This window comes from Meridianimarinicoccus marinus (assembly GCF_040689105.1).
GTDB lineage: Bacteria > Pseudomonadota > Alphaproteobacteria > Rhodobacterales > Rhodobacteraceae > Meridianimarinicoccus > Meridianimarinicoccus marinus.
In genome coordinates, this window is sequence record NZ_JBFBVU010000013.1 from 1 (window position 1) to 56,431 (window position 56,431).

Sequence of the window (56,431 nt, forward strand, 5' to 3'; positions counted from 1 at the left end):
CGCCTCCTGCTTGAACTCGCGGCTGAACATCCTTCTTGTCATGTAGATTCTCCAGTTTCATAAACACCTTATCTCGGTGTCCACGAAACCGGCAGCAGGCCAGTCTCTGAAGCTGCCGTTGAAGCTTTCCACGAAAGCGTTCTGCATCGGCTTGCCTGGCGCGATGTAATGCCAGTCGATCCTCGTCTCCTGGCACCATCTGAGCACCCCATACCGGTCAGTTCGGTCCCGTTGTCGCTGACAATTGTTTTGGGCCGTCCGCGCCGCGCCATGATCGCCGTAAGTTCCCGCGTGACGCGTAGCCCGGAGAGCGACGTGTCCGCAACCAGTGCAAGGCGCTCCCGGCTAAGATCATCGACGATGGCCAAGACACGGAACCTGCGCCCGTCGGTGAAGGCGTCGGAGACGAAATCCAAGCTCCAGCGTTGGTTGGGCTTCTCTGGCACCGACATCGGTCTGCGCGTCCCGAGGGCCCGTTTCCGGCCACCACGCTTCCTCACCTGCAGCCTCTCCTCGTGATGGAGCCGTCTCAGCTTCTTCTGGTTCACTTGCCAGCCCTGCCGTTCCGGCATCACAAGCACGCGCCGATAGCCGAAGCGACGTCGCACCGCTGCTACGGCCTTCATCGCCTTGCGCAACTCCGCATCGTCCGGGCGCACGCTGCGATACCGCACGCTCGACCGGTCAACGCCCAGAACAGAACACGCCCGCCGCAGGCTCACCAGATGCTCACTGCAAAGGTGGGCCACCGCTTCCCGCTTCACGCCGGGCGCTACCACTTTCGCGACGCGACATCCTTCAGGATCGCATTCGCCATTGTCGCTCGGACCAATGGCGCGACATGGCTCATTCGAGCATCTGCTCGGCCAGCGTTCTACGCGCTTGCGCGGCCCCACTGGGGCCACGGTCGCTGTGAACTCTTCTGCTTGGCGTTCTCATCCTCGAGCGCCTTGAGCCGCCGGGCATCCGACACCTCAAGACCGCCGAACTTCGCCTTCCATTTGTAAAACGTCGCCGAGCTGATCCCATGCTCCCGGCACACATCCACCGTGGCCACGCCGCTCTCCTGCTGCTTCAGGATCGCAATGATCTGCTCTTCGCTGAACCGTGATCTCTTCATTCTGTCCGTCTCCTCGTTCGGGACGGAACCAACTTCAAATTGGACGAGAAAATGGGGCGCAGGTCAGGGCCTGGAATGACCCAAATTGAACTGGCCGCAGGTACCACATTGGACAGTTGGTATTTTTCTATCGCCTTGGGACCGGACGATCTGTCCGACCTTGGGCATCGCTGCCCTGAAAGTCTTGCAACCGGCGCTCGGGGCGCCATGACGCGGGCAAAGGGCTGGACTTTGGCGCCTGTGCGGGGGAACCTCGCGCAAGTCTTCGTGGAGTGTTCTATGACCAACAGCAAAGCCCCCTGGCACCATTGGCCCGTCGCCATCGCGGCCCTGATTTTCTATGGTCTGGCCGTCCTCGACTATGTCGCGGTCAAGCTTGGGATTGCCGCCTATCTCAACTTATACAGCGCCGAGTTGCTGCAATTCGTCCGCGCTCTGCCCCTGTGGCTAAGCGCGCTTTGGGCGGTCACGGTCTGGAGCGGCCTTGCCGGTGCCTGGCTGCTGTATCGCCGCAATCGCTGGTCGGTGCTTCTGTTGTTCACGGGCTTTGCCTGCATGACCTTCCTCACCGCATGGTGGACCCTGTTTACGCGGCCCACGCTGATGGGGCTCGCGGGGTTCACCGGGCTGTACCTGATGGCCGGCTCCTGCGCGCTGGCCTTCCTGATATACCTTTATGGACGCTGGGAGCGGACCGAGAAAAAGCTCTGACTTCCGTTTTGCGGACAAAAAGGCGGGCCGGCACCCAATGGGGCGTCGGCCCGTTTCCGTTTGGGGCGTGGGTCGCAGCCTTCTCGGCGACGCCCGTTGGCGCAACTCATTGATCCCTGCAAATACGCGAAAACGCCCGGCACTGAGGCCGCGCGTTCATGTGGTCGTTTCAAGTCGCGCGATCAGCGTTCCGGCAGCAACCCGCGCGGGCTGAACCGCAGCACCAGCAGCAGCAGCAGTCCCATGGTCAGAAGCCGCATGTAGGCAGCGCCATCCAGCAGATGCTCTTTCAGCGGGCTGCCATCCGCCAGCGGACTGGTCACCACCTGCAGGAACACTTGTCCCAGCGGTTCGACCTGCACCCACAGGAACCAGATCAGGAAACCGCCCAGCACCGCGCCGAAATTGTTGCCCGAACCGCCGATGATCACCATCACCCAGATCAGGAAGGTATAGCGCAGGGGCTGATAGGTGGCCGGCGTCAACTGGCCGTCCAGCGTGGTCATCATCGCGCCTGCCAATCCGCAAACCGCCGAGCCCAGAACGAAGATCTGCAGGTGGCGTTTCTTGATGTTCTTGCCCATGGCGGCCGCCGCCACCTCGTTGTCGCGGATGGCGCGCATCATCCGGCCCCAGGGCGACCGCAGGGCCAGTTGCGCCAGCACCAGCAGCAGGATCAGCGCGGCGGTGAAATACAGGCTGTAGCCGGCCTTGACGTACAGGGTCGAGGCGGTCACCGGATCCAGGCCATAGCCCGTGGCGGCCTCGACAAAGCCGGGATCGTTTTGCAGATCGACCTCATAGGGCATCGGGCGGGGCAGGCCGTTGACGTTTTTCACACCACGGCTCAGCCAGTCTTCGTTCTTCATCACCGCGATGATGATTTCCGAGATCCCAAGCGTTGCGATGGCCAGATAGTCCGACCGCAGTCCCAGCGCCGTCTTTCCGATCAGCCAGGCCGCGCCGGCGGCAAGCGCCATGCCCACCGGCCAGGAGAAGACCACCGGCAATCCGGCCCCGCCGAGGTAGCCTTCAAGCGTCGGGTTCACGGCCTCGATGGCGGCGCGGGCCGGGTCGAACAACTGGCGATACAGGACGTAGCCGACCACCAGAACCGCCGCCATGACCAGCGCCCGCTTGCGGCCCGGTGCAACGGTTTTCCACGCGAAGATGGCCGCGGCAATGGCCCCGGCCCCCACGGCCAGCGCCAGCAGCATCCGTACGCCGCCCGCCGCCCAGGCAGCCCCCACCGGGGGCATCGCGGTCAGCACCACCGCAAGACCGCCAAGGGCGACAAAGCCCATGATGCCGACGTTGAAAAGACCCGCGAACCCCCATTGCAGGTTGACCCCCAGCGCCATGATCGCCGAGACCAGCCCCATGTTGAGGATCAGAAGGGCCGAGTTCCAGCTTTGCAGAACCCCGGTGGCCAGGATCAGACCCGCCACCAGCAGGAACAGGAGCGTGCCGCGCATTGTCTGGCTCATGTGTTTTTCCCCGCAAAAAGACCTGTGGGCCTGAACAACAGTACGACCACTAGGATCGCGAAGCTGACCGCGAATTTGTAATCGGTGGCCAGAAGCTGGACGAGGCCCGAGGGTTCCAGTCCTTCCGGAACCATGTATCCGATCACCCGCTTGAAGGCATAAGTCAGCGTCACCTCGGAAAAGGCGATGACGAAACCGCCCGCGATGGCGCCCAGCGGATTGCCCAGACCGCCGACGATGGCCGATGCAAAGACCGGCAGCAACAGGTTGAAATAGGTGGCGGGCTTGAAGCTCTTGTCGAGGCCGTAGAGCACCCCCGCGATGGTCGCCAGCGCCGCCACGATCACCCAGGTCACCATCACCACCCGTTCGGGGTTGATGCCGGACAGCAGGGCCAGGTCCTCGTTGTCGGAATAGGCGCGCATGGATTTGCCCATGCGGGTACGGTTAAGAAACCAGAACAGCGCGGCCACGGTCAGGATCGCGGTCACCACGGTGATCCCCTGCGTCGTCTTGATCGCCAGACCCTCTGCAAGGCCGGTCATTTCCTTGAAGGTGCGGGCCGAGATGATGAACCGCTCGCCATCGTCAAACCGCTGGTCATCGGGGCCGATGATGAAGCGCACCAGACCGTTCATCACGAACATCACGCCGACCGATACGATCAGCAGCATCACCGGTTCCACCTTCTGCTTGCGGTAGAATTGATAGACAAACCGGTCGGTGGCAAGAACCAGCACGGCGGTGGCTGCGATGCCCACGGGCAGGGCCAGCAAAGCCGTCGGCAGCGGGTCGATCGACACCCCGGCGGCCTGAAGCGCCCAGGTCACGAAGATGGTGATCATCGCGCCAAAGGCCATGGTGTCGCCATGGGCGATGTTGGTGAACCGCAGGATCGCGAAGATCAGCGTCACGCCAAGCGCACCAAGCGCCAGCTGGCTGCCATAGGCGATGCCCGGCACCAGCACGAAATTGGCCAGAACGATGAAGGCGTTTAGGAAGTCGGTCATTTTGCCTCGCAATGCCCGTGATAAGAGACCACGACCGGGCCGTCGGTCAGGTGCAGGGTATAGCGGGCGCTGCCATCGGCGCCCCAGCTGAGGATCTGGGCGGTGGTGGCCGTTTGGGTGGTCCAGACCAGCGAGGTGCTGTCATGGCCCTGGACCTTGCCCGCAAAGGATTCCGCCGGGGTGCGCACCACGGCTTCGGCGGGGCTGTCGCCCTTTCCGACGCGCAGGCTGAAATTGGCCTCGTCGCAGGCTTCGGCCTCGTAGCACTCCACCGTGAAGACACATTCGACCTCGACGACTTGTGCGGCGGCCAGACCGGGGGTCAGGGCAAGGCTTGCGGCGGCAAGGGCAGGGCGGGCGGCGGAGAACGTCATTGCGGGGTCTCCTCTGACGCGGGCAGGCGAATGCAGGTGCCGGTGCGGCTGAGCATGTCCACGGCCTCGCCGGGGCTGGTGACCACCAGCGTGGCACGCCCGTCTTCGGCCATGTCCAGAATTACGGTGCGCAGACCATGGTCGCGATCTGGTTCGGTCTGGTAGCTGGTCCAGACGCCTTCGCGCTTGATACGGGCGGGGCGAACCTGACCGTCACCCAGATCCATCAGGGCCAGCGCCTCGTCCACCACCTGAACCGCCACCTGCGCGCGGCTGTCGAAACAGGGTCGGCGGTCGATGCAAGCTTCGGTGAAGGTGCAGGCCATGGCGCTGCCCACGGGCGGAAACGCCAACTCCGATGGCGTGCCCGCAAGCGCACCTGCTGCAAGAACGACTCCCATGCCGATCATCCGCCCAGAAAGCTCTTGCGGACATCCGGGTCGGCCAGCAAGGCGGCGCCGGTGTCGGTGTAGCGGTTGCGCCCCTGCACCAGAACATAGCCCTTGTCGGCAATCTCCAGCGCCTGGCGGGCGTTCTGTTCCACCATCAGGATCGAAATGCCGGTGCGCGCCACTTCGATGATCCGGTCGAACAATTCGTCCATCACGATCGGGCTGACCCCGGCGGTGGGTTCGTCCAGCATCAGCACCGTGGGCTTGGTCATCAGCGCGCGCCCCACGGCCACCTGCTGCCGCTGCCCGCCGGACAGTTCCCCGGCCGCCTGGTTGCGCTTGTCATGCAGGATCGGAAACAGCTCGAACACCTGATCCATGGTTTCGCGGAAGTCATCCGTGCGGATGAACGCGCCCATCTCGAGGTTTTCGCGCACCGTCATCGTGGTGAAGATATTGTGGGTCTGCGGCACGAAGCCCATGCCCAGATGCACGCGCTGCTGCGGGCTGAGACCGGTGATGTCTTCGCCGCCAAGGGTCACCTTGCCCGCGCGCAGGTCCAGCATCCCGAACACCGCTTTCATGGCCGTGGACTTGCCGGCGCCATTGGGGCCGACGATCACGGCGATCTCGCCCTTGTCCACAGACAGCGAACAGGCATGCAAAATATCGGCGGCCCCATAGCCGCCGGTCATGCTGTCGGCATTCAGAAACGGTGTGCTCATGCGCCGGCCTCCGCCTGAACCTTGTTCTTCAGTCCGGTGCCCAGATAGGCCTCGATCACCTGTTCGTTGGCCTTGATCTCATCCAGCGTGCCCTCGGCCAGCACCTTGCCTTCGGCCATGCAGATCACCGGGTCGCAAAGACGTCCGATGAAATCCATGTCGTGTTCGATCACGCAGAAGGTATAGCCGCGTTCCTTGTTGAGGCGGATGATGGCGTCACCGATGGTGTTCAGCAGGGTGCGGTTCACCCCGGCACCGACCTCGTCCAGAAAGACGACACGCGCATCGACCATCATGGTGCGGCCCAGTTCCAGCAGCTTCTTCTGCCCGCCGGACAGGTTGCCGGCCTTTTCCTCGGCCAGATGGTCGATGGTCAGAAACTCCAGAACCTCGTCGGCCTGCTTGCGCAGAGCGGCTTCCTCCTGCGCGATCAGCGCGCGTCGGAACCAGGCGTTCCACAGGGTTTCGCCAGCTTGCGCGCCGGGCACCACCATCAGGTTTTCGCGCACGGTCATCGAACTGAACTCATGCGCGATCTGGAAGGTGCGCAGCACCCCCTTGTGGAACAATTCGTGCGGCGGCAGGCCGGTGATATCTTCGCCTGCCATGGTCACGCGACCCGACGTCGGTGGAAGGACACCGGCGATCACATTGAAAAGCGTGGACTTCCCGGCACCATTCGGCCCGATCAACCCGGTGATGGATTTGTCCTGGATACGCAGGGAGGCCCCGTCAACGGCCCGAAACCCTCCGAAATGCCTGTGCAGATTTTCGACTGCGATCATGGCGCGCCCTTGTTGGTTCTAGCTCTTTGGGGGCGGCGTATGGCATGGCGTCGTCTCGGACGCCATGCCAAATTTCCCTCAGCGGAAGCCGACTTCCGAGACCTTGCCGTCCTTGATCTCGATTTCGCGGTAGACGCCCGCGGCTTCACCCGGCTCGATCAGCTCCACGGCCGACGCGCCGACATAGTCGATATCGCCGCCGCTTTTCAGGATTTCCAGACCCTTGGCCAGTTCACCCGGCAGGATCGGCTCGCCCGGTGCGTTGGCAACTTCCATGATCTTGGACTTGAAATCCGCGCCCGAGGTCGAGCCCGCAGCCTGCATGGACAACATGATCAGTGCCGCCGCGTCATAGGCTTCCTTGGAATAGACCGACGCGCCATCGACACCGGCTGCCGTTGCCATTTCTTCGTAGATCGCGCCGCCGTCCGAGTTCGATCCCGGCGCCTGCCCGAAGGACCCTTCGATGGCATCGCCGAAGTTCTCTTCCAGCTTGTCGCTGACCATGCCGTCGGGCAGCACGAAGACATCGAACGCACCGGTGTCAAGCGAGGCCTGGATCATGCCCGAGCCGCCTTCGTCCACATAGCCGGCCACGACCAGCGCTTCGCCACCAGCGGCAGCCAGCGCGCCGACCTCGGCCGAATAATCCGCCTTGCCGTCTTCATGCGGCGCCACGAGGGTAACTGTGCCACCCGCGGCTTCGAACGCCTGGGCAAAGCTGTCGGCCAGGCCCTTGCCATAGTCGTTGTTGGTGTAGGTCACGGCCACTTCGGAAATGCCGCGTTCGGTGATGATGTCGGCCATGACGACACCCTGGCGGGCATCCGACGGCGCGGTACGGAAGAACAAGCCGTTGTCGTCCACGGCGCTCAGGCCCGGAGAGGAGGCGGAAGGCGAGATCATCACGATGCCATTGGGCAGCGCCACGTTGCTGAGCACCGCGCCGGTTGCGCCCGAACACATGGCACCCATGATCGCGGCCACGCCTTCCGAGGTCACCAGACGTTCACCCGCCGCCGTGGCTGCCGCTGCGTCCACGCAGGTGGAATCGCCACGGACCGGTGTCACCTTGGCGCCATCCATCAGCATGCCGCTCTCGCTCACTTCGGCAATCGCCAGTTCCGCACCGCCGGCCATCGGCCCGGCCAGCGATTCCAGCGGCCCCGAGAAGCCCAGCAGAACCCCGATCTTGATTTCTTCGCCAGCAGCAAAAGCTGATCCGGCGGTCAATGCCGTTACGGCGGTGGCCGTCAGCAGTTTTTTCATGTTTTTCTCCCGTGTTGGAGTCTTCGTACGTGAAGTCCACGACTCAGACGCTAGTCCGACCTTGCGGAAATGGGAAGTCTCCGCAACGGAAGCTTCCGTTGGGTCCTCACGGGAATGTTTGCGGTCTTGCGCCATCTTGCGGGCTAGATTTCGGTCATGTCCGCGCATCGATCTCCTCTCCGCCTTCTTGCCGTCCTGACCATGATGCTCGGGTTCCTTGCCAGCGCGCAGGCCCAACAACTGGACAGTTCCGCCGGTCCGCTGACGATCACGCCGATGGTCACCGGTCTCGACACCCCCTGGGCGCTCGGGTTCCTGCCCGGTGGCGGCCTGCTGATCACCGAGCGTGACGGACGCCTGCTGCACATCCGGGATGGCCGCGCAACCGCGGTGTCGGGGCTGCTAGAGATTGCGACGCCGGGGCAGGGTGGTCTTCTGGATGTGCTGGTGCCCCGCAATTTCACCGCCCGCCGCGAGATCTTCTTCACCTATGTCACGCCCCAGCGCGGCGGCAGCGGCACGGCCCTTGGGCGCGGCCGCCTGTCGCCGGACGGCACCCGTCTGACGGATGTGCACCGGCTTTTCCAGATCACTGAAGGAAGCTCCGGCGGTCGCCATTTCGGCTCCCGTCTGGTCGAGGCCCCGGATGGCACCCTATTCATGACCGTTGGCGACCGCGGCGACCGCCCTTCCGCACAGGATCTGTCGCGCCACAACGGCGCCGTGCTGCACCTGACCCGAGACGGGCGCGCGCCCTCGGACAACCCCTTCAAAACCGCCCCCGGTGCACGGCCTGAAATCTGGTCTTATGGCCATCGCAATCCTCAGGGCGCGGCCCTGGATGCGCGCGGCCAGCTTTGGATCACCGAACACGGTGCCCGCGGCGGGGATGAACTGAACCACATTCGCAAGGGCGCCAATTATGGCTGGCCGGTCATCGCCTACGGGCGCCACTACTCGGGGGCAAGAATCGGCGAGGGCACCGCAAAACCGGGGATGGAACAGCCCGCCCTTTACTGGGACCCCTCGATCGCGCCCTCTGGGCTCGTGATCTATTCCGGCAAACTCTGGCCCGAATGGCGCGGCGATATCTTCGCGGGCTCGCTGAAATTCGACATGATCAGCCGTATCGACGGCGACACGCGAACAGAGGCCGAACGCCTCTCTGCCCCGCAAACCGGCCGTGTCCGCGACATTCGCGAAGCGCCGGACGGCAGCCTCTGGTTCCTGTCGGAAAACGACGGCACCGCCTACCGCATCACCCCTGCGCGGTGATCGCCGCTTTTTCTTGTCACAAATACTCCCGCCGGAGGCGGATCAGTCTTCCTGCGCCGCCTGTGCCCCGCGTTCGCGGTAGGGCGTTGTCTCGTATTGCGCGCGGTAGCATTTGGAAAAATGCGAGGGCGAGGTGAATCCGCAGGCCAGCGCCACATTGATGACACTCATGTCGGTCTGCATCAGCAGGTTGCGCGCCTTCTGCAACCTCAACTCCATGTAGTAGCGCTTGGGCGAGCGGTTCAAATACCGCCGGAACAACCGTTCCAGCTGCCGCGTCGACAGGCCGACGTCACGGGCAAGGATTGACGGGCTGATCGGTTCCTCGATGTTCTGCTCCATCTCCTGGATCACCGCCGCCAGTTTGGGATGCCGGACCCCGATCCGGGTCGGGATCGACAACCGCTGGGTGTCCTGATCGGTGCGGATCGAGGAATAGATCAGCATGTCCGCCACGTTCGAAGCGATATCGTTGCCCGCGGTATTCGCGACCAGCTTCAGCATCAGGTCGATGGCGGCAGTGCCCCCGGCACAAGTGTAGCGGTTGCCATCCATCACGAACACCGACTTGGTCAGATCCACGTCCAGGAAATCCTCGGCAAAGCTGTCGTGGTTTTCCCAGTGGATCGTGGCCTTGCGCCCGTCCAGCAACCCGGCCCGGGCCATCACATGGGCGCCTGTGCAAAGGCCGGCCACGGTGCAGCCGCGTCGCGACTCGCGGCGCAACCAGTTCAGCAGGCGTTTGGTGGTGGCCTCCTGGATGTCCAGCCCGCCACACAGCAGGATGACATCTTCCCGCCGCAACTCCTCCAGCCCGCCATCGAGGGAAAAGCTGGTGCCCGCCGAACAGGTGGCGGTCTGCGCATCCTCGCCGACAAGCGACCAGGAGAACACCGCGTGGCCCGCCGTCCGATTGGCCAGGCGCAGGGCTTCGATCGCCGCGGCAAAGGCCAGCAGGCTGAATTTCGGCAAAAGAACAAAGACGAAGCGCCGCGTCTCGGTGGGCGGTAGGGCTGATGTCATCGGGCGGTCCTGGGCGGTCGAGGTGTCGTATAGAAGCCCGGTTTGGAAGGCCGGGTCCAGAGGAAGCTTGAATATTCCGCCCCAGTGCCCCGTGTCCGCAGCAATCAGCCGCTGCAAGCGTGTTTTCATTTCCAATGTGAGCAGCTATAGCCAGAGCCGGCTCAAACAACGCGGGCCAGATATAGCGGAGGCTCCCATGACCAACTCATGGATGAAATCAGACTGGAGAACGAAGCCCCGGGTGCAGATGCCGGATTATACCGACGCAGATGCACTTGCAGCCGTTGAGAGCCAGCTTTCAAGCTATCCGCCGCTGGTCTTTGCCGGCGAAGTGCGCACGCTGAAGTCCGAACTGGCCAAGGTGGCGCGCGGCGAGGCGTTCCTGCTGCAGGGCGGCGACTGCGCCGAAAGCTTTGGCGAATTCAGCGCGGATTCGATCCGCGACACCTTCAAGGTCATGCTGCAGATGGCCATGGTGCTGACCTGGGGTGCCAAGGTGCCGGTGGTCAAGATCGGCCGCATGGCGGGCCAATTCGCCAAGCCGCGCTCGGCGGCGACGGAAACCATCGGCGGCGTGGAACTGCCATCTTACCGTGGCGACATCATTAACGACATCGATTTCACCCCGGAAGCCCGCATTCCGGATCCCAAGCGGATGCTGCAGGCCTACACCCAGGCCGCGGCCTCGCTGAACCTGCTTCGCGCCTTCAGCCAGGGCGGCTATGCCGACATGCACCAGGTCCACGCCTGGACGCTGGGCTTCACCGACAAGGCCGAGATCGACCGCTACAGCGCCATGGCCAACGGCATTTCGGACGCGCTGGACTTCATCAAAGCGGCTGGCGTCTCGCCGGAACTGGCGCCGACGCTGCACACGGTGGATTTCTACACCAGCCATGAAGCCCTGCTGCTGGAATACGAAGAGGCCCTGTGCCGGATCGATTCCACGTCCGGAAAACCGGTGGCGGGCTCGGGTCATCTGCTCTGGATCGGCGACCGTACCCGCCAGCCCGATGGCGCGCATGTGGAATTCTGCCGAGGCGTGCAAAACCCCATCGGCATGAAATGCGGCCCCACCACCACGGCCGAGGATCTCAAGGTTCTGATGGAAAAGCTGAACCCCGAGAACGAGGCCGGACGCCTGACCCTGATCGCCCGTTTCGGCGCGGGCAGCGTCGGCGAGCATCTGCCGCGTCTCATCAAGACCGTGCAGGAAGAAGGCGCCAATGTGGTCTGGTCCTGTGACCCGATGCACGGCAACACGATCAAGTCGGCCACCGGCTATAAGACCCGGCCCTTCGACAGCGTGCTGCGCGAAGTGCGCGAGTTCTTCGCCATCCACAAGGCCGAGGGCACCCATCCCGGCGGCGTGCATTTCGAGATGACCGGCAAGGATGTGACCGAATGCACCGGCGGCGTGCGCGACGTGACTGAGGACGATCTGTCCTCGCGCTATCACACCGCCTGCGACCCGCGCCTGAATGCGTCGCAATCGCTGGAACTGGCGTTCCTGGTGGCCGAGGAACTTTCGGCCTCCGGCGGGTCCGGGGCGGCAGCCGCGCTCTGACGCCTTCGCATCGCGAAAGACGAATGGCGGGCCCTTCGGGTCCGCCTTTTTCTGTTCAGGCCGTCAAATCGGATCAATCTTCCCGGTTGTGAACAAGCCGCAGATGTCGGGCGCCATCCGCGTTGTCGTCCGCCTGTTCCCTGGTGCCTTTCGCGGTTACGGGGCGCGGCGCGGCATAGGGCGCCTGCCGTTCCTCCAGCGCCGGTGCCGGTTCGTCGCGGGCTGTCTGGCGGTAATCCTGGGTCCGGGGTTCGTCGTCGGACAAGCGGTCCAGATCGACCGAGGTAATGCCGAACCGATGCGGCGGCTTGCCGGAAATCCCATGCGACACCAGGCAACCCAGGGCACGGCTGATGTCGCCCAGATCGCTGCGCAGGGGCAGCAGAACCATTTCGGCCTCGGCCTTCGACGCGCCGAACGGCGCGCTGCCGGTCAGCCGGATGCGCGCCCGGGCCGGCGCCTCGAAGACGTGCTCCAGCGCGTCGCTGATCTGGTCGCGGGCCTTCGGGGCGATGAAAGAGGTGACCGGCATGCCGCGCACTTCCATGCCCATGAGATCGTTCAGATGCATCCCGGCCAGACGGAACCGGGCCACGCCGGGAGCGATGCGTTCCAGGATGAAAGCATGTTCCAGCGCCCGGTCGATGCCGCGCGGATCGACCTCGGACCGCAATGGGGTAATGCGATCGCCGCGAAGGGCCTCCCAATAGGCTTCGATCTGTGCCAGCGCCGGATGTTTCATGTCAGCGGTGCCTATTCCAAACGGCACAACATTGGTCAAGTTTGTGCCGAAGTCGCTTTCCCCATGCATATCACAGTCCTCTGACCTTGCAGACTCGTTTTGCCCATTCCGCTGCGAAGCCGGTTACATGCCGGGGGCGGGGGATATTTGACACATATTTCATTCAATGTGTTGTTCAATTTGACGCGCTGGTTAATTTTTACGGGATGTCTGCCCGGCGGGTGGGTCACCCCTCTCCACTCGTCTCATCGGTGCGGCGGACGGGGCGGGCGCCTGCGTGGGCTTGACCCCATGGGCTATTCCGCGTCATTTGCCGCACGTCTTGTCCAGCCAGAAGGGTTTCCATGTCCCAGCGTCGCGGTCTGCTGATCATCCTGTCATCGCCTTCGGGGGCCGGGAAATCCACCCTGGCAAAGCGCCTGCGCGCCTGGGACCCCGAGATTGGCTTCTCGGTCTCCGCCACCACCCGCGCCCCGCGTCCGGGCGAGGAACACGGGCGGGAGTATTTCTTCCATGGGCACGACGAGTTTCGCGACATGGTCGCCGAGTCCGCGCTCCTGGAACATGCCGAGGTGTTCGGAAATTTCTACGGCACCCCGAAAGCCCCGGTTGTGGCGGCGCTGGAATCGGGCCGGGACATCCTGTTGGATATCGACTGGCAGGGCGGGCAGCAGGTGCGCAACTCGTTGCGGGCCGAGGATGTGGTGTCGATCTTCGTGCTGCCGCCGTCCATCGCCGAGTTGGAACGCCGGTTGAACAGCCGCGGTCAGGACAGTGACGAGGTCATCGCGGGCCGCATGAAGCGGTCGCGCGACGAGATCAGTCATTGGGCCGAATACGACTATGTGCTGGTGAACGAGGATATCGACACCGCCGAAGCTGAAGTTCAGGCCATCGTGACTGCCGAACGGCTGAAGCGCATCCGGCGGCCGGGTCTGACGGCTTTCGTGCGCGGCTTGAATACGGAATTCGAGGAGCGGCTATGACCCTGTATGCATTGAACGGCGAAACACCGGCACTGCCCGAGGACGGCGATGTCTGGATCGCCCCGACGGCGAACGTAATCGGCAAGGTGCGCTTGGACAGCGGCAGTTCGGTCTGGTTCGGCTGTACCCTGCGCGGCGATAACGAATTGATCCACGTCGGGCCGGGCAGCAACATTCAGGAAAACTGCGTGCTGCACACGGACATGGGCTATCCCCTGACCATTGGCCGCAACTGCACGATCGGCCACAAGGCGATGCTGCACGGCTGCATCATCGGCGACAACAGCCTGATCGGCATGGGCGCAACGGTTCTCAATGGCGCCAGGATCGGGCGCAACTGTCTGATCGGCGCTGGCGCTCTGGTGACTGAGGGCAAGGAGATCCCGGACGGATCTCTGGTGATGGGGGTGCCGGCCAAGGTCGTGCGCGACCTGACGGACGACGCCATTGCCGGTCTGACCCGCTCGGCCGAAGGCTATCAGGCCAACATGCGCCGCTTCCGGGACGGGCTGGAACCGCTGGCCCAGTGATCCGCCTTTGACGGCAGGCAACCCCACGCAGGAGACGGCCATGGCGCACCCCCCGCAAGACACAGAGATGTTCCGGTCCCGACGGGCGGGCAGCTTCGCGGTCACCGATGTGTCTGCCTTGCTGAACGGTGTACCCCTGCCGTTGATCCTTGTCGGTCAGGACGAACGCATCGTCGCCCTGAACCCGCGCGCCGAAAAGCTGCTGGGCCGCAACATGGTCGGGCGGCATTTCCTGACGGTGCTGCGGCATCCCGATGTGATCGACGCCATTGCCGACACGTTTCAGGAGGCCCGCCCGCATCAGGCGCGCTTCGTGCACAAGGATCTGGCCACCGAAACGGTCTTTCGCGTCACCTGTACGCCCATCGACAGCGCCCCGGTCTCGGCGGTGCTGACCAGTCTTGAGGACGTCACCTCGATCGAGACCGCCAGCCAGATGCGCCGCGATTTCGTCGCCAATGTCAGTCATGAATTGCGCACGCCGCTGACGGCGCTTGTGGGCTTCATCGAAACCCTGCGTGGTCCGGCCCGTGACGATGCCGCCGCGCGCGACCGGTTTCTGGAAATCATGGCGCGCGAGGCGGTGCGCATGAACCGGTTGGTGGACGACCTGCTGTCGCTGTCGCGGGTGGAATCCGAGGAACGGGTGCGGCCCACCGAATTGCAGACCCTGCCGGAGATCGTGGAGTCGGTCTGCCTGAGCCTGCGCCCCCTGGCCGAAGCCGCCGGGGTGGTCTTCGATATCGGTCTGGCACCAAACCTGCCGCAGGTGCGCGGCGATGCGGACCAATTGCGGCAGGTCTTTACCAACCTAATCGAGAACGCCATCAAGTACGGCGGGTCCGGCGGGGTTATTCACATTCAGTACGATCTGCTGGCACGCGATCCGAATCTCGGCTCTGCCGCGGTGGCTGTGACCGTGGCCGACGAGGGGCCGGGGATCGATACGATTCACCTGCACCGGCTGACCGAGCGGTTCTACCGCGCCGACGATCACCGGGCGCAATCGGCGGGCGGCACCGGGTTGGGCCTGGCCATCGTAAAGCACATCATGAACCGTCATCGCGGTCATCTGAAGATCGACAGCACGGTGGGCAAAGGCAGCCGGTTCCGGATCAGCCTGCCGGTGCGGGGCAAGTGACCCAAGGTCACGGATAAACTTCGGCCGTTGTCATAAAACAGTTACGGAAACGTCACAAAAGCTCGACCCGGATGGCATACGCCCCGCGTCAAGGAGATCCTTGATAAAGGGTCGCCTCACGCAAATTCAATCAGGAGCAATCCATGACCTTCGTGAAACTGACCGCCTCTGCTCTGGCGATCGCTGCCGTTTCCGCCACCGCTGCAGCGGCCCGTGACCAGATCCAGGTTGCCGGGTCGTCCACCGTTCTGCCCTATGCCTCGATCGTGGCGGAGGCCTTTGGTGAAAACTTCGACTTCCCGACCCCGGTCGTTGAATCGGGCGGCTCCTCGGCCGGTCTGAAGAAATTCTGCGAAGGCATCGGCGAGAACACCATCGACATCGCCAATGCCTCGCGCAAGATCCGCGAGAACGAAGTCAAGGCCTGCGCCGACGCCGGTGTGACCGAGATCATGGAAGTCCGTTTCGGCTATGACGGCATCGTCTTTGCCTCGGACATCAACGGCAATTCCTTCGAATTCACCCCGGAAGACTGGTACCGGGCGCTGTCCGCCGAGGTCGTGGTCGACGGTGCGGTCGTCGCCAACCCCTACACCATGTGGAACGAGGTGAACCCGGATCTGCCGGCCCAGAAGATCGCGGCCTTCATTCCCGGCACCAAGCATGGGACCCGCGAAGTCTTTGAAGACAAGGTGATCCTGGCGGGTTGCGAACACACCGGCGACTTCGAGGTGTTCAAGGCCGCCGCTGTCGACGACAAGAAAGCCGCCGAGAAAGCCTGCATCGCGATCCGCACCGACGGTGTGTCGGTCGATATCGACGGCGACTACACCGAGACTCTGGCCCGCATCGATTCGAACCCCGAAGGCATCGGCGTGTTCGGCCTGTCGTTCTACGAGAACAACACCGCCAAGCTGCAGGTTGCCACCATGTCCGGCGTCGTTCCCTCGACCGAGACCATCGCCTCGGGCGACTACCCGGTGTCGCGCCCGCTGTATTTCTACGTGAAGAAACAGCACATCGGCACGATCCCCGGCCTGAAGGAATACGCCGAATTCTTCCTGATGGACGAAGTGGCCGGCCCCGATGGCCCGCTGGCGGAATACGGTCTGGTCTCCGATCCGGAACTGGCCGACACCCAGAACGCCATCGCCGCTGAAGAGACCATGGCGACCGGCTCGTAACCGGACGCGAACCCGAACACCGGGGGGAGCGGTGCGCGACAGCGCCGCTCCCCTTGTTGGTCCTGAATGTTTTGGTGGAGTGTATGCCCGGAACCTGGCTTTTTCTGATCCTCGTCACCCTGTCGGTGCTGGGATACATCATGGGTCACCGAAAGGCGGTTTCCGTCTCGGGTGGCAGCAACCGGGTGATGCATTCGCTGCTGCCCTATCACGGCTGGAACGTCGGTCTGGCGACCTTTCTGGCCGGTCTTTTCGTCATGGTCGTCGCTGCCCTGGCACGCGCGCTGGCGGGTGTCACGGACGGCAACAACATCGTGCTGTCGGTGCTGACCCTGGCCGGAGCAGGTGCCGCCTTCTATTTGACATACGGTCGGATCGAGCGCGACTACCGCGCCCGCGACGGGGTCGAGAAGATGATCCGCGCCATCCTGATCCTGGCCTCATCGATCGCCATCCTGACGACTGTCGGCCTCGTCATGTCGATGCTGTTCGAGGCCCGCAACTTCTTCGGGCAATACCCATGGACGCGGTTCTTCTTCGGCACCAACTGGGCGCCGAACTTTCGCGGCGACAGCGACCTGGGGATGCTGCCGCTGCTGTGGGGCACGCTCTATGTCTCGTTTATCGCGCTGATGGTGGCGGTTCCGGTGGGCCTGTTCGCGGCCATCTACCTGGCGGAATACGCCGGTCCGAAACTGCGCGCCGTGGCCAAACCGCTGCTGGAGGTTCTGGCCGGCATCCCGACCATCGTCTACGGGCTGTTTGCCCTGATCACCGTCGGCCCGATCTTGCGAGATGTCTTCGCGATCCCGTTGGGGCTGGGCGAGAGCGCCTCCTCGGTTGCCACCGCCGGGCTGGTCATGGGCATCATGCTGATCCCCTTCGTGTCGTCGCTGTCCGACGACATTATCAACGCCGTGCCGCAGGCGATGCGTGACGGCTCATTCGGGCTGGGCGCCACCAAGTCGGAAACCATCAAGAAGGTGGTGATCCCGGCGGCCCTGCCGGGCATCGTCGGGGCGATCCTGCTGGCGGCGTCCCGCGCCATCGGGGAGACCATGATCGTGGTGATGGGGGCAGGGGCCGCCGCGCGCCTTTCGCTGAACCCGTTCGAGGCCATGACCACGGTCACCGTGAAGATTGTCAGCCAGTTGACCGGGGACACCGATTTCGCTTCGCCGGAAACGCTGGTGGCCTTTGCCCTGGGGATCACGCTTTTCGTCATCACGCTCGGGCTGAACGTGCTCGCGCTTTATATCGTCCGCACCTATCGGGAACAGTACGAATGACCGATGTGACCGCAGCGCCCGCATCCCCGGCGCGCAAGACGACCTCGCTTTATGAGGTCAGCGCCCGCACCCGCCGCCGCAATTCTGCCGAGAAACGCTTTCGCCTGTACGGTCTCAGCGCCGTGCTTCTGGGGCTGATGGCGCTGATCGTGCTGCTAAGTTCGATCCTGAGCCAGGGGATGCCAGCCTTCCGCCAGACCTATGTGGTGATGGACGTCGAATTGCGCGCCGACAAGCTGGACAAGAACGGCAACCGCGACCCGGCCGATCTGGCCAAACTGACCACCTTTGCCGTGGCCCCGCTGATCAAGCAGGCCACCCAGACCGTGGCCACCGAACTGGGCGACGACATCGAGGGGCTGAACGACAAGATGGTCGGCGAGATGATCTCGAAAGAAGCGCCGGGCCAGCTTCTGCGCTTCGTGCGCGCCAACCCCGACCTGATCGGCACCACCCAGAGCTTCGAGTTTCTCGCCAATGGCCGCGTCGACGGCTATTTCAAGGGCCGCGTCACCCGCGCATCGGCCGAACTGGACAACAACATTTCGGGCCAGCAGCTCGATCTGGCGGACGCCATGGTCGCCGAAGGCATGATGGAAACCCGCTTCAACTGGGCCTTCCTGACCGCGCCGGATGCCTCGGACCAGCGGCCCGAAGCGGCGGGGCTGGGGGTGGCGATCCTCGGCTCGCTCTACATGATGATGGTGGTGCTGTGCCTGGCCCTGCCCATCGGCGTGGCGGCTTCGATCTATCTTGAGGAGTTCGCACCGCAGAACTGGCTGACCGACATCATCGAGGTCAATATCTCGAACCTGGCCGCCGTGCCCTCCATCGTCTTCGGCATCCTGGGTCTGGCGATCTTCATCAACTTCGCGCATCTGCCGCAATCGGCGCCCATCGTGGGCGGGCTGGTGCTGACGCTGATGACCCTGCCGACGATCATCATCTCGACCCGCGCCGCGCTGAAATCGGTGCCGCCGTCGATTGCCGATGCCGCGCTCGGGCTGGGCGCCTCGAAGATGCAGACGGTGTTTCACCACATCCTGCCGCTGGCGATGCCGGGCATCCTGACCGGTGCCATCATCGGGCTGGCGCAGGCTCTGGGCGAAACCGCGCCGCTGCTGCTGATCGGCATGGTGGCCTTCGTGCGCGAATATCCCGGCGCCCCGCCCGAAGGGCTGTTCGATCCTGCCACCGCCCTGCCGGTGCAGGTCTACAACTGGACCCAACGGTCCGACCCCGCCTTCTTTGAACGCGCGTCTGGCGCCATCATCGTGCTTCTGGTGTTCCTCGTTCTGATGAACACATTGGCCATCATCCTGCGCCGCCGGTTTGAACGCCGCTGGTAATTGGAGTACCGACACATGAACGACATGAGAATGCTGGAGCGCGAAGTGGACACGCAAGCGATCAAGTTCGACTGCGAGAACGTGCAGGTCTATTACGGCGACAACCACGCGATCAAGGATGTGAACGTGCGGATCGAATCCAACACGGTCACCGCCTTCATCGGCCCGTCGGGCTGTGGCAAATCCACCTTCCTGCGCTGCCTGAACCGGATGAACGACACCATCGACATCTGCCGGGTCGAGGGCAAGCTGGCGCTGGATGGCGAGGATATCTACGACCGCAAGGTCGACCCGGTGCAACTGCGCGCCAAGGTCGGCATGGTGTTCCAGAAACCCAACCCGTTCCCCAAGTCGATCTATGACAACATCGCCTATGGCCCGCGCATCCACGGTCTGGTGGACAGCAAGGCCGATCTGGACGTGGTGGTCGAAAAATCCCTGCGCCGTGGCGCCATCTGGGACGAGGTCAAGGACCGTCTGCATGCGCCGGGCACCGGCCTGTCGGGCGGCCAGCAGCAGCGCCTGTGCATCGCCCGCGCCGTGGCGACCGAGCCCGAGGTTCTGCTGATGGACGAGCCCTGCTCGGCACTGGACCCGATTGCCACCGCGCAAGTCGAGGAACTGATCGAAGAGTTGCGCACCAATTTCTCGGTGATCATCGTCACCCACTCGATGCAGCAGGCCGCACGTGTCAGCCAGAGAACGGCGTTTTTCCACCTGGGCGAACTGGTGGAATTCGGCAGGACCGGGGACATTTTCACCAACCCGAAAGACCCGCGCACCGAAAGCTACATCACCGGCCGTATCGGATAAGGACAACTGTCGTGATCGAAGAACATATCAGCTCGGTCTATGACCGGGATCTCGAAGCCGTTCAGGCCCATATCATGAAAATGGGCGGGCTGGTGGAATCCGCCATTCTGGACGCCGCCACCTCGCTGGAAAACCGCGACGAGGAACTGGCCGCCACGGTGCGCCGCCAGGACATCCAGATCGACGAATTGGAACAGCGCATCAACACCGAAGCCGCCCGTCTGATCGCCCTGCGGGCCCCGGCGGCAGGCGATCTGCGCACCGTGCTGACCGTGATGAAGATCAGCGGCAATCTGGAACGCATGGGCGACTATGCCAAGAACATCGCCAAGCGGACCTCGGTGCTGGCGCAGATGACGCCGATCGAAGGCGCGACCTCGGACCTGCGGCGCATGGCGCAGGCGGTGGAACTGATGCTGAAGGACGCGCTGGACAGCTACATCCATCGCGACGTGGATCTGGCGCAGGACGTGCGCGTGCGCGACGGCGACGTGGACCAGATGTACAACGCCATGTTCCGCCAGTTCCTGACCTACATGATGGAAGATCCGCGCCATATCACCGGCTGCATGCATCTGCATTTCATCGCCAAGAACATCGAACGCATGGGCGACCATGTGACCTCGATCGCCGATCAGGTCATCTATCTGGTTTCCGGCGAGGTGCCGACCGAGGTGCGCCCGAAGGCGGATCACACCGCCTTCATCACCACACCGACGGAGGAATAATTGGCGGTTTCTGTCAAACCCATGGTGCTGATCGTCGAGGACGAACCGGCGCAGCGGGAAATCCTCGCCTACAACCTCGAATCCGAAGGCTACGCCGTGGCGCGGGCCGAGAACGGGGAAGAGGCGCTGATGCAGGTGAAAGAGCAGGCGCCGGATCTGATCGTGCTGGACTGGATGTTGCCCAATGTCTCGGGCATCGAGGTTTGCCGCCAGCTCAAGACCCGGCCCGAAACCCGCGGCGTGCCGATCATCATGCTGTCGGCGCGGTCCGAGGAGGTGGATCGCGTGCGCGGTCTGGAAACCGGGGCCGATGACTATGTGGTCAAACCCTATTCGGTGATCGAGTTGATGGCGCGCGTCCGTTCGCAACTGCGACGCACCCGGCCCGCCACCGTGGGCGAGGTGCTGGAGTTCGAGGACATCACGCTGGACGCCGAAAGCCACAAGGTGTTTCGCGACGGCAACCCGCTGAAGCTGGGACCGACCGAGTTTCGCTTGCTGTCTACCTTCATGGAGAAACCCGGCCGGGTCTGGAGCCGCGAACAGCTGCTGGATCGTGTCTGGGGCCGGGACATCTATGTCGATACCCGCACCGTGGACGTGCACATCGGCCGGCTTCGCAAGGCGCTGTGCCAGTTTGGCGGTGGTGATCCAGTGCGCACGGTGCGCGGTGCGGGTTACGCCCTGGGCTGAAGCGCGAAACGCCCTGTCAAACGAAAGCCCTCCGCTGCGCGCCGCACCGGAGGGCTTTTTCTTGTGACGCTCTGAAGCGGGGCCTCAGTAGTCGAGTTCGAAGCGGAACCCCAACGCGGTGTTGCCCTTGCGGTCAAAGCCGCCGCGCGCGGTCAGCTTGTCGTTGATTTCATAGTTCAACTCAAGCTCGGTATTGCCGTCAGACCCGACCGTCACATCGGTATAGATCTTGTCGGTGATATACTTGCCGGCCGAAACCTCGGTCTTGCCTTCCTCATCCGTCGACACGTTCAGATCATCGACACCAATGCCATCGCGGATCCGTCCGAAGACACCGCCGCTGCCGCCGGTCAGCGTGTTGATCGCGCTGACCAGTTGCGCCAGTTCCAGCGGCGTCAGGTCTTGTACCGGCTTGCCGAAGAACAGTTGTGCCAGCACCTCGTCCTCTGGCAGTTCCGGCTCGGATGTGAAGGACAGTTCGGGATCCGAGGCCGGTCCCACGATCTGGATCTTGGCGTTGATATCACCGTTGTCCGAGGTGGCGATCATGCGGATGTCAGGGTCAAGATCGCCCTGCAGCGAAATATCGACCGTTTCGAACTCCAGTTGCTGGGCCAGAAGCGACATGCGCCCGCGGATCAGTTTCAGGCTGCCGTTGGGTTGGACCGCCGCGGTGGTGCCGCCGATCTGGATCTCTCCGCCCACTTCGGCATCGATGCCACGTCCGCGCACGAAGATCTGGTTCGGGGCCGAGATACGGATGTCGAGCGGGTAGGCGACGCCACCGCCGCCGTTGCCGTCGTCCTCTTCCTCGACCAGACCGGCCCGGATACGGGTTTGCAGCGACTTGGCGCCTTCGCCCACGTGCTGGATGTCCGGAATCGATCCAGCACCGCCAAGGCCGCCCGGAATGCGCAGCACGCTGCGGCCCACGTTGATCACACCGGTGATGGCCGCGCCTCCGGCCAGCGGACCATTGACGCCGATCTCGCCGTTCAGGTTGAGATCGTACAGCGTCGGATCTTCCAGATGGATCTGGCTGAGGCGCGCGGTGATCTCGGCGGGCAGGCCATCGCCCAGCCCGATGGGGCCGGTGACCGTGATGCGTCCGCCCGACGACAGGTTGGTGCCCACGTCCAGATTGGCGGTGCTGTTGGCCAGTCCAAGCTGAACCGCGATATCGTCCAGCGTCAGGCGCGTCGCCGGATCGGTCAGCCGTGCACCGGCCACCGTGACCGTACCATTGACCGCATCCAGTCCGGGTTGCCCCTGAACCTTCAGGTCAAAGCGTGCCAGCCCGTCGATGGTGCGCGGCAGCAGGAACACATTGGCCAGCCCCAGCGGGATGGCGCCGATAGCCTCAAGATCCATGGTGCCATCAGCGCGGATCACGTCGCCTGTGACCGTTGCGGTCGAGCCGCCTGGCCCATCCAGCTTGCCATCCACGCCCCAGCCGCCGCCAGCCCCGGTGGCGGTGGCCACGATGTTGAGCGGGCCGTTGAAGCTGGGCGTCAGCACGCCGACGTTCTTCATACCTGCGGTCAGGTTGATGGTGGTGATATCGTTGACCATGTTGCCGTCGGCGGTCAGGTTCAACTGCGCCGCGTCCAGCTTGACGGTGTCCAGAACCAGCCCGTCCTCGTCGCGGCGGGCGCGGGCGATCAGGGTGGTTTCACCGGCGACCAGTTGGTCAACCTGCGGCTGTCCGATGCCCAGATCCTGCGCACGCGCATTGGCGTCCACGTTGAAGAATCCGGTATCCAGCGCATAGGATGCGGTGCCGCGCGCGGCGACTCTGCCGGTCAGGTCCTGACCCGACAGGGCCGCGAACCGGCTGAGCGGGCCCGAGACCAGATCGAAGGTGCTGTCCACCGCCATCGCTTCGCCAGCCAGATCGGTGACCTTGACCTCGGCCGTGGCATTGACCTCGCCCGAGCGCAGCGCGAAGCCCGACAGGTTCAGCAGGCCACCATCGGCGACCCAGTCAACCTTGGCTTTCAGGTCCGCGCCATCGGCCAGAACCTTCGAGATCTCCGGATCCTGCGCGCTGACCCCCTTCAGGGCCGCAACCAGATCCGACGTCGCGCCGGTCACGGTGCTGCCATCGCGCGACAGGGCGCCATCGGCGGTCAGGGACAGATCCTGCAGTTCCATGACCCCGGCCTGCACAAAGTCCCGCACCGCAAGGGTCACGGCATATTGGTCGCCAGTGTCCGCATCATAGCTGACATCCAGATCTGCCCGGCCCAGCGAAATTTGCTGCCCCGGTACCGGCAAATCGACGGGGTTGCCATCGCCCGAGCCGACCCGCCCGGTGAGTTTCACGTGCTGCGGCCAGAAATCCGGTGCGATATGGGCGGTGCCAGCCAGATCCAGCCGCTCGCCGCTGAGCGACAGGTTGTCCAGCGAAATGCCGTCGCCACCGCGCGCGGCCTGTACCTCCAGATCCACCAGACCGGCCAGCAGGCCGTTGCTGTCATAGGTGCCCACAACGATATCGCGGGTCTGGCCGTCCAGAGTGACCGAGCCTTCGCCTGTCACCGTGTTGAACTCGGCCGTCAACCCAGTGTCGATGGACCCGGACAGATCCTCTCCCGCAAGGGCCGAGAACCGGTCCAGATCGCCGACCGATGCGTCAAGCTGTGCCGAGATTTGCGGGCGGCTTTCCGACAATCCCGCCACATCGGCCTGACCTTGTGCGGTGATGTCGCCGCTGGTGACAAGGAAATCGCGCAGAGTCAGCAACCCGTCCAGATCCCAGTCGATCAGCGCGCCGAGGCTGAAGTCATCGCCCGCCGCTTGCCACAGCGCATGGTCGGTGGTCGAGAACCCCGAAATTTCCGCGTCGACCCGCGCCTGGACCTCATCAACGGTCGTCGGCGCGGATTTCGTCAACTGGCCTGCGGCCTGCAGCGCCACGCGATCGACCAGATAGCCTTGCGCCTGCATGAAGCCGGTGCCGACCAGATCCAGCGAAAACGTGTCGCCGGCGGCCTCGTCATAGGTGATTGCCAGATCGGCATTGTCGACCAGAACTTGCGGGCCGGGCAGGGGCAGCACCACCGGCAAGCCGATCTCGGTGCCCAGATTGGCCTTCAGGTCGGCGGTCACCGGCAGGTATTCGGGCGACAGGTCAACTTCGCCGGTCAGGCGCAGGCCGCGCGTGTTCAGGTCCAGATCCTCGATATCCAGACCGATGGCCTCGCCCTGACGGGCCGAAAGCTTCAATGTGATCTCGTCGCCGAAGAAGTCCCGGTAATCGGGCAGGAACAGGTCGGCGATATCACCGCCCACATCCGCCGTGATCAGCCGGTCGGGCGTGTCGGTGTCGCCTGCAACCTCGCGCAGACCGATGTCGCCGGCCAGTCGTACGATGTCATCGGTGCGCAATTCCAGTGCCGCCTGAAAATCGCTGATCGGGGCATCGCCCTTCAGCGTCAATTCCAGCGGTGGGGTGCCGGGAATGCCGGCTAGCGTGGTGATCAGACCGTCGTCGGCCTCGGACACGTCCAGATCGACGTAGAGGCGTCGCGAGTCGTTTTCGAAACCACCGGCCACGCGGATCGCAGCCTCTTGCCCGTCGATGCGGAAGATCGCCAGTTCCAGCGCGCCTTCCCCATCCTGCAACCGGGCATTGCCGGTGACCGACAGATCGACTTGCTGGCCCAGTACCGGTTCTCCGATCCGCACACCGCCGACCGACAGTTGCTTCACATCGACCGATACCGGCAGTTCGGGCAGCGCGAACGGTTCGGGCTGGGCATCTGGGTCGGCGGCCAGTTCGGGCGGTTGTTCCGGGCCGGGCAGGGGCGGGCGCACGAAATCCACGGTGCCGATGGTCAGCGCGTTGACCTCAAGCCGTCGCCGCACCAGCGCCAGGCGGCGCCAGTCCAGCACGATGTCGCGCACGGTCAGGAACACGCCATCATCATCCGACATCTCGATCAGGCCGATCCGGGCTTCGGAGCTGAGCAGCCCCTCAAGCCCGCGCACCTGCACCGTACGGCCCTCGCCGCCAAGCGCGTTCTGGATCAGGTTTTCCAGGAAACTGGCGTCTTCATTCTTGCCGTCGTCCTGCGCCAGCGCCACAGGCGCGGTCGAAACAACGGCTGCCAGAATGATCGGGGGAAGAATGCGCCGCGTTGTCATCAGAATGCCTGTCCCACGCCGATATAGAGAGCTACCCGAGAGAATTCCTTCACCTGACCGGTATAGGGCGTGGCCAGATCAACCCGCAACGGACCGATCGGCGTGGCATAGCGCACGCCGATGCCCAGACCCGACTGGCTGTCCCCGGCGTCGGTGGGGTAGCTGTCCGGCCCGACAAAGCCAAAGTCGGCAAAGCCCACGACACCGATGGTGGAGGTGACCCAATAGCGCGCCTCGGCTGAAACGCCCACGAAGCTGCGGCCACCTGATTGTTCGGACGCGCCCACGTCGACCCCGAGGCTTTTGTATTTCTGGCCGCGCACCGTGTCGGCGCCGCCCGAGAAGAACAGGAAATCCGGCGGGGTCTGATCCAGGTCCGAACCGACAACCGTGCCCAGCAACAGACGCCCGGCCATGACGAACGACTTGGATTCGCCAAAGCCGTGGTAGGTTCGTGCGTCAACCGTGGCCACCATGCCGCTTTGGCTGTCATCCAGCCCCAGATACGGCGTCGCCAATGTATCAAGATAAAAGCCCCTCGTCGCATCGCCGGGATCGTCGCGCTTGTCCCATTCAAGACGCGCGGGCAGGATCGCGTGGTAGAACTCGCGATCCCCGAACACATCCACCGAATGCGAATAGCGCAGACCACCGGCAACCTGGCCGAACAGGTCTTCATTGAAGTAGCGCGTGACACCGACGCCAAAGCTGAAGGCTTCTTCGGTGTAATCCGGATCGTTGGTGTCTTCATATGTTGCAAAGAAGAAGGCGTCGTTGTCGTGACCGAAAGAGCCGGGCCGAGTCAGGCGAAGCGATGCCGTGTAGTCGATCCCGCCGGCGTCGCTGAGCTTGTCACTGCCGATATTGGCCGCTTCCGCATCGATCCGCAGCCGTTCGGCCCCGCCAAACAGATTGCGGTGAATCCAGTAGCCGCCGACGGTGAAGCCGTCCAGTGTATCGTATTCGGCCAACAGCCCGAACCGGCGCGGTTTCTCCTCGATCAGCGTCATCTGGTAGTCGAGCGTGCCATCGGGATTGGGCGTTTCGGCCTCGCGCACCGAGACGGTGCTGAAGGTGCCGGTGCGGCGGACGCGGTTGACCGCATCGCGCAGTTCGTCCGGGTTGTAAACCTCGCCCTCTGGAAAGCCCATGATCTGGCGCACGCGCTTGTTGCTGACATTCCGCTCTCCATCGATGCTCAGCGATCCGAACCGAAGCAGCGGGCCGGGGGCCAGTACGACCTCGGCATTCAACTGGCGTTTGGGATGGTTGGCGATGATGGTCTGATCCTTGACACTGGCCTTGGCGTGGCCGTCGACCTTCCATTCCTGCACGCCGGCCTTCGCCGCAGACACCACCAGATTGGCCTGCGCGACCGCGCCCGGCACGAAGCCCTCAACGATTGGATTGGCGTTGGCAGTGGGGGCGCGGGGTCCAACCTGGGTCTTGCCAAAGGTGAACTGCGGGCCGGCCTCGACCGCGATGGTCACCTTGTCGATGGACTTGGGCAGTGTGAAGGGATCGATATCCGCAGCCTCGCGCCCGTCGATTTTCACCGAGACGGAAGGCCCGTAATAGCCTTCGCCGTACATGACGCTGACCATGCGGGAATAATCCGACCGCGCGCTGCCGAAGATCACGGCGGCGTCGGACTCTTCCTGTTCCAGCGCCTGCGAGGTGAGCGCCACCGACTTGAGCCGCTTTTCGATGGCTTCGCGCTTGTCTTCATCAGCGATGCCGCTGACGGTCACGGTCACACTGTCGAACGCAAGGGCAGGGACGGCCAGAACGGCCATTGTCAAGGTGTTCACAACAAGTCGGCGCATGACAATTCCTTGGTCTACAGGCGAGATTACCCCCGTTAGTGAAGCGGATTCGAAAGGCTGTAAACCGCCGACTTTGACGCCGCGTGATTTCCCTTCGAAAAGATGTATCCCGGTCTCACTGTAAAAAAAACGTTTTGACCTTTCCGTGGGCTGGCGCGATGTCAGGGGTCAGTCAGGCAAGGAGAACCAGCATGTCACGCGTCGCATTTCTTGGTCTTGGAGTCATGGGATATCCCATGGCCGGACATCTTCAGAATGCTGGCCATCAGGTCACCGTCTACAACCGCACCGCCGCCAAGGCGGCAGCCTGGGCAGAGCAGTACGGAGGCACCGCTGCCGACACGCCACGGGCTGCTGCCACGGAGGCCGAGATCGTGTTTTGCTGTGTGGGCAATGACGATGACCTAAGGTCGGTGGTTCTGGGCGAGGACGGCGCCTTTGCCGGGATGCGCCAGGGCAGCCTGTTCGTGGATCACACCACGGCGTCGGCCTCTGTTGCTCGTGAACTGGCGGCGGTAGGCGCGGACAAGGGCATTGGCTTTGTCGACGCGCCGGTGTCCGGTGGTCAGGCCGGTGCCGAGGGCGGCCAACTGGCGATCATGTGCGGCGGCAGCCAGGCCGATTTCGACCGTGCCCAGGCCGTGATGTCGGCCTATGCGAAAGCCACCGAGTTGTTCGGCGAGGTCGGCGCCGGCCAACTGACCAAGATGGTCAACCAGATCTGCATCGCCGGGATTGTCCAGGGCATCTCGGAAGGACTGTTCATGGCCAGCGAGGCCGGGCTGGATGCCAAGAAGGTCGCCAAACTGGTTGCACAAGGCGCTGGTGGTTCATGGCAATTGGCCAACCGGGCCGACACCATGGTGGACGGCAAGTTCGACTTCGGCTTCGCGGTGGACTGGATGCGCAAGGATCTGGGCATCGCGCTGGCGCAGGCCAAGGACATGGGCGTCAGCCTGCCGGTGGCGGCGCTGGTGGATCAGTTCTACGGCGACGTGCAATCGCTGGGGGGCGGTCGGTGGGACACCTCAAGCCTGATCCAACGGCTGCGTGTTCTTAAGGGCCAGAACATCTGACAACGAGAAGAGTCGTGCGGGACTCTGAAACGGGTCTCGCAGGACACCATTGCGGGCGCATCAAGGCATGCACAATGTTGCAACCAAGTAGAAATGTCCCACATGGGCGCTGAGATTTACAAAGCCTGACAGGGCGGAGACCTCAGATATCGCAGCCCTGGCTGGCTTTACAGTCTGCAATGCGCTTGCGGTCAGCCAATGAATTCCGGCCATCGTTGCGGCGACCGTTGGGTTTGTAGCGGGACCGTTGTTCGCCCGCGCGGCGTTTCTTGGGTGGGGCCTTGTCCTGTTCGGCCTTGATGTGCTCGAGTACTGCGCTCAGATGCTTGTTCTCGGTGATCGCAGAATGCGTGACGCGCTGGTCCTTGTCGAAGACTGAGTAGGGGCGTGATACACCCTTCCAGTGAAACTCGAGCCGGCCGTCGGGATACTCGAAGCTATCGACATACTTGCCGGGCAGGCCGCGCGTGATCTCGTTCTCTTCGAGGATGATCCGCTGCCGGTCGCAGGAACAGGCGAGCTGCTGGCTGACATAGCGTTCGTCGCGCCAGCACGTAAGCGTCCGGTGTGACCGGCAATTCCAGGGCAGCAGGTCATTTACGCGGGTGATCTTGTAGGCTGGGATGCAAGCGATGGTGGCGGCGAGCCAGGTATGGGGATCGACGCCGTTGAGCTTGGCGGTTTCGATGAGGGTGTAGGCGACGGCTGCAGCGCGCCCACCGGCGGGTGATCCGACGAAGAGGTAGTTTTTCCGCCCCAGAGCGATTGCCCGCATGGCCCGTTCGGCGGTGTTGTTGTCAATCTCCAGGATGCCGTGGGCGAGGTACGGCTTGAGCCGCCGCATTCGGGTCAGAGCATATCGGATTGCCTGGGCGAGCGGGGTTTTTCCCGAGATTGTTGGCAGTTGCGCATTCAGCCAGTCCTGCAAATCGTCGAAGATGGGCCTCGCTTTTGCCTTTCGGATCGCGGCACGTTGGTCGGGTGGCGAACCGCGGGCCTCTTTCTCGATGGCGTAGAGTTCTCTGATGCGGAGGATCGCCTCTTCGGCGATGGCTGAGCCTTGGGATCGGTGCACATCTACGAACTTGCGCCGGAAGTGGGCCATATTCCGCGATAGGCGACGAGGCTGGAGTTTTTCAAAGACCTGCCAAGACCCATCCCATGCCCATACTCTCTGCCTGTTCTCATTGGAGACAGTGTCCCACTTCTACCTTGCAGATGTGGGACACTGTAACTTTGCGCGCACACACGGTATCACTATAACCATAGTTATGTATAACATTCCGGGGTGTATCCCCTCGGCATACGTTTCTTCTCGACTCCGGCGGCAGGTGTATGAGATGAACGCCTATGCAATTCTTACGGAATCTTCTCAAGATAATGATGCACGGCGAATGGACTATTTCGCTGTGGCACGCGCTCTTCGGTGCGGGTGGACTTGTGAGTAGCTTTGGCATTGCTGCTTGGGCTGGATCTTCAACCGGCTGGGTAGCAAGTTATGGACCCATAGCTTGGGTGGCGTGCGGATTTGCCGGGGCACTCATATTTGCGCTCATTTTCGCGGGATATGCCTTCTCTTCTGAGGCTGTAAGTCGAAGGAAGCTGAATGAAAGGCGCTTGGAAGCGCCTACTGGTATCAATATTCTGGACGATCACTTCGAAAAGAAGGTAATCCGAGTTGATGATCTATATGATTCTCGGCACTAGGTAATCAGCAACAAGGACTTTACACGTTGCCGGTTTGTCGGCCCTATGCCGATTGCATTCCTGAGAAATGTCACTAACACTGGCCCGATCCTCGACAGTTGCAATTTCATAAACATGGGCGAAAGCTTCTACTCAAACGGAGGGGTGGTAGCTTTTTCGGATTGCACATTCAGAGATTGTGAATTTGTAGAGGTATGCTTGCTGCTCCCAAGGCAACTTGCTGTAGAATTTCGCATACAAGCTCCTAATCTGGCTATTTATGGCGATAGTATGGAAAATGAAAAACCTGAAACAGGCTAGAGAAAAAGATTCTGACTTTGAGTGCTTCATCAAGGAGCACGAGGCCGACCCTGACGGCGATCTCGACAAGCTGGATGCCCTGATCAAGCGCTCAACTCGGGAAACCGGGAAAGCAACTTGTCCAGCATCATCTCGGGACGCATCCGACGATTGAAGCGGTACTCGAACTCCTTGACGTAGCGCTCAAGGTGCTTGGGCGACACGCTGGTGTGTGTGCCCGCAATCGACTTTTTCAGGTGGTTGAAGAAGCTTTCAATCTGGTTTGTGCTGGTGCCGTCCGGCTTGGCGTATTCTCCAGAAGCATGGTGCACCGTCTTGTGCTCGTAGTCCGTGACCGGGAGCGCGCGGTCATAGGCCCGAAGCTCGTCCGTGTGGACCTCTGAACCGGGCAGAACATTCGAGGTGATCTGCGGGATCAGCGAACCGCGTGTCTGGTCGGGAACCACCTTGAGCATCGCGTCACCGTCGCGCTCAATCATGCCCATGACAACCGTCTTGCGCTTGCGCCAGTCCATGCCGGTTGTGACACCGCCAACAAAGGTTTCATCGACTTCAACAGTCTTGCCTTCACCGCCCAGCGGTTCGTCGCCATCAACCGCCGCCATGTGTTCGCGGATCAGCGCGGCCATGCGCCATGCGGTCTTGTAGGTCACGCCAAGCTGCCGCTGCAATTCCTTGCCGCTGACACCATGCTTGGAGGTGGTGAACAGGAAGATCGCGTAGAACCAGAGTTGCAACGGCGTGCGGCTTTTTTCGAAGATGCTGCCGACCATCGGGTGAATGTGATGGCCGCACCACTGGCAGGAATAAGCCTTCTCGGACTCAAGACGATACCATTTCGCCGCGCGCTGACACTTCGGGCATACGTGGCCCTGACCGATCCGGACGTTGAAAAGATGCTCTAGGCAAGCATCGTCGGTCGGGAATTTCTGGAAGAACTGGCGGACGTTTGTCTGTTTCATACAGAATATGTCGGCTTTGTCTCACCGTATGTAAAGGGGATATTCCCCATCATTCAGGGGTACCAGAGCTTGCCGCCACGCGCAGATGCCTTGTGATCCAGCCTACGTCGCTCATATGTAGGGTCGACACAATCATCGAGGATCATATGCCGACATTTCCCACTCGCCAATTCGACGCGCATGCCGAACAAGGCGCATCCCCGCTTGGACAGCTTCCGGAATGGGATCTTCGGGATCTCTATGAGTCTCCCGATTGCGACGCGTTGAGCGAGGATCTGGAATGGCTGGAGACCGCCTGCGCAGAGTTCGCGGCCGACTATGACGGCAAGCTCGACACGCTGGATGCTGACGGCATGCTGAAATGCGTGAAACGTGACGAGCAGATCAGCCAGGTTGCTGGCCGCGTCATGTCCTATGCCGGGCTGCGCTATTATCAGAACACCGTGGATGCCGAGCGCGCCAAGTTCATGGCCGACATGCAGGACCGCATCACCACCATGACGACACAGCTGGTGTTCTACACGCTGGAACTGAACCGGCTGGATGACGACAAGCTGGCCGCGATGTTTGACGAAAACGAGGATCTGGCCCGCTACAAGCCGATTTTCGACCGGGTGCGCGCTATGAAGCCGTACCAGCTGTCCGACGAGTTGGAGAAATTCCTGCACGATCAAAGTGCCGTGGGTGCTGCGGCGTGGAACCGGCTGTTCGATGAAACCATCGCGGATCTGGACTTTACCATTGATGGCGAGACCCTGAACCTTGAGGCCACCCTGAACTTCCTGACCGAACAGGATCGCACCAAACGCGAGGCCGCGGCGCGGGAACTGGCGCGGGTGTTCGGCGAGAACGTCAAGATTTTCGCGCGTGTTCACAACACTCTGGCCAAGGAAAAGGAGATCGAGGATCGCTGGCGCAAGATGCCGACGCCACAGACCGGACGGCATCTGGCCAACCATGTGGAACCCGAGGTCGTCGAGGCCTTGCGCAACGCGGTCGTGGCCGCCTACCCCAAGCTGTCGCATCGCTATTACGAGTTGAAGCGCAAGTGGCTGGGTCTGGACGTGCTGGAGGTCTGGGATCGCAACGCGCCGCTGCCCATGGAAGATACAACGCTGGTGGACTGGGACACTGCGAAAACCACCGTGACCGAAGCCTATGCCGCTTTCGACCCGCGCATGGCCGAGATCGCCGCGCCGTTTTTCGCGAAGGGCTGGATCGATGCCGAGGTGAAGCCCGGCAAGGCCCCCGGTGCCTTCGCGCATCCGACGGTCACCAATGTGCATCCCTATGTGATGCTGAACTACCTGGGAAAACCGCGCGATGTCATGACGCTGGCGCATGAGTTGGGCCATGGCGTGCATCAGGTTCTGGCCGCCGATCAGGGCGAACTGCTGTCCTCGACACCGCTGACGCTGGCCGAAACCGCCTCGGTGTTCGGCGAGATGCTGACCTTCCGCAAGCTGCTGGACGAAGCCGACAGCCCCGCGCAGAAGAAGATTCTGCTGGCCGGCAAGGTCGAAGACATGATCAACACTGTGGTCCGCCAGATCGCCTTCTATGACTTTGAGTGCAAATTGCACGCGGCGCGGCGCGAGGGCGAATTGACTCCCGACGACATCAACGCGCTTTGGATGAGCGTGCAGGCCGAAAGCCTTGGCGAGGCGTTCAATTTCATGGACGGCTACGAGACCTTCTGGGCCTATGTCCCGCACTTCGTGCATTCGCCGTTCTACGTCTACGCCTATGCGTTCGGCGACGGGTTGGTGAATGCGCTGTATGCGGTCTATGCTAGCGGTGCCGAGGGCTTCCAGGACAAGTATTTCGACATGCTCAAGGCCGGCGGATCGAAGCATCACACCGAATTGCTGGCGCCCTTCGGTCTGGATGCCACGGACCCTGCCTTTTGGGACAAGGGTCTGCAGATGATCTCGGACCTGATCGACGAGTTGGAAGCGATGGAGGCGTAACGCCTCCATCATCCACCCTGCCCTTTGCAGGACTATTTACAATCGGAAGAAGGCCTTACAGGGCTTTCCTCACTGCCCGGAACTTGTGCAGCAAGGGCTCGGTATAGCCCGAGGGCTGGCGGGTGCCTTCGAAGATCAGTGCGGCAGCGGCCTGGAAGGCCGGGCCGTCGAAACCGGGCGCCATGGGCAAATAGGCCGGGTCGCCAGCGTTCTGCTGATCGACGACACCTGCCATTTTGCGCAGCGCGGCGTCTACCTGTTCGCGCGTGACAATGCCGTGGTGCAGCCAGTTGCTGAGCGCCTGACTTGAGATCCGGCAGGTGGCGCGATCTTCCATCAGTCCGACGTCATGAATATCGGGCACTTTCGAACAACCCACACCCTGATCGACCCAGCGCACCACGTAGCCCAGGATGCCCTGACAGTTGTTTTCCACCTCGGCGACGATGTCGGCCTCGGACCAGTTCTGACCATCGCGGATCGGCACGGTCAGCAGGCCGTCCAGCGTGCCTTGCGGCGGGCGCTTTGCGATCTCGTCCTGCACGGCGGCGACATTCACCTTGTGGTAATGGGTGGCGTGCAGCGTGGCGGCCGTGGGCGATGGCACCCAGGCGCAATTGGCGCCGGCTTTCGGGTGGCCGATTTTGGCCTCCAGCATGTCGGCCATCAGGTCGGGCATGGCCCACATGCCCTTGCCGATCTGCGCCTTGCCGCGCAGACCGCAGGCGAGGCCGATCTCGACGTTGCGGGCTTCATAGTGCTGCAACCAGGCCGCGGATCTCATCTCGGCCTTGCGCAGGAAAGGTCCGGCTTCCATGCCACTGTGGATCTCGTCGCCGGTGCGGTCCAGGAACCCGGTGTTGATGAAGGCCACGCGGTTGCGGGCGGCGCGGATGCATTCCTTGAGGTTGACGCTGGTGCGACGCTCTTCATCCATGATGCCGATTTTCACAGTGTATTGCGGCAGGCCGAGGATGTTCTCGACGGCGGTGAACATGGCATCGGTCAGCGCCACTTCGGCAGACCCGTGCATCTTCGGCTTGACCACATAGACCGATCCGGCGGCAGAATTGCGGCGCGCGCCGTTCAGGTCATGCATCGCGATCAGAACGGTGATCAGCGCATCCATCAGCCCTTCGGACACTTCCTGACCGTCCGCATCCAGCACCGCCGGGGTGGTCATCAGATGCCCCACGTTGCGTACCAGCAGCAGCGCCCTGCCCTTCAGCACCATCTCGGACCCGTCCGGGCCGGTAAAGCGCAGGTCGTCGGACAGGCTGCGGGTGACCTCCTTGCCGCCCTTGGGGAAGCTGGCGGTCAGCGACCCGTCCATCAGGCCCAGCCAATTGCCATAGGCCTGTGCCTTGTCGGGGCCATCGACGACGGCGACGGAATCCTCGCAGTCGATGATGGCCGACATGGCAGATTCAAGCCGGAGGTCGCTGATGCCAGCGCTGTCCAACTGACCCACCGGATGCTCGCGATTTACGTCAAGAACGATATGCAGACCGTTGTTTACAAACAGGATTGAATCTGGTGCTTCTGCCGACCCCTGATAACCCGCGAATTGCGCGGGATCGGCGAGTGTCGGCTGAAGTTGTCCTTTCGTCACGCAATAGCCGGTCGCGTCGCCGTGGCTGCCCTGGGCCAGCGGCACGGCGTCGTCCAGAAACGCCTTGGACCAGGCGATGACCTTCTTGCCGCGCGCCGCGTCGAAACCACCGCCCTTGGGCAGATCGCCCATGGCATCGGTGCCATAAAGCGCATCATAGAGCGACCCCCAGCGCGCGTTGGCCGCGTTCAGCACGTACCGCGCGTTGGTCACCGGAACCACCAACTGCGGCCCAGCCACCGAGGCAATCTCGGGATCGGTATTCTCGGTGCCGATGGCGAAATCGAGGCCTTCCGGCTCGATATAGCCGATCTCGGTCAAAAAGGCGCGATAGGCGTCGGGATCCTGCGCCGCGCCGCGATGATCGCGATGCCAGGCGTCCAGCTTTTCCTGCATCGTGGCCCGATACGCCAATGCGCTACGGATCCTCGGCCCGAATTCCGCTACCAGACCCGAGAACCCCGACCAGAATGCATCGGCATCGATGCCCGTTCCCGGCAATGCCTGCTCTTCCAGGAATGCTGTCAGGGTCGGGTCGACCTTCAGGTCGCCACGGTCAAGATAGCGCGGGGTGGATTGGGTTCCGGTCGTCATGGGCATGTCCTTGAGCATTGTTTGGCACAGGGATAGCGTCTGCTGCGGCGACGGCAACCGGGAAGTGACGGAAATCAGGGGGATGGTACCGCCTCCCTGGCTTGAACAGGGGACCTCTGGATCCACAATCCAGCGCTCTAACCAACTGAGCTAAGGCGGCACGTTGCGAGGGTTTATCGCTGCGTCTGGGCGATTGCAAGCGGGCGTCACGCGGTTTTTCGCATTTTGCGGGGAAAACATGATCCCCTTGCCTCGCCCCGAAAACGAAGGTAGCGAACGGGCATCAGGAGGCGTCCATGGGCATCAACAACGAACGCGACATTACCGCGAATCTGCAGATCGGTCCGACCGATCAGGGGATGGTCCGGATTTTTGTGGAAAGCGACGGTATCGAGATTCCGATGGATTTCGAGGTCGATGAAGCGCGTGAGATTGCCGAAGAGATTCTGGCCGCCGCGGCACAGGCAGCGGCGCAGACCTCCTAACGCCCCCCGAAATCGCCATCGCGAAACCCGTGCAGGCGCGTCATGGCGGTGCGCGCAAGGCGCAGCGTCAGGGCCTTGCGGCGGGCCCCCGCCAGTTTGCTTTCCGGTCCCATGCGCAGGATTTCAGCATCATAGCCATCGGCGATGATCAGCCCGGTTTCCGCGGGCAGGATCTCGGTCGGGAAATCGCTGTCCACGGCCCAGAAATACCGGTCGCAATAGTCGAGATACCCCTCCCACTTGCTGTCGGCGCGATAGTCGGCCAGCCCGGATTTGCATTCGACCACCCAGATCTCGCCCTTCGGACCCAGGGCCATGACATCGACCCGCAGCCGGGTTTTCAGGGTCATTTCCTCGACACAGGTGAAATCATGCGCCCGGCGCAGGTGGCGGCAGGTGCCGCGTGCCAGCAGTTGGCCGGGGGTCAGGGTGTCGGGCTGCATGTCCATGCAGCCAGAATGAACATTACGGGAACATCGGGCAAGGCGAAAAATCCTTGACGTAATACCTTATGGTGTCGTATTTAGTGATACCGAAAGGTTTCACAAGGAGGCGCCATGCAAAATGCCCAGCCCTGTTTCCGGGCCCTGTCCGATCCAACCCGGCGCGAGATTCTCGGTCTGCTCAGCCAAGGTGGCATGACCATCGCCGAGGTCGCCGAGAACTTCGACATCACCCGCGCGGCCGTGAAAAAGCACCTGACGATCTTGCAGGAAGGCAATCTGATCACGGTTGAGACAGCAGGAAGAACGCGGGTCAACACATTGAACCGGAGTGGGTTTGCCCCTGTCATCGACTGGTTCGCCCACTTCGACGCCTTCTGGGATGACCGTCTGGACGCCCTGAAAGCCGCCATTGAAAAGGAATACGCGAAATGACCGCTGCCATCGAGAAATCCATCTACCTGTCCGCGCCGAGACAGGCCGTCTGGACCTATCTGACCGACGCCAAGAAACTCGGCACATGGTTTCACCCCTCGGACACCGACATGGTGGCCGGCGCCACCTATACATTGTCCAGCCAGACCGATGGCGAACGGATGTGCTGGGGCACGGTCGAGGAATCCCGCCCGCACGACTATCTGCGTTGGTCCTTCACGGTCGGCCCGGCCAATGGCGCCATGAGCACCGTGGAGTGGCGGCTAGAGGAAATCGCCGGCGGTACGCGCCTGAGCCTGAGCCATTCCGGCCTGCCCGATACAGGCGATGGGTTCGGCCTTTTGCTGGCGCTCGACAAGGGCTGGCACGGCTTCCTGATGAACCTTCGGCAACTCTCGGACGACACGCCCCTTGCAGAAGCGCAGCCAGCGGCCTAGATACCCTGAGGCGGGTGCTGCCCTTCCCGTGTCTGTGGCAACATTCCGGTGGCCTTAATCAATTCCGAGGGAGTTGGCTCTGGCGAGGCCCTGGCTTCGTTACCTGACGCCCACCTGTATATACAGGTTCTCGGGAATATACGCCTCCACGGTTGCGCGCGGGCCCGTCACAAAGCAAGAAAGCGGTCCTTCGGGACCGCTTTTTTCGTTTGTCTCGGTGGAGTTGCTCAGCGCGGACGGCGCGAATGCGGCCTCACCGTGATCGGCACGGGTTCGGCCAGCAGCACCGGCAGGGCATCGCGCTTGCCGCCACTGCCCGCGTCCTCGCCATGGCCGCGCGGCAGCGACAGGGCAAATTGCACACCCGCGAAGACAATCCCGTTGAAGATCCACAGCATCAGCACCGCGATCCACCCGACATTCACATGGGTGACCAGATGCCAGAGGTTGGCGACGTTGAAATACAGCAGCATGGTCACAAACGCGGCCGAGATCGCATAGCCGATGGCGACCTGCTTGATGTAGAGACGGACGAGATACGGCATGGGAGGCTCCTTCCTCTGACCGTTCAAACATAGCGCGCAGTCGATATGTCTGCCAGCCAATCCGGGTCAAATTCACGGGATCGCCTGAAAAATCGGCAGGCGCGTTCAGAACGCCTCGGGTTTGGCCTCGCGCGCCATGTGATCCAGAACCGCGTTGACGAACTTCGGTTCCTTGGTTTCGGGAAAGAAGGCTTCGGCGACGATCACGAATTCGGTGATGACCACCTTGGGCGGCGTGTCATGCTCCAGCATCTCGGCCCCGGCGGCGCGGAACAACGCCCTCAAGGTCGGATCAATGCGCGCGATGGGCCATTTCGCCACCAGCGCCCGGTCGGTCATCTGGTCGATCTTGGCCTGCCAGTTCACCGCATCAGTCACCAGTGCGCGGAATAGCCCGGCATCGGCTTCGGCCATGTCGAAATCCTCGAACTCCTCGCCGAAACGGTAGTGGGTGAATTCCGCCGTGACGGATTCCGAGGTCTGCCCGGTGGTTTCCATCTGGAACAGCGCCTGAACGGCAAAGAACCGGGCCGCCGAGCGCAGTTTGCGCCGCTGGTTGCCGGACAGATTATGGGACGTGTCAGTGGTCATGGGCGTTCAGTTCATTCCGGGCGGAACCCGACTTTCTTGCTGGAGGAGCCAAATGCACGGGTCAGCGCGATCAGGTGAAGTGCCGCCGCAGCCGCGCCGCCGCCCTTGTTCTGGCCCGCGACTTCGGCGCGCGCCTGCGCCTGATCCATGTTCTCGACGGTCAGGATGCCGTTGCCGATGCAGGCGCCCTGAAGGCCCAACAGTGTGATGGCGCGGGAGCTGTCGTTGCAGACAGTGTCGTAATGGGTGGTTTCGCCCCGGATCACGCAGCCAAGGGCGACGAACCCGTCAAACTTGTCGGCATTGAAGGCGATGCGGATGGCTGTGGGCACTTCCAGCGCGCCAGGCACCTCAATGGTCTGATGGGTCGCCCCGGCGGCCTCGATCTCGGCGTGGGCGCCAGCCACCATTTGATCGGCGATGTCCCGGTAATAGGGCGCCACGACGATCAGCAGCCGGGGCGCGTCGCCCTCGAAACGGGGTGTCGGCAGGGATTCATGAGCTTGTCCGGCCATGGGCTTACTCCAGCGGGATCGAACGGGTGTCTTCGATGCTCAGGCCGTAGGCGTCCAGCCCGACCACCTTCGGCTTGGCCGAATTGGTCAGCAGGATCAGCCGCGACAGGCCCAGCGACGACAGGATTTGCGCGCCCAGTCCGTATTGGCGCAGCGTCTGGGGCGAGGTCGCATCTTCGGTGTGCAATTTCATGGTGGTGTCGCGCAACAGGACCAGAACGCCCCGGCCCTCCTTGGCGATCACCTTCATGGCCTGACCGAACTCGCTGGCGCGGCCGGTTTCGCCCAGCCCCACCACGTCCAGCATCGGGTCCAGCGAGTGCATCCGCACCAGCACCGGATCATCGCCCGACACGTCTCCCTTGATCAGAACGATATGTTCGTCGCCATGGGCAGTGTCGGCATAGATGCGCATGCTCCAGTCGCCGCCGAATTCCGAGGTGACGGTGCGTTCTTCGGTGACGGTGACAAGATTGTCATGGCGGCGGCGATAGGCGATCAGGTCGCTGATGGTGCCGATCTTCAGGTTGTGCTTCTGGGCAAAGGCCACCAGGTCGGGCAGGCGCGCCATGGTGCCGTCATCGTTCATGATCTCGCAGATCACGCCTGACGGGTTCAACCCAGCCAGTCGGGCCATATCCACTGCGGCCTCGGTATGGCCGGCCCTTACCAGCACGCCGCCGTCGCGGGCGCGCAACGGGAAGATATGGCCCGGCGTCGCGATATCAGCGGCTGACTTGGTGGAATCGATGGCCACCGCCACACTGCGTGCGCGGTCATGGGCGGAAATGCCGGTTGTCACCCCTTCACGTGCCTCGATGGATACCGTGAAGGCGGTTTCATGGCGCGAGGAATTGTCCGAAGCCATCAGCGGCAGGTCCAGCGCATCGACACGTTCGCCGGTCAGCGACAGGCAGATCAGCCCGCGTCCGTAAGTTGCCATGAAGTTGATGGCTTCCGGCGTGGCCATCTGCGCCGGGATCACCAGATCGCCTTCGTTTTCGCGATCTTCATGATCCACAAGGATGAACATGCGCCCGTTGCGCGCGTCCTCTAGGATCTCTTCCACCGAAGAAATGGCGTCCCGGTAATGGGTTTCGGTCTCGGACATGGTCACTCCGCTTTCCGTAGACGGTGCTCTTACCCCAGCGCCCTGCGATTGGCCAGAGCCGGGGATGGGGGATCGCTGCGTTATGCCCAGTCCTGCAGACGGGCGACGTAACGGGCCAAAGTGTCGATCTCAAGGTTGACCGGATCGCCCACCTGCGCCCGGCCCCATGTGGTGACGCTTTTGGTGTGCGGGATGAAGTTGATGCCGAAGTCACAGCCCGAAACCTCGTTCACGGTCAGCGAGGTGCCGTTCAAGGCCACCGAGCCCTTGGGCGCGATGAAGCGGGCCAAAGCCTCTGGGGCGCGCAGGGTGACGCGGGTGCTGTCGCCCTCGTCCGCCATCGCGACGATCCGGGCGACGCCATCCACATGGCCTGACACGATGTGCCCGCCCAGTTCGTCGCCGACCTTCAGCGCACGTTCGAGGTTCAGGATCTTGCCGATGGCCCAGCCGCCCGCGCCGATGTTGGTCTTGGACACGGTCTCGGCCGAGATGTCGACCTGGAACCAGCCGCGCCCGTCGTCGGTGCGGCCGGTGGCTGTGGCGGTCAGGCAAACGCCGTCGCAGGCGATTGAAGCGCCGATGTCGATGCCTTCAGGATCATAGGAGGTCGCGATGCGCGCGGTCAGATCGCCCGCCTGTTCGACCGAGACAACCTCGCCCATATCCGTGATGATGCCGGTGAACATGTCTGATCTCCCTTGTGCGATCCTGCCCGTGCCGACCTACTTCCGGCGCGGCGCCGGTGCAAGACATGCGTTTCCATGCCGCCACAGTTTGCGGTCATTCCAGCGCAGGGCGCGGTGCGGAACTGGCCATTCGGGAAAAAACTTGTCAGGGTCGCGCCAGTGGTTTTGAGGCAGGTCGTGGGTATGATGCGCAACTTCGTACGAAATGTGGTAGCTGTCCTGGCGCTGACGGGGCTGATGGCCTGCGACGGTGCCATCCCCCGGACGGGACCGACCAAGGACGAAGTTTTCGAAAGCTCGGTCCAGCGTGACGGCGACACCTATATCGTCGTGGTCAACAGGGGCATCGCGCGGGCGGCGGAATACACGCCGCCGCTGGGATTCTCGGCTTCCTTCCGCAATGCACCGGTGCTGCAACCCGATGAAATCCGTCCCGGCGACACGTTGGGCATGATGATCTGGGAAAACGTACAGGAAGGCCTGCTGGAAGTGGCCGGCACCCCTGCCCCGCTGACCCAGATCCAGGTGGATGGCGAAGGCAAAATCTTCGTCCCCTACGCCGGGCGCGTCACCGCCGCCGGCAAGACCCCTGAGGAACTTCGCGACGAGTTGAGCCAGATCCTGGGCGCGCAGACCCCCGACCCGCAGATACTGATCAGCCGGACCGCAGGCGACGGCGCGACGGTTTCGGTTTCGGGCAACGTCGGGGCGCAGGGTGTCTATCCCATCGAGCGGCCGACCCGGCGCCTGTCGTCGATGCTGGCGCGCGCCGGGGGCGTGACCATCGAGCCCGAGATCGCCCAGGTCACTGTCCTGCGTGGCAACCTGTCGGGCCGGGTCTGGTTCAACTCTCTGTTCCAGACCCCGGCCAATGACATCGCCCTGCGGGCCGGGGACCGTATCCTGGTCGAGGCCGACGAACGCTATTACGTGGCCCTCGGTGCCACCGGGCGTCAAAGCCGTATCCGCTTTGAAAGCCAGGAACTGTCGGCGATGGAGGCCCTGGCGCAGGTCGGCGGTCTGTCCACCTTGACGGCCGACCCCACCGGCATTTTCATCCTGCGTGAAGAGCCCGAGTTCGTGGCGCGCCGGGTCACCGGCCAGAAGACCCTTCAAGGCGCCAAGCAGGTTGCCTATATCTTCAACCTGACCAGCGGCGAAGGCCTGTTCGCGGCGCGGAATTTCACCGTGCGCGACGAAGACACCATTTATGTCACTGAAGCCCCGATCAGCCAGTTCAACAAGGCCGTCTCGGCGGTGTTCGGATCGCTGACAACAGTGGCGTCGGTCCAGACCATCGCGAACTGACGCGGCATCCCGCATCGCACCGGCGCATCTCTTGGGATGCTGCCTTAGGCTGAATGGCCCGTGCCATCTCCCGCCATGTTCTTGCCTGAACTGCGCGGCAGGGGCGTGATCCCGTGCGTGCGTCCTTGTGCCGTGCGGTACGGATATCAGCTTGCCCAACCCAATTTATACGTTTATCTTACAAAAAGAGAGGTGTCCCATCATGAAACGCAGCCCCCTTAGCCGGAAAGCCACAATCGGCGGCGTGATCGAAGTCCGCGGGATTCTGGGGGCAGCGGTGGAAAACCTTGGCACCCGCATTGTCGGCGGCGACTGGGCCGAGGGCGAAGCCATCAGCCGCGAGGCGGATCTGGTCGAGGAATTGGGCGTCAGCCGGTCTGTCGTCCGCGAATCCTTCCGTATCCTCGGTGCCAAGGGACTGATCCGCAGCCGCACGTCGGATGGCACCCGCGTCACGCCGCGCGCCGAATGGCGGTTGCTGGATCCTGACGTCATGGATTGGCGCATCAGGGCGGGCGACACCCTGACGCTGCTGGACGACCTTCAGAAGGTGCGGTTGGTGATGGAACCGGGCATCGCTTTCACCGCCACCCAGATGGCCACCCCGGAACAGCGCGCGCGCGTGCAGGCCACCTGGGATCGCAAGGTCGAGGTGGCCGAGGATACCGAGGCCGATGCGGCGGAACAGCGGCAGAATTTCATCGACTCCGATCTGGATTTTCACCGTGCGCTGATCGAATGCGTCGGTTCGGAACTGCTGGAACAATTGTACTCGGTGATCGAGGCCTCGCTCAGCATCTCGATCGACCTGCAGATGGCCGCCGTGGGGTATGTCTCCGAGATGGTCGGCATGGATGAAAGCCACGAGTTGCACGAGGCCGTCTACCGCGCTTTCATGGATGGCGACGCCGAACGGGCCAGCACCGCCATGCGCCGCGTCATCCAAAGCGCCATTCGGGACATGCAGGAAGGCCTGGCCCGACACTCCCCCTGATCCCAAGTCAAAATCTGGAGACGAAGATGTCCGATACGCTGCAGCCCGCGCTGATTGCGGCGGTTGCCGAACGCCTTGCGGCGCATGAGTTCAAAGGCTGGTTCTACGGCGATTCCGTGGGGTTCGAAGGCCTGGTGGCCGCGGCGGACGTTCTGGACGATCCCAAGTGGGTCGATTTCAGCCACGGGTTCTTCCGCGCCTGGGCAACCCGGCGGCATCCGTTTCATCCCGACGACAACACTGCTCCCGGCCACGTCATGTGCGATATCGTCGAACGCACCGGCGACGCGGTGCTGAAGGATGCGGTGCTGGACCTGGCCCGGCATCTGCGCGGCCGGCGGCGGATCGGCGATGTGTCGGTGACCTTCGAGGACACGTTGCGGTCCTTGCGTCAGCCCAATGGCGGCGTGCCGCTGTCAGACGCGCAACAGCAGTTGATGGCCGACCCCGGTGCCGGGATCTGGCTGGACTGCATGCATTTCGACGCGCCCTTCTACGCGCATTTGTCCTGCTTCGATCCCGATGGCGATTGGGCCGAGGCCGCAGTGCGCGAGATCCTTGGCTATCGTCCGTTCCTGTATGATGACGACACCGGCACCTACCGGCATTACTGGCTGGAAAAGCTGGGACACTCGCAGATCCCCGGCTGGGGGCGCGGCCAGGGGTGGGCGCTGCTGGGCATGCTGGACGTGCTGAAATTCTGTGGTGACGTAACCGGGGCGGATGTCCTGCGCACACAGGCCGTGGCGCTGGCCGAGACCATGGTTCGCTATCAGCTGCCCGACGGCAACTGGCACTGCATGGTGCATGAACCGCGCTCTGGTCCCGAGTCCTCGACAGCGGCCTTTATGGCCACGGCCTTTTTCCGCGGCATCAAGCAGGGCGTTCTGGGGGACAGCTTTGCTGAGCCTGCCGAAAAGGCGTTCCGTGCGATGACCAATAAACTGGATCAGGACGGCAATCTGCGGGGCGTCTCGGCGGCGGTCATGTCGGCGCTGGTGGACGAACACTATTGGCACGTTTCGCTGGATCGCATCGTGCCCTGGGGACAAGGTCCGGTGCTGACCGCCGTGGCGGCCCGCGCCGCGTTTCTGGGCTGAAACGGCGCGCGCCGGGGCCCGTTACGGCCCCGGCGCTCGGCCTAGTCCAGCGCCCGGATGTCGTCATACATCCGGATCGTGACCCCACCGTCCATGACGATGTTTTCGCCGATCATGAAGCGGGCTTCTTCCGAAGCCAGAAGGGCGGCCACCGCGGCGATCTCGTCGGGCTGGCACAGGCGGCCCACCGGCTGCATCGCTTCCACCTTGGCCCGTGCCCGCGCCGCATCGCCGGTGGCGCGGAAATCATCCTCGGCGATCTGCGTGTCGGTGTAGCCGGGCGAGATTGCGTTCACCGCGATGCCCTGATCGGCATATTCCAACGCCAGCGACCGGGTCAGCCCCAACAGCCCGTGTTTGGCCACCGGATAGGGAAAGGTGCCCTTGATGATCGCGAAGGCGTGGTTCGAGATGATGTTGATGACCGCGCCGTTCTGCTTGGTCACCATGTCGGGCAGCACCGCCTTTGTGCAGGTCCAGGCACCTTTCAGATCGACGTTCATGCAGCGATCCCAGTCGTCGTCACTGGTCTCCAACGGCGTCCGGAACACCGCGATGCCGGCGTTGTTCACAAGAACGTCCACCGGACCGAAATGCGCGACCGTGGCGGCATGCATCGCCGCGACACTGGCCGCGTCGGATATATCGGTGTGGACGAACAGCGTCTCGGCCCCGGTTTCGGCGGCGATGGCCGTGGCGGTTTGCTGCCCCTGTTCCGGGTCAAGCTCGGCGATGACCACGCGGGCGCCCTCGGTGGCGAATCGACGGGCGATGGCCGCGCCGATCCCCCGCCCTGCCCCGGTCACGATTGCAATTTTCTGTTCCAGCCTGCGCACTTGTATCCTCCCACACCGAAGCGTTGACTTTGTATGATAAACAGATCATATCCTTTACCCATCGGGATGAGAACACCTATGGGAGGAAAATATGCTCATCAAAATCAAACCCGCTCTGCTTGCCAGTGCGTCCGGGGCTGTCCTGCTTGCAGGCGCCGCCGTGGCCGAGGACAAGGAGATCGTCGCGATCTACAAGAGCGGTACCCAGCAATACTTCATCGACCAGGGCGAGGGCTTCAAGGCTGCCGCCGAGGAACTCGGCTATACCGCCAAGATCATCAACGTCGAGCTTGACGCCAACCTCGCGATCTCGGCCGTGTCGGACGCCATCGCCTCGGGCGCCAAGGGCATCGGCATCACCGCGCCGGATCAGGCCATGGGGCCGGCCGTGTCCCGTGCCGCCGAAGAGGCCGGCGTGCTGATGGTCGCCACCGATGATCCGATCACGAAGGAAGACGGCAGCCCGGTGCCCTTCGTGGGCTTCGACGGCGTCGCCATGGGCACCGCCGTGGGTGAACGCGCCGGCGAACTTCTGGCCGCCAGCGGCTGGCTGGATGGCGCCAAATACGGCATCCTCAGCGTCGAGGTTCAGACCCTGTCGGTCTGCAACGACCGCACCAACGCCGCACAGGAACAGGTGATCGCCGCGGGTGCCAGCCCCGACAGCATCGTGCATGTGTCCTATGACGGAACCGCCGACACCTCGCTGGCCGCCACCGGTCCGGTGCTGACCTCCAATCCCGGCATCAACAAATGGGTGGTCTTCGCCTGCAACGACGAAGGCGTTCTGGGCGCCAACAACGCTCTGAAGAACGCGGGCTACGGTCCCGATGACGTGATCGCCGTGGGTCTGGGTGCCTATGAGGCCTGCCGCCCGTGGAAAGCCGGAATCCCGTCGGGCTTCAAGGCAGCGCTTTACCTGTCGGGCACCGACGTGGGCGATGCCGCCGCGCGCACCCTGATCAACTCGATCGAAACCGGCGCGCCGCTTCCGCTGAAATCGGTGGCCAATACCACGATCGTCGATCCGACGAACTATGCAGACGTGATGCCCTGCGACTGATGAACTCCCTCGCGGGCGGGCGGTTTCAACACTGTCCGCCCAAGAGTTCTCGAACAAGAAGGACCCTACCATGTCGTCTGCCATTCTCGACGTTCAGGGCGTGGGCAAATCATTTCCCGGCGTGAAGGCGCTGTCCGACGTCAACATGAAGGTACATCCCGGCGAGGTCGTGGCCTTTGTCGGTGAAAACGGCGCCGGGAAATCGACCCTGCTGAAAATCCTTTGCGGCGACTACAGGCTGGATGAAGGCGCGGTCTTCCTGGATGGCGCCGAGGTCAGCCACGCCAGCCCGCTGGAAGCCCGCGACGCCGGGTTTCGCCTGGTCCGGCAGGAGCCGGAGATCGTGCCACATATCTCGGCAGCCGAAAACATCTTCATTGGCGAATATCCCCGCCGCTCTGGCGGACGGGTCGATCATGCCGAAATCCGGCGCATCACCAATGACCTGCTGGAACGCTACGGCTTTGTCGGCGTGCTGGACATCGACGCCCTGGGCCGCACCCTGTCGCCCGCGCAGCAACATATCGTCGAGATACTGCGCGCCCTGAAGGACGGCGTGAAGGTTGTGGCCTTTGACGAGCCGACCTCGTCGCTGACCACCAAGGAAGCCGACCGCCTGTTCGCCTTGATCCGCAAGCTGCGACGGGAAGGGCTGGGCATCATCTATGTCTCGCACCGCCTGCACGAGGTGATGGAAATCGCCGACCGGGTGTTCGTGCTGAAGGACGGCGTGCCCACCGGCAACCTGATGATCGCCGACACCGATGAAGAGGAAATCGTCCGCCTGATGGTCGGTCGCGAACTCGCCCATGGCTACAAGCGCCAGGAGGTCACCACCGACGAGGTGGTGCTGGAGGTGGAGAACCTGTCCAGCCGCTGGCACGACAACATCAGCTTCCGGATCCGCGCCGGAGAGATCGTCGGATTTGCCGGGCTGGTCGGCGCCGGGCGTACGGAACTGGCCAAGGTGCTGTTCGGCGAATACGCCCGCACCGGCGGTGTGATCCGCATCTGCGGCGAGAACAAGGACATCCGGTCACCGGCCGATGCGATTGCCGCAAATATCGGCTTCGCGCCCGAGAACCGGAAGGCCGAGGGGCTGATCCTGGTCCGCTCGGTGATCGAGAACGCCTCGATGGCGGTCTTTTCGGCGCTGTCCCGCTGGGGCATCCTGCGCACGCCCGCGATGATCGACAAGGTCGCGCCCTATATCCGCCAGCTCGAGATCAAGACCCCGAGCATGGAACAGGAGGTCGGCAAACTTTCGGGCGGCAATCAGCAGAAGGTCGTTCTGGCCCGCTGGCTGGCCGCCGCCCCGCGCCTGCTGATCCTCGATGAGCCGACCCGAGCCGTCGATGTCGGCGCCAAGGCCGAGATCTATCGCCTGATCGACGATCTTGCGAGGCAAGGTATGGCGATCATGTTGATCTCGTCCGAGATGCCCGAGCTTCTGTCCATGTCCGACCGCATCATCGTGATGCGCGACGGGATGATCTCGGACCCCATCGAAAAGAAAGACGCCACCGAAGAGGCGATCGTGAATTTTGCCCTCGGAACCAGGGCCGCCTGACATGCCCACGGAGGAAAAGACAGTGAGCATTACCGAACAATCCGCGCCGCAGATGTCGCCCGACAGCGTCAGCATCTTCAAGCGGATCACCAAATTCGTCGGCGCCGAGAACCTGTCGCTGATGATCGCGCTGGTCATCATGGTGGCGCTGATCACGACCCAGACCGAATTCTTCTTTTCACCGCGCAACCTGATGAACATCGGTCAGAACATGGCCGTGGTCGGGCTGATCGCGGTCGGCATGACGCTGGTCATCGTGTCGGCGGGGCTGGACATCTCGGTGGGTTCCATCGCCGGCTGCGCCTCGGTCGTCTGCGCCCTGACGGTCACCCAACTGGGTACGGTCGTGGGGGGCGTGGCCTTCGGCATGGGCATCGGCGTGGTGCTGGGGCTGGTCAATGCCACCATCATCTCGATCCTGCGGGTGAACCCGGTGGTGGCCACGCTGGCCACGTTTTCGGCCTTTCGCGGCGTCGCCTTCCTGATCGCCCCCGGCGGTCGCCCCATCGGGGTGCTGGACCAGAACCTGGCCTGGCTGGGCTCGGGCCGTCTGTTCCAGACCGAGACCTTTCCCGGCCTTCCGGTGGCCTTCATCATCCTGATCTTCGTCGCCATTGCCGCGCATTTCGTGATGACCTCGACAGTCTTCGGACGCTCGATCTATTCCATGGGGGGCAACCCGGTGGCAGCACGGCTGGCGGGGATCAACCTGACACGGATGCGCTATGCGATCTATGCGATCTCGGGGGCGCTCTCGGGTCTGGCCGGGGTCATCGTGACCGCACGGACCTCCTCGGGGCAACCGGCATCGGGCACCCAGGGGCTGGAGCTTGAGGCGATCACGGCGGTCTTTCTGGGCGGCGCGCTGATGGCGGGCGGCAAGGGCACCATCGTCGGCTCGATGCTGGCGGTGCTGCTGCTGGCGACCCTGTCGAACGGCATGAACCTGCTGGGCATCGCGACCTTCTATCAGCTGGTCGCCAAGGGCCTGCTGTTGGTGCTGGCGGTGGCCATTGGCCAGTGGCGTCTGGCACGGGCCGAGAAGCTGCAATCGCGTCTGGCCGCCGCCGGGAAGTGATCACCATGTCGTCGCTCACCCTGTCCAACGACCAGATCCTGGTCCGCGTCGCGCCCGACTTCGGCGCCCGCGTGACCGATCTGGTGGATCGCCGCAGCGGCCGCAACTGGCTGATCGCCGGCGCCTGCGAGGGCGATGCGGGGGATGCCGCGGCCTATGGCGGGAATGTGGCCCGCGGCTGGGACGAATGCGCGCCCACCGTGGCCCCCTGCCCCGATCCCGACTGGGGCCGCGACCTGCGCGATCACGGTGACCTCTGGGGCCGCCCATGGACGGTGAAACGGGACGATACCGGGCTTGCCTGCCACCATGAGGGCACGGCCTTCACCTTCTCGCGCCGCCTGACGCTGCGGGGGCCGCGGCTGGTGTGCGACTATGCCATCGCCGCCACCACGCAGACCCGGATGCCGTGGATGTGGAGCCAGCACCTGTTGCTGGCCACGCAGCCCGGCGAACGCATTGTGCTGGACGGTGTCGGGCGTTGGTCCGACCATGGGCCGAAACCCGCCACCGAACAGGTTCTGGGAACCGATTCCGGTTTGGCCCAGAAGACATACGGGACCGTCAAGGATCGCGCCAGCGTGGGGATCGACGGGACCGATGGGGCCATCCGCCTTGAATGGAGTGCCGACCAGATGCCGTTTTGCGGTGTCTGGATGGCCTTCGGCGGATGGCCCACCAATGAAGCCCCCCTGCACCAGATGGCGCTGGAGCCGACCACCGCCCCGGCCCACAACCTGGCCGATGCCCGCGCCGGAGGCCACGAAATGTGGCTGGAGCCGGGTCAGTCCGAACACTGGCAGATCGTCATCACGATGCTGCCCCCCGAACAGACCAACGAAGGAGCCCGATGATGTCAGAGGACACTATTCTCTACCGCGTCGAGGACGGCATCGCCTATCTGACGATCAACCGCCCCGAGAAGATGAACGCGATCACCGCCGCCATGGGCAGCCGGATCGCCCAGCTCTGCCGCGAGATCGACATCGACGACAACGTCAAGGTGCTGATCATCGACGGTGCCGGCCAGCGGGCCTTTGCGGCGGGCAGCGATGTGAACATGCTCGACGACCTCGGTACACCATGGGATGGCCGCAACCGCGCCCAATACGACCGCGACTATGTCGAACCGCTGCAACGCCTGCGCAAACCCGCCATTGCCGCCATCGACGGCTATTGCCTGGGCGGCGGTCTGGAGGTGGCGATGATGTGCGACATCCGCATCGCCACGCCGCGCTCGACCTTCGGGGCGCCCGAGGTGCAGCGCGGCTGGCACGCCGGCGCCGGGAACACATCCGTTCTGCCGCGTCTGATCGGTTTCGGCAATGCCGCCCTGTGGATCCTGACCGGCGACCGGTTCCCGGCCGAGGAAGCCTGCCGCGTCGGCTTCGTGCAGCGTGTCGTCGACGTGGACGACCTGATGCCCACCGCCCGCGCCATCGCCGACCGGATCGCCCGCAACCCGCCCATCGCCGTGCAATCGGCCAAGAACGTCATCAAGCGCAGCCAGGGCAGTTCTCTGGAACAGGGGCTGTCGATGGAAAACGACGGCTACACCCTGTGCATGATGACCGAAGACGCCCGCGAAGGCATGGCCGCCTTCGGCGAAAAGCGCGAACCCGTGTTCCAGGGAAGATGATGAAGGATCATGTGATGCCCGACACCGCCACCACCGCCCGCGCGCCCCTCGAAGGGCACAAGGTCCTGGATCTGACCATCGCCATGGCCGGCCCGCTCTGCACCCAGCGGATGGGCGAGATGGGGGCCGAGATCATCAAGATCGAAGCGCCCGGCGGCGGCGATTTCTCGCGCCATGCGCCCATGGCCGGGATCACGAAATTCGGCGATGCCACCTGTTTCGTGACCCTGAACCAGAACAAGAAATCGCTGGTTCTGGACCTGAAATCCGACGCCGGGCGCGCGGTTCTGTACCGGATGGTCGAACAGGCCGATGTGCTGATCCAGAACTTCCGCCCCCGTGTGGCGACGAAACTGGGGATCGAATACGCGACCCTGCGCAAGATCAACCCGCGGCTCGTCTATGGTTCGGTCTCGGGGTATGGCGAGGACGGCCCGATGAAGGATCGCCCCGGCCAGGACCTGCTGCTGCAAAGCTTTACCGGGCTGACCATGAACGGCGGCAAGGCCGGTGAACTGCCGCAGGCCAGCCCGCTCTACATGGTCGATGTCTCGGCCTCGCACATGGTATGCGAAGGCGTGCTTGCGGCCCTTGTGGCGCGCTCGATCACCGGTCAGGGCCAGGAGGTCAAGGTCACTATGATCGGCGCCATTATGGAGATGCAGTGCCAGGAGATCATGTCCTACCTCGCCGCCGACGCCCCGCCCCAGCGCGGAACCTCGCCGCAGGTGTCGATCTATCAGGAACCACCCTATGGCATCTACAAGTGCGCGGAAGGATTCCTGTCCATCGCGCAGGCCGATCTGGACGTGTTGTCCAAGGCGCTGGACCTGCCGGTTCTGGCCGAGATGAAGGCCGCCCGGCCCGAGCAATCGGACGGCGCCGCCGTGGCGCAATGGCGCGACCGGATCTACGATCAGGTGGCGGCGCATCTGGTGACCGGCCCGGCCAGCCACTGGGACGATCTGCTTGCGCCGCTGGGGGTCTGGTGCGTGGTGGTCAACGACTATGACGCCTTCCTGAGCCACCCACAGACCCGCAACCGGCTGGTGGAACTGGACCATCCCGTGGGCGGAAAATATACCGCTGTCGCGCCGGGCATCGCCTTTTCAGACAATCCCGCGCCGAAGCTGAAACATGCGCCGCGCTATGGATCGGACAGCCGGGATGTGCTGGCCGCCTATGGTTTCGACGGGGATGAAATCTCGGGGCTGGTGGACAGCGGCACGGTTCTGGCGGACGACCCAACGGCATGAAGATCACCGCCCTGCGCACCTTTCTGGTGCCGCCCCGCTGGCTGTTCCTGAAGATCGAAACCGACGAAGGTTTGTCAGGCTGGGGCGAGCCGGTGCTGGAGGGCCACGCCGAAACGCTGGCCGCCAAGATTGCCGAGCTGGAGGATTTCCTGATCGGAGCCGATCCCTGCCGGATCGAAGACATCTGGCAGATGCTCTATCGCAACGGCTGCTATCGCGGCGGTCCGGTGCTGATGAGCGCCATTTCCGGCATCGACATGGCGCTGTGGGACATCAAGGGCAAGCAACTTGGCGCTCCGGTCCATGCCCTGCTGGGCGGGCCGGTCCGCGACAAGGTGCGCACTTATTGCTGGGTCGGCGGCGACCGCCCCGACAACCTGATCGAGGGCGTGCGCGGTCTGCAGGCGCAGGGCTATGACGCGGCCAAGATGAACATCTGCGAGGAACTGCAGATCATCGACAGCTACGCGAAGATCGACGGCATCCTGAAAAAGTTGTTCGCCCTGCGCGAGGCCGTGGGGGCCTCGATGGATCTGGCCTTCGACTTCCATGGCCGGGTGCATGGGCCCATGGCCCGCGTTCTGCTGAAAGAGCTGGAGCCGCTGCGGCCGATGTTCGTGGAAGACGCCGTGGTGTCGACCCAGATCGACCTTCTGGCCGATCTGGCGCGTGGCACCTCGATCCCGCTGACCGTGGGCGAACGCCTGCATTCGCGGTACGACTTCAAGCCGGTGCTGGAAAAGCGCGCGGCCAGCATCCTGAACCCGGATACCGCTCATGTAGGCGGCATTTCGGAAATGGTGCGGATCGGGCATTGGGCCGAAGCCTATGACGTGGCGCTTGCGCCGCATTGCCCGCTGGGACCCATCGCACTGGCCGCCTGCCTGCAGGTGGACGCGGTCTGCCACAATGCGTTCATTCAGGAACAAAGCCTCGGGATCCACTATAATTCCGGGGGCGATCTGGGCGACTATACAATGCCCGGCGCCGGGCTCAGCGTGGCGGACGGGTTTCTGGCCATCCCCTCTGGCCCCGGACTGGGCATCGAGATCGACGAGGCCAAGGTGCGCGAAGGCGCGGCCCGTGGCCACCGCTGGCGGGCACCGGTCTGGCGGCACAAGGACGGCTCGATCTCCGAGTGGTAGACCGGTCTGGCGGGTCAGGCACCGCAACAGGATATTCGCGGCCAGGACCGCCGTGCAGGGAGGACACCATGGAAAACGCAACACGCATCGCCGGGCTTCTGGCCGAGATCGGCGCCGATTGGGCCATTCTGACCGGCGCCGATTCCGTGTGTTTCGCCACCGGCCATGTGGTGCCGGTGGAAATTGGCTTCTCCCCCTTCGCGGGCGGCCCGACCATCGCCTTTGTCAGCCGCGACGGCGCCGTGGGTTTGGTCTGTCCAAACACCGATGCGGGCCAAGGCGGGCCGTGGGAAGAAATCTCCTATCCCGGATTTGCCTGCGCCGTGACCGACCAGATCGGCAACTACCTGCGGGCCGTGCAAGACATGATCGCACGGCTTGGCGTGGCGGGCCGTGTTGCGGTGGAGCCGGCCAGCCTGACGGCGGCGGTAGCCGACCTGCTGCCCGGCGAGCGGCGGGTGATCGACAGGCCCCTTGCGCGGCTGCGCGCGATCAAGACCGCACGGGAAATCAACCTGTTGCGCCGCGCCGCCGTGGTGGCGGCTATGGGCCAGCGCGAGGCCCCGACCGCCTCGATCCCCGGCCGCTCCGAACTCGATGTTTTGAACGCGATCCGCGCCCGTATGGAGACCGAGGTCGGGGTCCGCTGCGCGCTTGCCGGGGAATACCTGGCCGGGGTAGAGCGTTCGGCAACGCTGGGACTGGCGCCCGGAGCCTACAGGCTTCGGCCCGGCGACCCGGTGGTCTGCGATCTGGCCCCGCGCGTGCAGGGCTATTGGGGCGACAGTTGCAGCAGTTTCGTGGTCGGTGGCGAGGGAACCGCAGCTTACCGCGCCATGCATGACGCCTGTTTCGGCACTCTGCAACTGGCCCTGTCGGAACTGCGCCCCGGTCTGCGGGTTTGCGAATTCGACGCCAGGCTGCGCGCGCATCTGAAGTCACAGGGGTATTACTATCCCCACCATTCCGGTCACGGCATCGGAACCTCGGTCCACGAATGGCCCCGGCTGGTGCCGGATGAAACCGCGATGATCGAGGAAAACATGGTGCTGATGGTCGAACCGGGCAGCTATGTGCCCGGCCTGGGCGGCATCCGCTGCGAATTCATGCTGCGGGTGACGCGGGCGGGCGCCGAGGCGATGGCGATGTTCTGAGGACCTGCGCGGTCAATGCGACTCGCGCGGAACCTCTGCCCCCCGTTTGCCCACCAGGAAATCCAGATCGACGCCCTTGTCGGCCTGCAACACCGATGAGACATAGAGGCGCTGATAGCCGCCCGCCATGACGATCTCGGGCGGTGTCCATGCAGCACGCCGGGTTGCCAGATCGTCCTCGCTCACATGCAGATGCAGCTTGCGCTGCGGCACGTCCAGCGTGATGACATCGCCGGTTTGGACCAGCGCTAGCGGACCGCCAGCGGCAGCCTCGGGCGCGGTGTGCAGGACCACGGTGCCAAAGGCGGTGCCCGACATGCGTGCATCCGAAATCCGCACCATATCCGTGACCCCGTCGCGGGCCAATTTCGCGGGCAGTGCCATGTTGCCGACCTCGGCCATGCCCGGATAGCCCTTGGGACCGCAGTTCTTCAGCACGAGGATCGACTCGGCGGTCACATCGAGCGCCGGATCGTCGATCCGGGCCTTGTAGTCTTCGATATCCTCGAACACCACGGCAGGACCGGTGTGGGTCATCAGCGCCGGTGTCGCCGCACTTGGTTTCACCACCGCGCCCAGCGGCGCGAGGTTACCTTTCAGCACAGCGATGCCGCCGCTCTCGGTCAGCGGGTCGCCCTCGGTCCGGATCACGTCGGTGTTGTAATTCTCGGCCGCCGCCACCTGTGCGCCGATGGAGGTGCCCGAAACGCTGGCCGCATCGGGATGCAGCAGTCCCCGGTCGGCGAGCCATTTCATCACCACTGGCAGGCCGCCGGCATAGTAGAAATCTTCCATCAGATAGGCGCCCGAGGGCTGCAGGTTCAGGATCGTCGGCACGTCGCGTCCCAGCGCATCCCAGTCTTCCGAGGTCAGCGGCACCTCAAGACGGCCCGCGATGGCAATCAGGTGCAGGATTGCGTTGGTGGACCCCCCGATCGCGGCATTCACCCGGATGGCGTTTTCGAAACTGTCCCGGCGCACCACGTCGCTCAGCTTCGTGTCGCTGCGCACCATGTCGACGATGCGGCGGCCGGACATCTGCGCAAGCACCCGCCGCCGGCTGTCTACCGCCGGCGTGGCCGCGTTCTGCGGCAGGGCCAGCCCCAGGGCCTCCATCATGCTGGCCATGGTCGATGCCGTGCCCATGGTCATGCACGACCCGGGGCTGCGGGCCATGCCCTGCTCGGCGTCCTGAAATTCCTGCGGGCCGATCTTGCCCGCTTTCAACTCGTCCACCATGCGCCACACGGCGGTGCCCGAGCCCAGCTCGCAGCCGCGATGGCGTCCGTTCAGCATCGGGCCGCCCGACACCACGATGGTCGGCAGATCGCAACTGGCCGCGCCCATCACCAGCGACGGCGTGGTCTTGTCGCAGCCGCACAACAGGACGACGCCGTCCATCGGGTTGGCCCGAATGCTTTCCTCGACATCCATCGAGGCAAGATTGCGAAACAGCATGGCGGTGGGGCGGATGTTGTTTTCGCCCAGCGACATCACCGGGAATTCGAACGGTACGCCACCGGCCTCCAGCACCCCGCGCTTCACCCGTTCGGCCAGGTCGCGCAGATGTCCGTTGCAGGGCGTGAACTCGGACCATGTGTTGCAGATGCCGATCACTGGCCGCCCGTCGAAATTGTCGGGCGGCGTGCCCTGGTTCAGCATCCAGGCGCGATGGATGGTGGTGTCCTTGCTGATCCCGCCGTACCAGGCTTGAGACCGGCGTTTGGGCGTCTTGTCGGAAGTCATGGCCGCGTCCTTCAGGTCTGGGGCAAATGCACGTTGGGCATCGTCAGCTTGAGCTCTTCGATGTCCTGTTCGTTCTTGGCCAGCAGATCGCGCGAGCGTTGCCGCGCCAGATCCGGGGCACGGTCACGGATTGCCTGTGCAATCAGCAGATGGTCGGGAATATTGCGGATGTAGCCCTCGTTGGCCTTGGTGAACAGATTGAAATTGCTTCGTAAAAGCTTCTCGATCGCCTTCGCCAGAGAGCCCAGCAACGGGTTGCCCGATGCTTCCAGAAGCACCCGGTGGAACTCTGCGTCCCAATGCACCGACAGTTCGGCGTCATGGATGTTGGCCACCATCTGTTCGTAGCATTCGAACAGCTTCAGGATCTGGGTGGCGGTGGCGCGCTGCGCCGCCAGTGCCGAGGCTTCGGGCTCGACGATCTGGCGCAGTTCGGACAGCGATTTGATCAGCCGTTCGTTGGTGCTCTTGTCCGCGATCATCCAGTCGATGACCTGCGGGTCCAGCAGGTTCCAGTCCTCGGGCGGGCGCACGCTGGTGCCGACCTTGCGGGCCGAGACCACAAGGTTCTTCGCCGCCAGCGTTTTGACCGCCTCACGCACGGCATTGCGGCTGGCGCCGAATTCCTCGATCAGGTCCTGTTCGAACAGGATGGTCTTTTCCGGCACCATTTCCCCGGACACGATGCGCCGCCCCAGCACATCCAGGATGTGCTGCATGACGTTGTGGGAATGCGGTGCGGATCTGACCGACATGGATCAGAACTTTCCGTGTTCCAGATAAGCGTCGATGGGATCGGTGCCCGACAGGATGGCGCTGCGCACCTTGTCTTCGGCGGCCATGACGTTTTCCACCTCGGTGACGACCTCTTCGACGATCTCGGCGGGGATGATCACCACACC

52 protein-coding genes, 1 tRNA gene and 2 pseudogenes (1 of these 55 cut by a window edge) are annotated in these 56,431 nt (G+C 63.3%); 28 read left to right on the plus strand and 27 right to left on the minus strand.

The genetic code is table 11. The annotated features are described in order from the left end of the window. Positions 1-102 precede the first annotated feature (102 nt). A pseudogene (locus tag AB0T83_RS11465) lies at positions 103-1,120 on the minus strand (IS3 family transposase); the annotation flags it as partial. Positions 1,121-1,399: 279 nt separating this feature from the next. On the opposite strand from AB0T83_RS11465, the gene AB0T83_RS11475 reads away from it, so the two are divergent. Then, positions 1,400-1,831, plus strand: a complete 432-nt coding sequence (locus tag AB0T83_RS11475; protein WP_366193187.1) for a hypothetical protein — start codon at positions 1,400-1,402, stop codon at positions 1,829-1,831. A gap of 182 nt (positions 1,832-2,013) precedes the next feature. On the opposite strand, the gene AB0T83_RS11480 is transcribed toward AB0T83_RS11475, so the two are convergent. The 7 genes from AB0T83_RS11480 to AB0T83_RS11510 form a co-directional block, all read right to left on the minus strand. Next, positions 2,014-3,318, minus strand: coding sequence for a branched-chain amino acid ABC transporter permease (locus AB0T83_RS11480; protein ID WP_366193188.1), 1,305 nt, complete (start codon positions 3,316-3,318; stop codon positions 2,014-2,016). Continuing rightward, the gene (locus tag AB0T83_RS11485) at positions 3,315-4,328 is read right to left on the minus strand and encodes a branched-chain amino acid ABC transporter permease (protein WP_366193189.1); all 1,014 of its coding nucleotides are present in this window, start codon (positions 4,326-4,328) and stop codon (positions 3,315-3,317) included. The genes AB0T83_RS11480 and AB0T83_RS11485 overlap by 4 nt, the downstream gene beginning before the upstream one ends. Continuing rightward, positions 4,325-4,702, minus strand: a complete 378-nt coding sequence (locus tag AB0T83_RS11490) for a hypothetical protein (protein ID WP_366193190.1) — start codon at positions 4,700-4,702, stop codon at positions 4,325-4,327. Before AB0T83_RS11490 ends, AB0T83_RS11485 begins: the two co-directional genes overlap by 4 nt. Next, positions 4,699-5,103: a hypothetical protein gene (locus AB0T83_RS11495; protein ID WP_366193191.1), complete on the minus strand. Its 405-nt coding sequence runs from the start codon at positions 5,101-5,103 to the stop codon at positions 4,699-4,701. Before AB0T83_RS11495 ends, AB0T83_RS11490 begins: the two co-directional genes overlap by 4 nt. A 5-nt stretch (positions 5,104-5,108) precedes the next feature. Continuing rightward, positions 5,109-5,819, minus strand: a complete 711-nt coding sequence (locus tag AB0T83_RS11500; protein WP_366193192.1) for an ABC transporter ATP-binding protein — start codon at positions 5,817-5,819, stop codon at positions 5,109-5,111. Next, complete coding sequence (locus tag AB0T83_RS11505) at positions 5,816-6,604, minus strand: ABC transporter ATP-binding protein (RefSeq protein ID WP_366193193.1); 789 nt, start codon at positions 6,602-6,604, stop codon at positions 5,816-5,818. Before AB0T83_RS11505 ends, AB0T83_RS11500 begins: the two co-directional genes overlap by 4 nt. A 78-nt stretch (positions 6,605-6,682) precedes the next feature. Continuing rightward, positions 6,683-7,873 carry an ABC transporter substrate-binding protein gene (locus AB0T83_RS11510; RefSeq protein WP_366193194.1) on the minus strand — a complete coding sequence of 397 codons (1,191 nt, stop codon included), beginning with the start codon at positions 7,871-7,873 and terminating at the stop codon, positions 6,683-6,685. Between the two features lie 201 nt (positions 7,874-8,074). Between AB0T83_RS11510 and AB0T83_RS11515 the strand changes: the two genes are divergently transcribed. Beyond that, on the plus strand, positions 8,075-9,148 hold the full coding sequence (locus AB0T83_RS11515; protein WP_366193196.1) for a PQQ-dependent sugar dehydrogenase: 1,074 nt from the start codon (positions 8,075-8,077) through the stop codon (positions 9,146-9,148). A gap of 42 nt (positions 9,149-9,190) precedes the next feature. Here the strand turns inward: AB0T83_RS11515 and AB0T83_RS11520 are convergent, their stop codons facing one another. After that, positions 9,191-10,171, minus strand: a complete 981-nt coding sequence (locus AB0T83_RS11520) for a GlxA family transcriptional regulator (RefSeq protein WP_366193197.1) — start codon at positions 10,169-10,171, stop codon at positions 9,191-9,193. Between the two features lie 196 nt (positions 10,172-10,367). On the opposite strand from AB0T83_RS11520, the gene AB0T83_RS11525 reads away from it, so the two are divergent. Beyond that, positions 10,368-11,738: a class II 3-deoxy-7-phosphoheptulonate synthase gene (locus tag AB0T83_RS11525; protein ID WP_366193198.1), complete on the plus strand. Its 1,371-nt coding sequence runs from the start codon at positions 10,368-10,370 to the stop codon at positions 11,736-11,738. 73 nt (positions 11,739-11,811) lie between these two features. On the opposite strand, the gene AB0T83_RS11530 is transcribed toward AB0T83_RS11525, so the two are convergent. Continuing rightward, a complete protein-coding gene (locus AB0T83_RS11530; protein ID WP_366193199.1) occupies positions 11,812-12,480 on the minus strand; it encodes a PAS domain-containing protein in 669 nt (222 codons plus the stop codon). 344 nt (positions 12,481-12,824) lie between these two features. Here AB0T83_RS11530 and gmk point away from each other — a divergent pair, with 344 nt between their 5' ends. From gmk to phoB, 9 genes are all read left to right on the plus strand, one after another. After that, positions 12,825-13,466, plus strand: a complete 642-nt coding sequence (gene gmk, locus AB0T83_RS11535) for a guanylate kinase (RefSeq protein WP_366193200.1) — start codon at positions 12,825-12,827, stop codon at positions 13,464-13,466. After that, positions 13,463-13,996: a gamma carbonic anhydrase family protein gene (locus tag AB0T83_RS11540; protein WP_366193201.1), complete on the plus strand. Its 534-nt coding sequence runs from the start codon at positions 13,463-13,465 to the stop codon at positions 13,994-13,996. Before gmk ends, AB0T83_RS11540 begins: the two co-directional genes overlap by 4 nt. 67 nt (positions 13,997-14,063) lie before the next feature. Continuing rightward, positions 14,064-15,137 (plus strand): sensor histidine kinase, encoded by a 1,074-nt coding sequence (locus AB0T83_RS11545; protein ID WP_366193305.1) that lies wholly within the window; start codon positions 14,064-14,066, stop codon positions 15,135-15,137. A gap of 143 nt (positions 15,138-15,280) precedes the next feature. Continuing rightward, entirely contained in the window at positions 15,281-16,321 is a 1,041-nt protein-coding gene (locus AB0T83_RS11550; protein ID WP_366193203.1) for a substrate-binding domain-containing protein, read from the plus strand. 83 nt (positions 16,322-16,404) lie between these two features. After that, positions 16,405-17,610, plus strand: coding sequence for a phosphate ABC transporter permease subunit PstC (gene pstC / locus AB0T83_RS11555; protein ID WP_366193204.1), 1,206 nt, complete (start codon positions 16,405-16,407; stop codon positions 17,608-17,610). Further along, on the plus strand, positions 17,607-18,959 hold the full coding sequence (pstA, locus tag AB0T83_RS11560) for a phosphate ABC transporter permease PstA (protein ID WP_366193205.1): 1,353 nt from the start codon (positions 17,607-17,609) through the stop codon (positions 18,957-18,959). The genes pstC and pstA overlap by 4 nt, the downstream gene beginning before the upstream one ends. 15 nt (positions 18,960-18,974) lie before the next feature. Then, entirely contained in the window at positions 18,975-19,772 is a 798-nt protein-coding gene (gene pstB, locus AB0T83_RS11565; protein ID WP_366193206.1) for a phosphate ABC transporter ATP-binding protein PstB, read from the plus strand. An 11-nt stretch (positions 19,773-19,783) separates the two neighbouring features. Continuing rightward, positions 19,784-20,500, plus strand: coding sequence for a phosphate signaling complex protein PhoU (phoU, locus tag AB0T83_RS11570; protein ID WP_366193207.1), 717 nt, complete (start codon positions 19,784-19,786; stop codon positions 20,498-20,500). Positions 20,501-20,521: 21 nt separating this feature from the next. Next, positions 20,522-21,193, plus strand: coding sequence for a phosphate regulon transcriptional regulator PhoB (gene phoB, locus AB0T83_RS11575; protein ID WP_435891164.1), 672 nt, complete (start codon positions 20,522-20,524; stop codon positions 21,191-21,193). An 84-nt stretch (positions 21,194-21,277) separates the two neighbouring features. Here the strand turns inward: phoB and AB0T83_RS11580 are convergent, their stop codons facing one another. Then, positions 21,278-25,342, minus strand: a complete 4,065-nt coding sequence (locus tag AB0T83_RS11580) for a translocation/assembly module TamB domain-containing protein (RefSeq protein WP_366193209.1) — start codon at positions 25,340-25,342, stop codon at positions 21,278-21,280. Further along, on the minus strand, positions 25,342-27,168 hold the full coding sequence (locus tag AB0T83_RS11585; RefSeq protein ID WP_366193210.1) for an autotransporter assembly complex protein TamA: 1,827 nt from the start codon (positions 27,166-27,168) through the stop codon (positions 25,342-25,344). Before AB0T83_RS11585 ends, AB0T83_RS11580 begins: the two co-directional genes overlap by 1 nt. A gap of 158 nt (positions 27,169-27,326) precedes the next feature. Between AB0T83_RS11585 and AB0T83_RS11590 the strand changes: the two genes are divergently transcribed. Continuing rightward, positions 27,327-28,244 carry an NAD(P)-dependent oxidoreductase gene (locus AB0T83_RS11590; protein ID WP_366193211.1) on the plus strand — a complete coding sequence of 306 codons (918 nt, stop codon included), beginning with the start codon at positions 27,327-27,329 and terminating at the stop codon, positions 28,242-28,244. Positions 28,245-28,386: 142 nt separating this feature from the next. Here the strand turns inward: AB0T83_RS11590 and AB0T83_RS11595 are convergent, their stop codons facing one another. The 3 genes and pseudogenes from AB0T83_RS11595 to AB0T83_RS11605 form a co-directional block, all read right to left on the minus strand. Further along, complete coding sequence (locus tag AB0T83_RS11595; RefSeq protein WP_366193307.1) at positions 28,387-28,932, minus strand: transposase domain-containing protein; 546 nt, start codon at positions 28,930-28,932, stop codon at positions 28,387-28,389. 36 nt (positions 28,933-28,968) lie between these two features. Continuing rightward, positions 28,969-29,379: pseudogene (locus AB0T83_RS11600) on the minus strand (IS66 family transposase); the annotation flags it as partial. Positions 29,380-30,334: 955 nt separating this feature from the next. Next, positions 30,335-31,213: an IS1595 family transposase gene (locus AB0T83_RS11605; RefSeq protein ID WP_366193213.1), complete on the minus strand. Its 879-nt coding sequence runs from the start codon at positions 31,211-31,213 to the stop codon at positions 30,335-30,337. A 146-nt stretch (positions 31,214-31,359) separates the two neighbouring features. On the opposite strand from AB0T83_RS11605, the gene AB0T83_RS11610 reads away from it, so the two are divergent. Beyond that, complete coding sequence (locus AB0T83_RS11610; RefSeq protein WP_366193214.1) at positions 31,360-33,183, plus strand: M3 family oligoendopeptidase; 1,824 nt, start codon at positions 31,360-31,362, stop codon at positions 33,181-33,183. 55 nt (positions 33,184-33,238) lie between these two features. On the opposite strand, the gene AB0T83_RS11615 is transcribed toward AB0T83_RS11610, so the two are convergent. Further along, entirely contained in the window at positions 33,239-35,389 is a 2,151-nt protein-coding gene (locus AB0T83_RS11615; RefSeq protein WP_366193215.1) for a malate synthase G, read from the minus strand. A gap of 83 nt (positions 35,390-35,472) precedes the next feature. Beyond that, positions 35,473-35,549: transfer RNA gene (locus tag AB0T83_RS11620), tRNA-His, on the minus strand. Between the two features lie 136 nt (positions 35,550-35,685). Between AB0T83_RS11620 and AB0T83_RS11625 the strand changes: the two genes are divergently transcribed. Continuing rightward, on the plus strand, positions 35,686-35,874 hold the full coding sequence (locus AB0T83_RS11625; protein ID WP_366193216.1) for a DUF6324 family protein: 189 nt from the start codon (positions 35,686-35,688) through the stop codon (positions 35,872-35,874). Here the strand turns inward: AB0T83_RS11625 and AB0T83_RS11630 are convergent. Continuing rightward, entirely contained in the window at positions 35,871-36,323 is a 453-nt protein-coding gene (locus tag AB0T83_RS11630; RefSeq protein WP_366193217.1) for an MmcB family DNA repair protein, read from the minus strand. The two genes, AB0T83_RS11625 and AB0T83_RS11630, sit on opposite strands and share 4 nt — an antisense overlap. A 108-nt stretch (positions 36,324-36,431) precedes the next feature. Here AB0T83_RS11630 and AB0T83_RS11635 point away from each other — a divergent pair, with 108 nt between their 5' ends. Beyond that, positions 36,432-36,752, plus strand: a complete 321-nt coding sequence (locus AB0T83_RS11635) for a metalloregulator ArsR/SmtB family transcription factor (RefSeq protein ID WP_366193218.1) — start codon at positions 36,432-36,434, stop codon at positions 36,750-36,752. Then, on the plus strand, positions 36,749-37,189 hold the full coding sequence (locus AB0T83_RS11640; protein WP_366193219.1) for an SRPBCC family protein: 441 nt from the start codon (positions 36,749-36,751) through the stop codon (positions 37,187-37,189). Before AB0T83_RS11635 ends, AB0T83_RS11640 begins: the two co-directional genes overlap by 4 nt. 227 nt (positions 37,190-37,416) lie before the next feature. Here the strand turns inward: AB0T83_RS11640 and AB0T83_RS11645 are convergent, their stop codons facing one another. The 5 genes from AB0T83_RS11645 to AB0T83_RS11665 form a co-directional block, all read right to left on the minus strand. Further along, positions 37,417-37,734, minus strand: coding sequence for a hypothetical protein (locus AB0T83_RS11645; protein ID WP_366193220.1), 318 nt, complete (start codon positions 37,732-37,734; stop codon positions 37,417-37,419). A gap of 105 nt (positions 37,735-37,839) precedes the next feature. Further along, positions 37,840-38,325: a transcription antitermination factor NusB gene (gene nusB, locus AB0T83_RS11650; protein WP_366193221.1), complete on the minus strand. Its 486-nt coding sequence runs from the start codon at positions 38,323-38,325 to the stop codon at positions 37,840-37,842. An 11-nt stretch (positions 38,326-38,336) separates the two neighbouring features. Beyond that, positions 38,337-38,840: a 6,7-dimethyl-8-ribityllumazine synthase gene (locus AB0T83_RS11655; RefSeq protein WP_366193222.1), complete on the minus strand. Its 504-nt coding sequence runs from the start codon at positions 38,838-38,840 to the stop codon at positions 38,337-38,339. Between the two features lie 4 nt (positions 38,841-38,844). Next, complete coding sequence (gene ribB, locus AB0T83_RS11660; RefSeq protein WP_366193223.1) at positions 38,845-39,951, minus strand: 3,4-dihydroxy-2-butanone-4-phosphate synthase; 1,107 nt, start codon at positions 39,949-39,951, stop codon at positions 38,845-38,847. Positions 39,952-40,031: 80 nt separating this feature from the next. Next, positions 40,032-40,640 carry a riboflavin synthase gene (locus tag AB0T83_RS11665; protein ID WP_366193224.1) on the minus strand — a complete coding sequence of 203 codons (609 nt, stop codon included), beginning with the start codon at positions 40,638-40,640 and terminating at the stop codon, positions 40,032-40,034. A 207-nt stretch (positions 40,641-40,847) separates the two neighbouring features. On the opposite strand from AB0T83_RS11665, the gene AB0T83_RS11670 reads away from it, so the two are divergent. The 3 genes from AB0T83_RS11670 to AB0T83_RS11680 all read left to right on the plus strand — a co-directional run bounded on the left by AB0T83_RS11670 (position 40,848) and on the right by AB0T83_RS11680 (position 44,042). Then, positions 40,848-41,948, plus strand: a complete 1,101-nt coding sequence (locus AB0T83_RS11670) for a polysaccharide biosynthesis/export family protein (RefSeq protein ID WP_366193225.1) — start codon at positions 40,848-40,850, stop codon at positions 41,946-41,948. 244 nt (positions 41,949-42,192) lie between these two features. Beyond that, a complete protein-coding gene (locus AB0T83_RS11675) occupies positions 42,193-42,942 on the plus strand; it encodes a FadR/GntR family transcriptional regulator (RefSeq protein ID WP_366193227.1) in 750 nt (249 codons plus the stop codon). Between the two features lie 26 nt (positions 42,943-42,968). Continuing rightward, complete coding sequence (locus AB0T83_RS11680; RefSeq protein ID WP_366193229.1) at positions 42,969-44,042, plus strand: glycoside hydrolase family 88 protein; 1,074 nt, start codon at positions 42,969-42,971, stop codon at positions 44,040-44,042. Positions 44,043-44,083: 41 nt separating this feature from the next. Here the strand turns inward: AB0T83_RS11680 and AB0T83_RS11685 are convergent, their stop codons facing one another. Further along, positions 44,084-44,878 carry an SDR family oxidoreductase gene (locus AB0T83_RS11685; RefSeq protein ID WP_366193231.1) on the minus strand — a complete coding sequence of 265 codons (795 nt, stop codon included), beginning with the start codon at positions 44,876-44,878 and terminating at the stop codon, positions 44,084-44,086. Positions 44,879-44,969: 91 nt separating this feature from the next. On the opposite strand from AB0T83_RS11685, the gene AB0T83_RS11690 reads away from it, so the two are divergent. From AB0T83_RS11690 to AB0T83_RS11725, 8 genes are all read left to right on the plus strand, one after another. Next, positions 44,970-45,941, plus strand: a complete 972-nt coding sequence (locus AB0T83_RS11690) for a substrate-binding domain-containing protein (protein WP_366193232.1) — start codon at positions 44,970-44,972, stop codon at positions 45,939-45,941. A 70-nt stretch (positions 45,942-46,011) separates the two neighbouring features. Further along, a complete protein-coding gene (locus AB0T83_RS11695; RefSeq protein ID WP_366193234.1) occupies positions 46,012-47,511 on the plus strand; it encodes a sugar ABC transporter ATP-binding protein in 1,500 nt (499 codons plus the stop codon). Positions 47,512-47,533: 22 nt separating this feature from the next. Continuing rightward, complete coding sequence (locus AB0T83_RS11700; protein ID WP_366193235.1) at positions 47,534-48,589, plus strand: ABC transporter permease; 1,056 nt, start codon at positions 47,534-47,536, stop codon at positions 48,587-48,589. 5 nt (positions 48,590-48,594) lie between these two features. Further along, positions 48,595-49,443 (plus strand): hypothetical protein, encoded by an 849-nt coding sequence (locus AB0T83_RS11705; RefSeq protein WP_366193236.1) that lies wholly within the window; start codon positions 48,595-48,597, stop codon positions 49,441-49,443. Then, positions 49,443-50,228, plus strand: coding sequence for an enoyl-CoA hydratase/isomerase family protein (locus AB0T83_RS11710; RefSeq protein ID WP_366193237.1), 786 nt, complete (start codon positions 49,443-49,445; stop codon positions 50,226-50,228). Before AB0T83_RS11705 ends, AB0T83_RS11710 begins: the two co-directional genes overlap by 1 nt. After that, on the plus strand, positions 50,225-51,484 hold the full coding sequence (locus AB0T83_RS11715) for a CaiB/BaiF CoA transferase family protein (RefSeq protein WP_366193239.1): 1,260 nt from the start codon (positions 50,225-50,227) through the stop codon (positions 51,482-51,484). The genes AB0T83_RS11710 and AB0T83_RS11715 overlap by 4 nt, the downstream gene beginning before the upstream one ends. Then, the gene (gene dgoD / locus AB0T83_RS11720; protein WP_366193241.1) at positions 51,481-52,629 is read left to right on the plus strand and encodes a galactonate dehydratase; all 1,149 of its coding nucleotides are present in this window, start codon (positions 51,481-51,483) and stop codon (positions 52,627-52,629) included. The genes AB0T83_RS11715 and dgoD overlap by 4 nt, the downstream gene beginning before the upstream one ends. Before the next feature lie 68 nt (positions 52,630-52,697). Beyond that, positions 52,698-53,783, plus strand: coding sequence for a M24 family metallopeptidase (locus AB0T83_RS11725; RefSeq protein ID WP_366193243.1), 1,086 nt, complete (start codon positions 52,698-52,700; stop codon positions 53,781-53,783). A 12-nt stretch (positions 53,784-53,795) separates the two neighbouring features. Here AB0T83_RS11725 and AB0T83_RS11730 read toward each other — a convergent pair whose 3' ends face one another. The 3 genes in view from AB0T83_RS11730 to AB0T83_RS11740 are tightly spaced (at most 11 nt apart) and all read right to left on the minus strand, a layout consistent with a single transcriptional unit that may run on beyond the window. Then, positions 53,796-55,529, minus strand: a complete 1,734-nt coding sequence (locus tag AB0T83_RS11730; protein ID WP_366193244.1) for an IlvD/Edd family dehydratase — start codon at positions 55,527-55,529, stop codon at positions 53,796-53,798. An 11-nt stretch (positions 55,530-55,540) separates the two neighbouring features. Then, positions 55,541-56,284, minus strand: a complete 744-nt coding sequence (locus tag AB0T83_RS11735; protein ID WP_366193245.1) for a FadR/GntR family transcriptional regulator — start codon at positions 56,282-56,284, stop codon at positions 55,541-55,543. A 3-nt stretch (positions 56,285-56,287) separates the two neighbouring features. Continuing rightward, positions 56,288-56,431: the 3' portion of an RraA family protein gene (locus AB0T83_RS11740; RefSeq protein WP_366193247.1), read on the minus strand. 516 nt of this gene lie beyond the right edge of the window; only the last 144 of its 660 coding nucleotides appear in the window; the start codon falls outside the window, past its right edge; the stop codon is at positions 56,288-56,290.

Bases quoted from the DNA above. Each gene is read 5' to 3' on its own strand.
- AB0T83_RS11475 (WP_366193187.1), top strand. From the start codon at position 1,400: ATGACCAACAGCAAAGCCCCCTGGCACCATTGGCCCGTCGCCATCGCG.
- AB0T83_RS11480 (WP_366193188.1), bottom strand. From the start codon at position 3,318: ATGAGCCAGACAATGCGCGGCACGCTCCTGTTCCTGCTGGTGGCGGGT.
- AB0T83_RS11485 (WP_366193189.1), bottom strand. From the start codon at position 4,328: ATGACCGACTTCCTAAACGCCTTCATCGTTCTGGCCAATTTCGTGCTG.
- AB0T83_RS11490 (WP_366193190.1), bottom strand. From the start codon at position 4,702: ATGACGTTCTCCGCCGCCCGCCCTGCCCTTGCCGCCGCAAGCCTTGCC.
- AB0T83_RS11495 (WP_366193191.1), bottom strand. From the start codon at position 5,103: ATGGGAGTCGTTCTTGCAGCAGGTGCGCTTGCGGGCACGCCATCGGAG.
- AB0T83_RS11500 (WP_366193192.1), bottom strand. From the start codon at position 5,819: ATGAGCACACCGTTTCTGAATGCCGACAGCATGACCGGCGGCTATGGG.
- AB0T83_RS11505 (WP_366193193.1), bottom strand. From the start codon at position 6,604: ATGATCGCAGTCGAAAATCTGCACAGGCATTTCGGAGGGTTTCGGGCC.
- AB0T83_RS11510 (WP_366193194.1), bottom strand. From the start codon at position 7,873: ATGAAAAAACTGCTGACGGCCACCGCCGTAACGGCATTGACCGCCGGA.
- AB0T83_RS11515 (WP_366193196.1), top strand. From the start codon at position 8,075: ATGATGCTCGGGTTCCTTGCCAGCGCGCAGGCCCAACAACTGGACAGT.
- AB0T83_RS11520 (WP_366193197.1), bottom strand. From the start codon at position 10,171: ATGACATCAGCCCTACCGCCCACCGAGACGCGGCGCTTCGTCTTTGTT.
- AB0T83_RS11525 (WP_366193198.1), top strand. From the start codon at position 10,368: ATGACCAACTCATGGATGAAATCAGACTGGAGAACGAAGCCCCGGGTG.
- AB0T83_RS11530 (WP_366193199.1), bottom strand. From the start codon at position 12,480: ATGAAACATCCGGCGCTGGCACAGATCGAAGCCTATTGGGAGGCCCTT.
- gmk (WP_366193200.1), top strand. From the start codon at position 12,825: ATGTCCCAGCGTCGCGGTCTGCTGATCATCCTGTCATCGCCTTCGGGG.
- AB0T83_RS11540 (WP_366193201.1), top strand. From the start codon at position 13,463: ATGACCCTGTATGCATTGAACGGCGAAACACCGGCACTGCCCGAGGAC.
- AB0T83_RS11545 (WP_366193305.1), top strand. From the start codon at position 14,064: ATGTTCCGGTCCCGACGGGCGGGCAGCTTCGCGGTCACCGATGTGTCT.
- AB0T83_RS11550 (WP_366193203.1), top strand. From the start codon at position 15,281: ATGACCTTCGTGAAACTGACCGCCTCTGCTCTGGCGATCGCTGCCGTT.
- pstC (WP_366193204.1), top strand. From the start codon at position 16,405: ATGCCCGGAACCTGGCTTTTTCTGATCCTCGTCACCCTGTCGGTGCTG.
- pstA (WP_366193205.1), top strand. From the start codon at position 17,607: ATGACCGATGTGACCGCAGCGCCCGCATCCCCGGCGCGCAAGACGACC.
- pstB (WP_366193206.1), top strand. From the start codon at position 18,975: ATGAACGACATGAGAATGCTGGAGCGCGAAGTGGACACGCAAGCGATC.
- phoB (WP_435891164.1), top strand. From the start codon at position 20,522: ATGGTGCTGATCGTCGAGGACGAACCGGCGCAGCGGGAAATCCTCGCC.
- AB0T83_RS11580 (WP_366193209.1), bottom strand. From the start codon at position 25,342: ATGACAACGCGGCGCATTCTTCCCCCGATCATTCTGGCAGCCGTTGTT.
- AB0T83_RS11585 (WP_366193210.1), bottom strand. From the start codon at position 27,168: ATGCGCCGACTTGTTGTGAACACCTTGACAATGGCCGTTCTGGCCGTC.
- AB0T83_RS11590 (WP_366193211.1), top strand. From the start codon at position 27,327: ATGTCAGGGGTCAGTCAGGCAAGGAGAACCAGCATGTCACGCGTCGCA.
- AB0T83_RS11605 (WP_366193213.1), bottom strand. From the start codon at position 31,213: ATGAAACAGACAAACGTCCGCCAGTTCTTCCAGAAATTCCCGACCGAC.
- AB0T83_RS11610 (WP_366193214.1), top strand. From the start codon at position 31,360: ATGCCGACATTTCCCACTCGCCAATTCGACGCGCATGCCGAACAAGGC.
- AB0T83_RS11615 (WP_366193215.1), bottom strand. From the start codon at position 35,389: ATGACGACCGGAACCCAATCCACCCCGCGCTATCTTGACCGTGGCGAC.
- AB0T83_RS11625 (WP_366193216.1), top strand. From the start codon at position 35,686: ATGGGCATCAACAACGAACGCGACATTACCGCGAATCTGCAGATCGGT.
- AB0T83_RS11630 (WP_366193217.1), bottom strand. From the start codon at position 36,323: ATGGACATGCAGCCCGACACCCTGACCCCCGGCCAACTGCTGGCACGC.
- AB0T83_RS11635 (WP_366193218.1), top strand. From the start codon at position 36,432: ATGCAAAATGCCCAGCCCTGTTTCCGGGCCCTGTCCGATCCAACCCGG.
- AB0T83_RS11640 (WP_366193219.1), top strand. From the start codon at position 36,749: ATGACCGCTGCCATCGAGAAATCCATCTACCTGTCCGCGCCGAGACAG.
- AB0T83_RS11645 (WP_366193220.1), bottom strand. From the start codon at position 37,734: ATGCCGTATCTCGTCCGTCTCTACATCAAGCAGGTCGCCATCGGCTAT.
- nusB (WP_366193221.1), bottom strand. From the start codon at position 38,325: ATGACCACTGACACGTCCCATAATCTGTCCGGCAACCAGCGGCGCAAA.
- AB0T83_RS11655 (WP_366193222.1), bottom strand. From the start codon at position 38,840: ATGGCCGGACAAGCTCATGAATCCCTGCCGACACCCCGTTTCGAGGGC.
- ribB (WP_366193223.1), bottom strand. From the start codon at position 39,951: ATGTCCGAGACCGAAACCCATTACCGGGACGCCATTTCTTCGGTGGAA.
- AB0T83_RS11665 (WP_366193224.1), bottom strand. From the start codon at position 40,640: ATGTTCACCGGCATCATCACGGATATGGGCGAGGTTGTCTCGGTCGAA.
- AB0T83_RS11680 (WP_366193229.1), top strand. From the start codon at position 42,969: ATGTCCGATACGCTGCAGCCCGCGCTGATTGCGGCGGTTGCCGAACGC.
- AB0T83_RS11690 (WP_366193232.1), top strand. From the start codon at position 44,970: ATGCTCATCAAAATCAAACCCGCTCTGCTTGCCAGTGCGTCCGGGGCT.
- AB0T83_RS11695 (WP_366193234.1), top strand. From the start codon at position 46,012: ATGTCGTCTGCCATTCTCGACGTTCAGGGCGTGGGCAAATCATTTCCC.
- AB0T83_RS11705 (WP_366193236.1), top strand. From the start codon at position 48,595: ATGTCGTCGCTCACCCTGTCCAACGACCAGATCCTGGTCCGCGTCGCG.
- AB0T83_RS11710 (WP_366193237.1), top strand. From the start codon at position 49,443: ATGTCAGAGGACACTATTCTCTACCGCGTCGAGGACGGCATCGCCTAT.
- AB0T83_RS11715 (WP_366193239.1), top strand. From the start codon at position 50,225: ATGATGAAGGATCATGTGATGCCCGACACCGCCACCACCGCCCGCGCG.
- dgoD (WP_366193241.1), top strand. From the start codon at position 51,481: ATGAAGATCACCGCCCTGCGCACCTTTCTGGTGCCGCCCCGCTGGCTG.
- AB0T83_RS11725 (WP_366193243.1), top strand. From the start codon at position 52,698: ATGGAAAACGCAACACGCATCGCCGGGCTTCTGGCCGAGATCGGCGCC.
- AB0T83_RS11730 (WP_366193244.1), bottom strand. From the start codon at position 55,529: ATGACTTCCGACAAGACGCCCAAACGCCGGTCTCAAGCCTGGTACGGC.
- AB0T83_RS11735 (WP_366193245.1), bottom strand. From the start codon at position 56,284: ATGTCGGTCAGATCCGCACCGCATTCCCACAACGTCATGCAGCACATC.